57 protein-coding genes and 1 pseudogene (1 of these 58 cut by a window edge) are annotated in these 55,186 nt (G+C 72.9%); 29 read left to right on the top strand and 29 right to left on the bottom strand.

Going from position 1 to position 55,186, the window contains the following annotated elements; all coding sequences use genetic code 11:
• Positions 1-104: 104 nt before the first annotated feature.
• The 3 genes from ACWER9_RS15865 to ACWER9_RS15875 all read right to left on the bottom strand — a co-directional run bounded on the left by ACWER9_RS15865 (position 105) and on the right by ACWER9_RS15875 (position 4,350).
• Positions 105-1,400, bottom strand: a complete 1,296-nt coding sequence (locus ACWER9_RS15865) for a cation:proton antiporter domain-containing protein (RefSeq protein ID WP_452302521.1) — start codon at positions 1,398-1,400, stop codon at positions 105-107.
• A gap of 106 nt (positions 1,401-1,506) precedes the next feature.
• Complete coding sequence (locus ACWER9_RS15870) at positions 1,507-2,184, bottom strand: HAD family hydrolase (protein WP_452302522.1); 678 nt, start codon at positions 2,182-2,184, stop codon at positions 1,507-1,509.
• Positions 2,185-2,211: 27 nt separating this feature from the next.
• Positions 2,212-4,350, bottom strand: coding sequence for a SpoIIE family protein phosphatase (locus ACWER9_RS15875; protein WP_452302523.1), 2,139 nt, complete (start codon positions 4,348-4,350; stop codon positions 2,212-2,214).
• Between the two features lie 187 nt (positions 4,351-4,537).
• On the opposite strand from ACWER9_RS15875, the gene ACWER9_RS15880 reads away from it, so the two are divergent.
• Positions 4,538-5,347, top strand: a complete 810-nt coding sequence (locus ACWER9_RS15880) for a mechanosensitive ion channel family protein (protein ID WP_285794186.1) — start codon at positions 4,538-4,540, stop codon at positions 5,345-5,347.
• 65 nt (positions 5,348-5,412) lie between these two features.
• Here the strand turns inward: ACWER9_RS15880 and ACWER9_RS15885 are convergent, their stop codons facing one another.
• On the bottom strand, positions 5,413-5,766 hold the full coding sequence (locus tag ACWER9_RS15885; RefSeq protein ID WP_452302524.1) for a DUF6401 family natural product biosynthesis protein: 354 nt from the start codon (positions 5,764-5,766) through the stop codon (positions 5,413-5,415).
• 162 nt (positions 5,767-5,928) lie between these two features.
• Here ACWER9_RS15885 and ACWER9_RS15890 point away from each other — a divergent pair, with 162 nt between their 5' ends.
• Positions 5,929-6,378 (top strand): hypothetical protein, encoded by a 450-nt coding sequence (locus ACWER9_RS15890; RefSeq protein ID WP_452302525.1) that lies wholly within the window; start codon positions 5,929-5,931, stop codon positions 6,376-6,378.
• On the opposite strand, the gene ACWER9_RS15895 is transcribed toward ACWER9_RS15890, so the two are convergent.
• Complete coding sequence (locus tag ACWER9_RS15895; protein WP_452302526.1) at positions 6,375-6,584, bottom strand: hypothetical protein; 210 nt, start codon at positions 6,582-6,584, stop codon at positions 6,375-6,377. The two genes, ACWER9_RS15890 and ACWER9_RS15895, sit on opposite strands and share 4 nt — an antisense overlap.
• Before the next feature lie 158 nt (positions 6,585-6,742).
• Between ACWER9_RS15895 and ACWER9_RS15900 the strand changes: the two genes are divergently transcribed.
• A complete protein-coding gene (locus tag ACWER9_RS15900) occupies positions 6,743-8,026 on the top strand; it encodes an MFS transporter (protein ID WP_452302527.1) in 1,284 nt (427 codons plus the stop codon).
• Here ACWER9_RS15900 and ACWER9_RS15905 read toward each other — a convergent pair.
• The 4 genes from ACWER9_RS15905 to ACWER9_RS15920 all read right to left on the bottom strand — a co-directional run bounded on the left by ACWER9_RS15905 (position 7,984) and on the right by ACWER9_RS15920 (position 10,361).
• The gene (locus ACWER9_RS15905) at positions 7,984-8,244 is read right to left on the bottom strand and encodes a hypothetical protein (protein ID WP_452302528.1); all 261 of its coding nucleotides are present in this window, start codon (positions 8,242-8,244) and stop codon (positions 7,984-7,986) included. The two genes, ACWER9_RS15900 and ACWER9_RS15905, sit on opposite strands and share 43 nt — an antisense overlap.
• Positions 8,245-8,341: 97 nt before the next feature.
• Complete coding sequence (locus ACWER9_RS15910; protein ID WP_357349512.1) at positions 8,342-8,803, bottom strand: SRPBCC family protein; 462 nt, start codon at positions 8,801-8,803, stop codon at positions 8,342-8,344.
• Positions 8,804-8,855: 52 nt separating this feature from the next.
• Positions 8,856-9,272, bottom strand: a complete 417-nt coding sequence (locus ACWER9_RS15915) for a DUF2795 domain-containing protein (protein ID WP_088947320.1) — start codon at positions 9,270-9,272, stop codon at positions 8,856-8,858.
• Positions 9,273-9,374: 102 nt separating this feature from the next.
• On the bottom strand, positions 9,375-10,361 hold the full coding sequence (locus ACWER9_RS15920; RefSeq protein WP_452302529.1) for a YihY/virulence factor BrkB family protein: 987 nt from the start codon (positions 10,359-10,361) through the stop codon (positions 9,375-9,377).
• A 178-nt stretch (positions 10,362-10,539) separates the two neighbouring features.
• Here ACWER9_RS15920 and ACWER9_RS15925 point away from each other — a divergent pair, with 178 nt between their 5' ends.
• Complete coding sequence (locus tag ACWER9_RS15925; protein ID WP_210785235.1) at positions 10,540-10,941, top strand: ChaB family protein; 402 nt, start codon at positions 10,540-10,542, stop codon at positions 10,939-10,941.
• 72 nt (positions 10,942-11,013) lie between these two features.
• Here the strand turns inward: ACWER9_RS15925 and ACWER9_RS15930 are convergent, their stop codons facing one another.
• Positions 11,014-12,447, bottom strand: coding sequence for an aldehyde dehydrogenase family protein (locus ACWER9_RS15930; RefSeq protein ID WP_452302530.1), 1,434 nt, complete (start codon positions 12,445-12,447; stop codon positions 11,014-11,016).
• Positions 12,448-12,519: 72 nt separating this feature from the next.
• Between ACWER9_RS15930 and ACWER9_RS15935 the strand changes: the two genes are divergently transcribed.
• Positions 12,520-14,130 carry a phytoene desaturase family protein gene (locus ACWER9_RS15935; protein ID WP_452302531.1) on the top strand — a complete coding sequence of 537 codons (1,611 nt, stop codon included), beginning with the start codon at positions 12,520-12,522 and terminating at the stop codon, positions 14,128-14,130.
• A gap of 199 nt (positions 14,131-14,329) precedes the next feature.
• Here the strand turns inward: ACWER9_RS15935 and ACWER9_RS15940 are convergent, their stop codons facing one another.
• The 3 genes from ACWER9_RS15940 to ACWER9_RS15950 all read right to left on the bottom strand — a co-directional run bounded on the left by ACWER9_RS15940 (position 14,330) and on the right by ACWER9_RS15950 (position 16,690).
• Positions 14,330-15,097, bottom strand: coding sequence for a polyprenol monophosphomannose synthase (locus tag ACWER9_RS15940; protein WP_357349504.1), 768 nt, complete (start codon positions 15,095-15,097; stop codon positions 14,330-14,332).
• Between the two features lie 148 nt (positions 15,098-15,245).
• Positions 15,246-16,247: an SDR family oxidoreductase gene (locus ACWER9_RS15945; protein WP_452302532.1), complete on the bottom strand. Its 1,002-nt coding sequence runs from the start codon at positions 16,245-16,247 to the stop codon at positions 15,246-15,248.
• Between the two features lie 2 nt (positions 16,248-16,249).
• Positions 16,250-16,690 (bottom strand): SRPBCC family protein, encoded by a 441-nt coding sequence (locus ACWER9_RS15950; RefSeq protein WP_452302533.1) that lies wholly within the window; start codon positions 16,688-16,690, stop codon positions 16,250-16,252.
• A 155-nt stretch (positions 16,691-16,845) separates the two neighbouring features.
• Here ACWER9_RS15950 and ACWER9_RS15955 point away from each other — a divergent pair, with 155 nt between their 5' ends.
• Genes ACWER9_RS15955 through ACWER9_RS15990 form a run of 8 tightly spaced genes read left to right on the top strand, consistent with a single transcriptional unit; the run spans position 16,846 to position 25,455 of the window.
• The gene (locus ACWER9_RS15955) at positions 16,846-18,522 is read left to right on the top strand and encodes an HAD-IIIA family hydrolase (RefSeq protein ID WP_452302534.1); all 1,677 of its coding nucleotides are present in this window, start codon (positions 16,846-16,848) and stop codon (positions 18,520-18,522) included.
• Positions 18,519-19,493, top strand: a complete 975-nt coding sequence (locus ACWER9_RS15960) for a glycosyltransferase family protein (RefSeq protein WP_452302535.1) — start codon at positions 18,519-18,521, stop codon at positions 19,491-19,493. The genes ACWER9_RS15955 and ACWER9_RS15960 overlap by 4 nt, the downstream gene beginning before the upstream one ends.
• Positions 19,478-20,695 (top strand): glycosyltransferase, encoded by a 1,218-nt coding sequence (locus ACWER9_RS15965; protein ID WP_452302536.1) that lies wholly within the window; start codon positions 19,478-19,480, stop codon positions 20,693-20,695. The genes ACWER9_RS15960 and ACWER9_RS15965 overlap by 16 nt, the downstream gene beginning before the upstream one ends.
• A complete protein-coding gene (locus tag ACWER9_RS15970; RefSeq protein ID WP_452302537.1) occupies positions 20,695-21,384 on the top strand; it encodes a D-sedoheptulose-7-phosphate isomerase in 690 nt (229 codons plus the stop codon). The genes ACWER9_RS15965 and ACWER9_RS15970 overlap by 1 nt, the downstream gene beginning before the upstream one ends.
• Positions 21,385-21,400: 16 nt before the next feature.
• Complete coding sequence (locus ACWER9_RS15975) at positions 21,401-22,840, top strand: PfkB family carbohydrate kinase (RefSeq protein ID WP_452302538.1); 1,440 nt, start codon at positions 21,401-21,403, stop codon at positions 22,838-22,840.
• On the top strand, positions 22,837-23,538 hold the full coding sequence (locus tag ACWER9_RS15980) for an SDR family oxidoreductase (protein ID WP_452302539.1): 702 nt from the start codon (positions 22,837-22,839) through the stop codon (positions 23,536-23,538). The genes ACWER9_RS15975 and ACWER9_RS15980 overlap by 4 nt, the downstream gene beginning before the upstream one ends.
• Complete coding sequence (locus tag ACWER9_RS15985) at positions 23,535-24,488, top strand: glycosyltransferase family 9 protein (protein WP_452302540.1); 954 nt, start codon at positions 23,535-23,537, stop codon at positions 24,486-24,488. Before ACWER9_RS15980 ends, ACWER9_RS15985 begins: the two co-directional genes overlap by 4 nt.
• Entirely contained in the window at positions 24,472-25,455 is a 984-nt protein-coding gene (locus ACWER9_RS15990) for a DNA topoisomerase IB (protein WP_452302541.1), read from the top strand. The genes ACWER9_RS15985 and ACWER9_RS15990 overlap by 17 nt, the downstream gene beginning before the upstream one ends.
• Before the next feature lie 155 nt (positions 25,456-25,610).
• On the opposite strand, the gene ACWER9_RS15995 is transcribed toward ACWER9_RS15990, so the two are convergent.
• Entirely contained in the window at positions 25,611-26,645 is a 1,035-nt protein-coding gene (locus ACWER9_RS15995) for an AraC-like ligand-binding domain-containing protein (protein ID WP_452302542.1), read from the bottom strand.
• A 9-nt stretch (positions 26,646-26,654) separates the two neighbouring features.
• Positions 26,655-27,416 carry a TetR/AcrR family transcriptional regulator gene (locus tag ACWER9_RS16000; protein WP_452302543.1) on the bottom strand — a complete coding sequence of 254 codons (762 nt, stop codon included), beginning with the start codon at positions 27,414-27,416 and terminating at the stop codon, positions 26,655-26,657.
• Between the two features lie 151 nt (positions 27,417-27,567).
• On the opposite strand from ACWER9_RS16000, the gene ACWER9_RS16005 reads away from it, so the two are divergent.
• Positions 27,568-29,091, top strand: a complete 1,524-nt coding sequence (locus ACWER9_RS16005; RefSeq protein WP_452302592.1) for an MFS transporter — start codon at positions 27,568-27,570, stop codon at positions 29,089-29,091.
• Here ACWER9_RS16005 and ACWER9_RS16010 read toward each other — a convergent pair.
• The 5 genes and pseudogenes from ACWER9_RS16010 to ACWER9_RS16030 all read right to left on the bottom strand — a co-directional run bounded on the left by ACWER9_RS16010 (position 29,081) and on the right by ACWER9_RS16030 (position 32,506).
• Positions 29,081-29,584 carry a hypothetical protein gene (locus ACWER9_RS16010; protein ID WP_452302544.1) on the bottom strand — a complete coding sequence of 168 codons (504 nt, stop codon included), beginning with the start codon at positions 29,582-29,584 and terminating at the stop codon, positions 29,081-29,083. The two genes, ACWER9_RS16005 and ACWER9_RS16010, sit on opposite strands and share 11 nt — an antisense overlap.
• Before the next feature lie 89 nt (positions 29,585-29,673).
• On the bottom strand, positions 29,674-31,305 hold the full coding sequence (locus ACWER9_RS16015) for a RecQ family ATP-dependent DNA helicase (RefSeq protein ID WP_452302545.1): 1,632 nt from the start codon (positions 31,303-31,305) through the stop codon (positions 29,674-29,676).
• Between the two features lie 73 nt (positions 31,306-31,378).
• Complete coding sequence (locus tag ACWER9_RS16020) at positions 31,379-31,957, bottom strand: TIGR03557 family F420-dependent LLM class oxidoreductase (RefSeq protein WP_452302546.1); 579 nt, start codon at positions 31,955-31,957, stop codon at positions 31,379-31,381.
• 74 nt (positions 31,958-32,031) lie between these two features.
• Positions 32,032-32,328 (bottom strand): annotated as a pseudogene (locus ACWER9_RS16025) (LLM class flavin-dependent oxidoreductase); the annotation flags it as partial.
• Between the two features lie 52 nt (positions 32,329-32,380).
• Positions 32,381-32,506, bottom strand: a complete 126-nt coding sequence (locus ACWER9_RS16030) for a hypothetical protein (RefSeq protein ID WP_357006270.1) — start codon at positions 32,504-32,506, stop codon at positions 32,381-32,383.
• A 205-nt stretch (positions 32,507-32,711) separates the two neighbouring features.
• On the opposite strand from ACWER9_RS16030, the gene ACWER9_RS16035 reads away from it, so the two are divergent.
• Positions 32,712-34,202 (top strand): glycoside hydrolase family 3 protein, encoded by a 1,491-nt coding sequence (locus tag ACWER9_RS16035; RefSeq protein WP_452302547.1) that lies wholly within the window; start codon positions 32,712-32,714, stop codon positions 34,200-34,202.
• Between the two features lie 8 nt (positions 34,203-34,210).
• Here ACWER9_RS16035 and ACWER9_RS16040 read toward each other — a convergent pair whose 3' ends face one another.
• Both ACWER9_RS16040 and ACWER9_RS16045 read right to left on the bottom strand, forming a co-directional pair.
• Positions 34,211-34,498, bottom strand: coding sequence for a GNAT family N-acetyltransferase (locus ACWER9_RS16040; protein ID WP_357349474.1), 288 nt, complete (start codon positions 34,496-34,498; stop codon positions 34,211-34,213).
• A complete protein-coding gene (locus ACWER9_RS16045) occupies positions 34,495-35,721 on the bottom strand; it encodes a cysteine desulfurase-like protein (RefSeq protein ID WP_452302548.1) in 1,227 nt (408 codons plus the stop codon). Before ACWER9_RS16045 ends, ACWER9_RS16040 begins: the two co-directional genes overlap by 4 nt.
• Positions 35,722-35,796: 75 nt before the next feature.
• Between ACWER9_RS16045 and ACWER9_RS16050 the strand changes: the two genes are divergently transcribed.
• From ACWER9_RS16050 to ACWER9_RS16080, 7 genes are all read left to right on the top strand, one after another.
• Positions 35,797-36,162 carry a hypothetical protein gene (locus tag ACWER9_RS16050; RefSeq protein WP_452302549.1) on the top strand — a complete coding sequence of 122 codons (366 nt, stop codon included), beginning with the start codon at positions 35,797-35,799 and terminating at the stop codon, positions 36,160-36,162.
• Positions 36,163-36,221: 59 nt separating this feature from the next.
• Positions 36,222-37,043, top strand: a complete 822-nt coding sequence (locus ACWER9_RS16055; protein ID WP_452302550.1) for a DUF1206 domain-containing protein — start codon at positions 36,222-36,224, stop codon at positions 37,041-37,043.
• Positions 37,044-37,126: 83 nt separating this feature from the next.
• Entirely contained in the window at positions 37,127-38,314 is a 1,188-nt protein-coding gene (locus ACWER9_RS16060; protein WP_452302551.1) for a mechanosensitive ion channel family protein, read from the top strand.
• A 415-nt stretch (positions 38,315-38,729) separates the two neighbouring features.
• Entirely contained in the window at positions 38,730-39,164 is a 435-nt protein-coding gene (locus tag ACWER9_RS16065) for a phage holin family protein (RefSeq protein WP_030338239.1), read from the top strand.
• On the top strand, positions 39,161-39,535 hold the full coding sequence (locus ACWER9_RS16070) for a DUF3618 domain-containing protein (RefSeq protein WP_452302552.1): 375 nt from the start codon (positions 39,161-39,163) through the stop codon (positions 39,533-39,535). Before ACWER9_RS16065 ends, ACWER9_RS16070 begins: the two co-directional genes overlap by 4 nt.
• Entirely contained in the window at positions 39,532-39,804 is a 273-nt protein-coding gene (locus ACWER9_RS16075; protein WP_130400249.1) for a DUF4235 domain-containing protein, read from the top strand. The genes ACWER9_RS16070 and ACWER9_RS16075 overlap by 4 nt, the downstream gene beginning before the upstream one ends.
• Before the next feature lie 287 nt (positions 39,805-40,091).
• Positions 40,092-40,295 carry a cold-shock protein gene (locus ACWER9_RS16080; RefSeq protein ID WP_030338233.1) on the top strand — a complete coding sequence of 68 codons (204 nt, stop codon included), beginning with the start codon at positions 40,092-40,094 and terminating at the stop codon, positions 40,293-40,295.
• Positions 40,296-40,413: 118 nt separating this feature from the next.
• On the opposite strand, the gene ACWER9_RS16085 is transcribed toward ACWER9_RS16080, so the two are convergent.
• Complete coding sequence (locus ACWER9_RS16085) at positions 40,414-40,605, bottom strand: hypothetical protein (RefSeq protein WP_452302553.1); 192 nt, start codon at positions 40,603-40,605, stop codon at positions 40,414-40,416.
• Between the two features lie 88 nt (positions 40,606-40,693).
• A complete protein-coding gene (locus ACWER9_RS16090; protein WP_452302554.1) occupies positions 40,694-41,677 on the bottom strand; it encodes an aldo/keto reductase in 984 nt (327 codons plus the stop codon).
• 83 nt (positions 41,678-41,760) lie between these two features.
• Here ACWER9_RS16090 and ACWER9_RS16095 point away from each other — a divergent pair, with 83 nt between their 5' ends.
• Together ACWER9_RS16095 and ACWER9_RS16100 are read left to right on the top strand one after the other, a co-directional pair.
• Entirely contained in the window at positions 41,761-42,555 is a 795-nt protein-coding gene (locus tag ACWER9_RS16095) for a trans-aconitate 2-methyltransferase (RefSeq protein ID WP_452302555.1), read from the top strand.
• Positions 42,552-43,574 (top strand): adenosine deaminase, encoded by a 1,023-nt coding sequence (locus tag ACWER9_RS16100; RefSeq protein WP_452302556.1) that lies wholly within the window; start codon positions 42,552-42,554, stop codon positions 43,572-43,574. Before ACWER9_RS16095 ends, ACWER9_RS16100 begins: the two co-directional genes overlap by 4 nt.
• A gap of 241 nt (positions 43,575-43,815) precedes the next feature.
• Here the strand turns inward: ACWER9_RS16100 and ACWER9_RS16105 are convergent, their stop codons facing one another.
• The 3 genes from ACWER9_RS16105 to ACWER9_RS16115 form a co-directional block, all read right to left on the bottom strand.
• Complete coding sequence (locus tag ACWER9_RS16105; RefSeq protein WP_452302557.1) at positions 43,816-45,219, bottom strand: HAMP domain-containing sensor histidine kinase; 1,404 nt, start codon at positions 45,217-45,219, stop codon at positions 43,816-43,818.
• Positions 45,220-45,248: 29 nt separating this feature from the next.
• Entirely contained in the window at positions 45,249-45,938 is a 690-nt protein-coding gene (locus ACWER9_RS16110) for a response regulator transcription factor (RefSeq protein ID WP_452302558.1), read from the bottom strand.
• 203 nt (positions 45,939-46,141) lie between these two features.
• A complete protein-coding gene (locus tag ACWER9_RS16115; RefSeq protein ID WP_452302559.1) occupies positions 46,142-47,017 on the bottom strand; it encodes a DUF1775 domain-containing protein in 876 nt (291 codons plus the stop codon).
• Positions 47,018-47,206: 189 nt separating this feature from the next.
• Here ACWER9_RS16115 and thrS point away from each other — a divergent pair, with 189 nt between their 5' ends.
• Positions 47,207-49,216 (top strand): threonine--tRNA ligase, encoded by a 2,010-nt coding sequence (gene thrS, locus ACWER9_RS16120; RefSeq protein WP_452302560.1) that lies wholly within the window; start codon positions 47,207-47,209, stop codon positions 49,214-49,216.
• A 209-nt stretch (positions 49,217-49,425) separates the two neighbouring features.
• Here thrS and ACWER9_RS16125 read toward each other — a convergent pair whose 3' ends face one another.
• Positions 49,426-50,154, bottom strand: a complete 729-nt coding sequence (locus ACWER9_RS16125; RefSeq protein WP_452302561.1) for a D-Ala-D-Ala carboxypeptidase family metallohydrolase — start codon at positions 50,152-50,154, stop codon at positions 49,426-49,428.
• 177 nt (positions 50,155-50,331) lie between these two features.
• On the opposite strand from ACWER9_RS16125, the gene ACWER9_RS16130 reads away from it, so the two are divergent.
• The 3 genes from ACWER9_RS16130 (at position 50,332) to ACWER9_RS16140 (ending at position 52,194) form a co-directional block, all read left to right on the top strand.
• Entirely contained in the window at positions 50,332-50,844 is a 513-nt protein-coding gene (locus ACWER9_RS16130; RefSeq protein ID WP_452302593.1) for an HIT family protein, read from the top strand.
• A 34-nt stretch (positions 50,845-50,878) separates the two neighbouring features.
• A complete protein-coding gene (locus ACWER9_RS16135) occupies positions 50,879-51,061 on the top strand; it encodes a hypothetical protein (protein WP_452302562.1) in 183 nt (60 codons plus the stop codon).
• A gap of 74 nt (positions 51,062-51,135) precedes the next feature.
• A complete protein-coding gene (locus ACWER9_RS16140; RefSeq protein ID WP_452302563.1) occupies positions 51,136-52,194 on the top strand; it encodes an aldo/keto reductase in 1,059 nt (352 codons plus the stop codon).
• Between the two features lie 398 nt (positions 52,195-52,592).
• On the opposite strand, the gene ACWER9_RS16145 is transcribed toward ACWER9_RS16140, so the two are convergent.
• Positions 52,593-54,749 (bottom strand): elongation factor G-like protein EF-G2, encoded by a 2,157-nt coding sequence (locus ACWER9_RS16145; protein WP_452302564.1) that lies wholly within the window; start codon positions 54,747-54,749, stop codon positions 52,593-52,595.
• A gap of 249 nt (positions 54,750-54,998) precedes the next feature.
• Here ACWER9_RS16145 and pgsA point away from each other — a divergent pair, with 249 nt between their 5' ends.
• On the top strand, positions 54,999-55,186 hold the 5' end (the start) of the coding sequence (pgsA, locus tag ACWER9_RS16150) for a phosphatidylinositol phosphate synthase (protein WP_396716937.1). Its footprint extends 442 nt past the window's final position; only the first 188 of its 630 coding nucleotides appear in the window; its start codon is at positions 54,999-55,001; its stop codon lies off the right edge, out of view.

Genomic DNA, 55,186 nt, shown 5'->3' on the forward strand with positions numbered 1-55,186 from the left:
TCCGCCGCCAACGAGGACGGCACGTTCAAGTCCGCCGACGAGCTGAAGACGATCTACGCCGACCAGCTCCGCGCAGCCGTGACCGGCTGGCCTGAGCCGGCCGCTCAGGCGTGACCGGCTGCCGCGACGGGGCGCGCGTCGCTGTCGCGTTCGGCCGGGTCGGAGGTCCGCTCGCCCTCCCGGTCCAGCAGTTGCATGATCGGGGTCGCCGTGATGCCGTGCGCCACGACGGAGACGAGCACCACCAGCCCGACGGTCGCCCAGAGTAGTTCGGCCTGGGGGAAGTCGGCCTTGGTGGTGGCGTACGCGAGGTAGTAGAACGAGCCGACGCCGCGGATGCCGAAGAACGAGATGACCCAGTGCTCGGCCGGGCGCCCCGGAGCGCCGCGCAGCGACAACCAGCCGATCAGCGGTCGTACCAGGAACACCAGCGCCAGCCCGACGGCGGCCGCCGGCCAGGTCAGCGGGCCCAGCAGGCCACCCACGATCGCGCCGCCGAGCAGCAGCAACAGCACCAGGGTGAGGAGCCGTTCTACCTGCTCGGCGAAGTCGTGCAGCACCGAGTGGAACTCGTGGGTCCGCTCGGCGGCCCGGATGGCCCGGGCGGCCACGAACACCGCCAGGAAGCCGTACCCGCCGGCCACCTCCACCAGCCCGTACGCCAGGAACGTGGCGGCCAGCGCCAGGAAGCCCTCGGCGTGCCGGGCCAGCCGCAGCTCGCTCGGCGCGCGGAAGAACAGCTTGCCGAGCAGCCAGCCGATGAGCAGCCCACCGCCGACGCCGACGCCGACCTTCCAGAGCACGTCCACGGTGAACCACTCGGCCAGCCAGTCGCCCGGCGCGAGGCTTGTCGACGCGATGGCGATGGCGGCGTAGACGAACGGGAACGCCAGCCCGTCGTTGAGGCCGGCCTCGGAGGTCAGCGCGAAGCGGACCTCGTCCTCGGAGTCCTCCACGTCGGTCGGCTCGCCGACCTGCACGTCGGCGGCGAGCACCGGGTCGGTCGGGGCCAGCGCGGCGCCCAACAACAGCGCGGCGGCCGGCACCAGCCCCGCCCACCACCAGCCGAGCAGGGCCACCGCCGCGATGCACAGGGGCATCGCGATCGCCAACAGCCGCCAGGTGGACGACCACCGCCGCCAACTCAGCGGCCGGTCGATCTTGAGCCCGGCGCCCATCAGCGCGACGATCACCCCGATCTCGGTGAGGTGGGTGGTCAGCTCCGGGTGGGCCAGGGGGTCCGGCGACGGCAACCCGACCGGCAGCAGGAACACGACCATGCCGAGGGCGAGGAAGGCGATCGGCATGGACAGTGGGCGCTGCTCCAACACCCGGGGCAGGATGCCCGCCAGCAGAGCGCCCAGGCCCACAAGCGCGAACGCCACGTCTACCGGCTCCACGGCACCACCTTTCCGCCGCACCCGCAGGGCGCGGGCAGGTGGTGACACACCTTGCCCCGCAAGGGCTCCGGCTATGCGCGTACGCGGCGGTAGACCACAGTGATCCTTACCGGGATCGGCTGAGCGGCGAGTCCGCGAGTTCGGTCAACAGGGCGGCCGGGTCCTCGTACACCGCTACGGCACCCGCGCCGGCCAACTCGCCGCGGCTGGTGCCACCGCAGGTCAGGCCCACACACGGCATGTGCAGTGCCCCGGCCGCGACGACGTCCCACACCGAGTCGCCGACGAAGACCGCCCGCTCGGCGGCCAACCCGGACTGCTCCAACGCGGCGACCAGGATGTCCGGTGCCGGCTTGCTCTGCTTGGCGTCCTCCGACGAGGTGACCGTGTCGATCACGTCGTCGGCGGCGAGCGCCCGACGGAGCGCGGCCACCTCCGCTTCCGTGGCGGAGGTGGCGAGCACCACCCGCAACCCCCGCTCGGCGCAGGCGCGTAACAGGTCGGCCGCCCGGGGGAGCGGCGTGAGTCGATCCCAGTACTCGGCGTAAAGAGTGTCGTGCGCGTCGCGCAGCTTCGAGTCCGCGTCGCGGTCCCGCTCCGGGCCGAGGAGGTGGTCGAGGAGCTTGTCCGACCCCATCCCGATCGAGCGGTGCACCGTCGCCATCGGCACCGGCTGATCGGTCTGTCGTAACGCCTCCCACCAGCTCACGGTGTGGAGGTAGGTGGTGTCGACGAGGGTGCCGTCGACGTCGAAGAGAACTCCGGCTGGCCGGTCGGTAGCCATCGCGTCCTCCACACCGTTGCGGTGCTCTCAGGGGTGCGCGGCCGGCGGCGTGAGGATCTCGAACCACACCGTGGAGCCGCGCACCGACGGGTCGGTGCCCCAGGCGTCACTGAGCTCCTCGATCAGGCCGAGGCCGCGCCCGCGACTGCTCAACGTGTCGGTACGGGCCCGGGTCACGGTGCCCCGGGTGCCGGAGTCCGCCACCGAGACGAGTAGGCGTTCGGCGCTCAGGTCGATCTCCACCCGGGCGGCCGTGCCGGCGTGCAGCAACGCGTTGGTGGTCAGCTCACTGGTGCAGAGCACCGCCGCACCGATCACCGACTCGGGCACCTGCCACTCGGTGAGCTGGCCGGTCAGCCAGTGTCGGACCCGGCTGGGCGCGGTCGGCTCCGCGGGCACCTCCATGCTCGCCGACCGGCTCGGTGTGAGCGCGTGCTCGACCGCCAGCACGGCCACGTCGTCCTCGGTGCCGCCCGGGACCGCCGCCGTGGCCACCGCACAGAGCGCGCGCGGGTCGCCACTACCGGCCTTGGCGACGGCGTCGCTCAGGGTGGCCAGCCCGGCGCTCAGGCTCTGCCGGCGTCGCTCCACCACCCCGTCGCTGAACAGCAGCAGGGTGTCGCCGGGGCGGAACGGGACAGTCGTGGTGCCCAGTCGACCGCCAAGCCCCAGCGGTGGTCCGGCCGGGACGTCGACGTACTCGGCGTGGAACCGGCCCTCCGGGCCGCCGCGACGAATCAGCGGCGCGGGGTGACCGGCGCTGGACAGGGTCAGCTCCCGCCGCTCGGTGTCGATCACCCCGAACGCCACGGTGACGAACAGTTCGTGCGTGCTGGCCTCCGCGCCGAGGCTGGTCACCAGCCGGTCCAGGCCGGCCAGGACCGCGTCGGGTGCCGGTTCGGCGAGGGCCAGGGCACGCAGCGCGGCGCGGACCTGCCCCATCCGCGCGGCGGCCTGCACGTCGTGCCCGGCGACGTCGCCGAGCACCACGCCGAGCGAGCCGTTGGGCAGCAGGAACGCGTCGTAGAAGTCGCCGCCGGCGGCGTTGCCGTCCACGCCCGGGTCGTAGCGGGCCGCGATCCGTAGTCGGGGCAGATCCGGTAGGTGCTCCGGCAACATGCTGCGTTGCAAGAGCTGGGCCGTGCCGTGCTGGGTCTCGAACCGGCGGGCCCGCTCCGCGGCCTGGCCGATCAGCTCGGCCGAGGCGGCAAGCAGCGCCCGCTCGGCCGGGGACCAGGTGTGCGGGACCTGATAGCCGACGGCCAGCCCACCACGGACCACCGAGGTGCCCAGGGGCAGGGCCGCCATCGCGCGGATCTTCTGGTCGTGGCGGTCCACCGCGGTGTCCCGCAGCGGCTGCCCGTCGCGGGTGAACGACGGGCCGCCGGAGCGCGCCGCCTGCACCACGGGGGCCGACCAGTCCGCCGCCGCGCGCCGCCAGAGCGGGGGCAGCCGCTCGTCGGCCTCGTCAAGCAACTCGCCCCGGACCCGGCGCACCATGCGCCAGCCCCCGCCGCCCTCGTCGACCGCGAACGAAGCCTGGTCGGGGTCGAACGTGGTGATCGCGTACCGCAGCGCCACCCGGGCCACGTCGTCCAGGGTGAGGGTGCCGGCGAGCGCCGCGGCCACCTCGCTGAGGCTCTGCAACTGCTCGGTGACGTGGGTGGTCTCGGCCGCGACCGTCAACACGCCCACGGTCTGCCCGGCGCTGTCGCGCACCGGCGAGTAGCTCCGGGTGAAGACCGCCTGCTCCACCGTCGCGGAGTGCCCACGGACCAGCGGCAGGGTGGACTCCTTCTCCAGGAAGGGCACGCCCTGCCGGTAGCAGCGCTCGATCACCGCACCCACGCCGGGCAGCGCCCAGATCTCGGCGAACACCTCCGCGGCCGGGCGGCCGAAGGCGCTGGGGTGCTTGCTGCCCAGCAGGTCGGCGTAGCCGGAGTTGTAGAGCAGGACGAGGTCGTCGCCGTACGCCAGCGCCATCGGCATCGGCGCGGCGAGGATCAGCTCCACCACGGCCCGGAGGGCGACGTCCCAGTCGTCGGCCGGACCCAGCGGGGTGTCCGCCCAGTCGTGGGCGAGCACGCCGACGCCCGGGGCGGACCCGGCGGGTGCGTCCGGGCCGGGAGTTGCTGGCGTGGGGACCCGCCCGACCGTTCCTGGCATGTTCGCAGCCTAGTCGGCCGACCGGAAAAGGCATCCGATCACTGCGGCGGGCCGTCGCCGCGTCCCTCGCCGTGGCTGTTCGGGCAGTTCAGAGGCCCCGGTCGCGAAAAACGCCGCACGCTGCGCGGAGTGCCGGACCTGTTGCCGGGTATGCGCCCGGCGCAGTCCATGCGACAGGAGGGACATCATGCTGAAAACCCTCGCGGTCCGGCAGGCCGACATCGGCGATGCCATCGCCGACACCTGGAGGTCGGTGCTGCTCTTCATCCCGAAGGCAGTGGCCTTCATCGTCATCCTCGTGGTCGGCTGGCTGATCGCCAGAGCCGTCCTCAAGATCGTGGATACGGTGCTGGAACGGGTGCGTTTCGACCAGGCGGTCGAACGCGGTGGCATCAAACGGGCCCTGGAGAGAACGAAGTACGACGCCAGCGACATCCTGGCCAGACTGGCGTACTACGCCGTACTGCTGTTCACGCTGCAGTTCGCCTTCGGAGTCTGGGGGCCCAACGCGATCAGTGACCTGATCAGCGGCGTGGTGGCCTGGCTGCCGCGTGCGTTCATCGCGATCGTCATCGTGGTGGTGGCGGCGGCGATCGCCAACGCGGTGCGGGATCTGGTCACCGGCGCGCTGGGAGGGCTCTCGTACGGCAAGGTCCTGGCCGACCTGACGGCGATCTTCATCATCGCGCTCGGTGTGATCGCCGCCCTGAACCAGGTGGGTATCGCCACCACGGTGACCACTCCGGTGCTGATCGCGGTGCTCGCCACGGTGGCCGGCATCCTGATCGTCGGCGTCGGCGGCGGTCTCGTGAAGCCGATGCAGAACCGCTGGGACGGGTGGCTGCGTCGGGCGGCCGAGGAGGCCCGTGCGGTGCAGCAGCAGCGTCAGGCCACGTCGGCCGGGCGGAGTGACGTGGAGCGGCAGATGGCCGACCGCGGGGGTGACCGTACCCAGGCCATGCCTCGGGTGGACGAAGCCCAGCAGTACCGCTCGTAGTCCGGTTACGACGGGTGGGAGGGTGTTCCGCGTACGACGCGGGGTGCCCTCCCTCGCGTGTGTCGTCAGTCCCGGTCGAGTGCGCGAGCGAGCGCGCAGACCGCGAGCAGGCGGGTGAGCAGCCACTCCGGGTGGCTCCAGTCGACCGGCCCGCTGGGCGGCGCCCACCCGTGCTCCAGGGCGGCGGCGCGGACCCCCTCGGCGTAGCCGGCCAGCGCCGCGGAGGTCAGCGGCGTGCGGTCGCCGTCGAGGCTGTCCCGGACGGCTGCCGCGTGCTGGTCGACGAGGGCCAGCAGACCCGGTCGCGCGGCGGCGGCGGTGAGCCCGACGGTGCCCACGGAGACGGTGAGGGCGGCCAGGGTGGACCGCGCCGAGTCGACGGCGGTACGGGAGGCGACCCGGCTGAACGGCACACGCATGGTGACCGAGGCTAACCGACAGGTGACGGCGTCGGCCTCGGCCGCTCGGTGGATGTCGCCTCTGCCACTGGGGCGATAGCCGCTGACCTGGGGGATTGATCCGGCACAGACGGGGCAGCAGGAGAACACGCACCGATGGCGGGACACGGCACGGAGGCACGGATGGGACAGCGGGCGGACGGACCGGACGAGCGGCACCGGCGGCCGGACGGGGTCAGCGACGAGACGGTCGCGGCGCTCGGCAAGCTCAGCGAGGCGCTGGAGTGTGTGGAGCGGGCCCGGGGGCACCTCTACTCGATGCACCAGTTGGTCGGCCATGCCGACCTGATGCTCGACGACGCGGTGGAGCAGTTCCGCGCCGCCGGGCATCCGCACCTGGCCGAGCGGATCGGCACTGAGCTGCGCGGCCGCAACGTCATCGCCGGACGGTGGACGTTCCAGATCGTCGAGGACTTCGACGACGGCTACCACGCGCTGTTCCGGGAGCTGGACCAGCAGGCCCGCGACGAGTTGGTGGGCGGGCGGCGGCACCTCTACGAGGCGGAGATGAAGGAACGTCGCCGCAGCCGGGGCCGGCCGGGCCACGAGGCCCGGCCGGGTGACGAAGGCTAGTCGGTTGTCGCGTCGGCCGGGCGTCGCCGGGCCGCGTCGTCAGCGATGATCACGGTGGCCACCATCAGCGCGACGCAGAGGCTGAACAGCCACGACTCGTCGGCGACGAGCCAGGCGGACACGGGCGCCTGGAGCGCGGCGAGCAGGAAGCCGAGCCAGGCGAGCCGGCGCTGACGCGTGGAGAGGATTCCGGAGCCTTGATGCATCCCGAAATTCTTACGCGAAACAGCCGGCTTGCCGTCGTCCGATCGGCCGATTCTGGATGAGCTGTCCGTTTTCTCGACCGTACGGACACGACTTCTTTGCGCGGTGGGCGATCGGCTGCCGACGGCGCTAAGGTGCCCCTGCGGCAAGATGGGTTCTCGTGTCCACCCCGCCCGCGCGCCCCCGCGCCATGCTGCTCCTGCTGGCCTACCTCGCGTTCGTCAGCCTCGGCCTGCCCGACGGCCTGCTCGGCGTCAGCTGGCTGTCGATCCGGGCCGACTTCGACGTGCCCACCGAGGCAGTCGGATGGGTGCTCACCGCCGGCACCGTCGGCTATCTCACCTCGAGCGTGCTGGCCGGCTTCACACTGGCCCGGGTCGGCGTGGGCGCCCTGCTCGCCGGCAGCACCGTGCTGGCCAGCCTGGCGCTGACCGGCTTCTCGGTGAGCCCGGTGCTGGCGGTGCTGGTGGGCTGCGCGCTGCTGCTCGGGCTCGGCTCCGGCGCGGTGGACTCCGGGCTCAACGCGTACGCCGCCGGGGCCTTCGGACCCCGCCACATGAACTGGTTGCACGCCTTCTTCGGCCTCGGCGTGGCCATCGGCCCACTGATCATGACCGGTGTGCTGAGCGCCGGGCTCGCGTGGCGGTGGGGGTACGGCATCGTGGCCGCCGCCCAGCTCGTCCTCGCCGTCGCGTTCGTGCTCACCGCTCGGGCCTGGCACCGCGGCGCCCCGGCCGGTAACGAGGCGGGCGAGTCGGTCCAGGCCACGCCCGCCGGGCCGGCGCCGACCGTCCGGGACACGCTGCGGCTGCCGGCGGTCTGGTCGGGGACGCTCGCCTTCGTGGTGTACGTGGCGATCGAGGTGTCCGCCGGTCTGTGGGCGTTCCTGCTGCTGACCGAGGGGCGTGGGCTCAGCGCGGCACTTGCCGGCGGCTGCGTCTCCGCGTACTGGGGCAGCCTCTTCGTCGGTCGGGTGGTGCAGGGGCTGGTGGCCGAACGCCTGGGGGCGGGGCTGGTGCTGCGCGCCAGCCTGGTCGGGATGGCGGTCGGCGCGGCGCTGATCGCCGTACCCGGGCCGGCCGTCCTTGCGGTGCTCGGCCTGATCGTGGTCGGTTTCGCCGCCGCGCCGGTGTTTCCGCTGCTCACCCTCACCACCGCCGAGCGGGTCGGCGCGGCGCACGCGGACCGGGCCATCGGGTTGCAGATCGGCGCTTCCGGCGTCGGTGCGGCGCTCGTCCCGGCCGCGCTGGGCGTGCTGATCGGCAACACGTCGGTGGAGGTGCTGGGCGCGGCCCTGTTGGCGCTCGCGCTGGCGCTGATCGCGCTCCACGAGTGGGGCGCGCGCCGACCCGGCGTCGGGGCCCCCGCACGGGGGGTGCCCAGCCAGCCCGGGAGTGATCCTCAGACGTCGGGCCCGGTCCTGCCGGTGGTGGAGGGGCGGTAGGCGCGCTGCGGGTCGGTGGCCTCCCGGCTGTTGCCCTGGGCCGCCCCGTCACGGTCCGACGCGGCCGGCCCGTGCCCGAACGTGGCCTCCTCGCCGGCGTCGTTACCCGTCACGTCGTCGGCCTGCCCGTCGAGGCTGGAGCCCGACACGGCGCGCTCCAACTCCTCCAACGGAAGCCGTTCCTCGTCCCGCCACACCCTGATGTTGTCGTCGGTCATACCGACAGCCGTACCCGGGCACGATGATCGCAAACGGGCCCGGGTACGGCGATGGCCGCCGGGACCCCGGCGGCCATCGCGGCTGCACTGCTCGCGGTCACGGCTGCGGGCGGTCCACCTGCCCGCGCCAGGCACCGGTCTCCTGACCACGCCGCTCGATGAAGGTCTTGAACCGCTCCAGGTCGCCCTTCGCCCGCCGGTCGACGATGCCGAGCTTGTCGCCGGCCTGCTCGACCACGCCGTGCGGCTCGAACTCGAGTTGCAGGGTGACCCGGGTCTTGTCCTGGTCCAGTCGGTGGAAGGTCACCACACCGGCCTGCTGGGTGCCGTCGGTCGAGCGCCAGGCGACCCGCTCGTCGGGGAGCTGCTCGGTGATCTCCGCGTCGAACTCGCGCTTCACCCCGGCGATGTCCACGGTCCAGTGGGTCATCGTGTCGGAGAGCTGCCGGACCTCCTGCACACCCTCCATGAACTCGGGGAACTCCTCGAACTGCGTCCACTGGTCGTACGCGGTGCGCACGGGTACGGAAACGTCCACATGTTCGGTAACGCCACTCATCGGGGAACCTCCTTCAGTCGCTGGTGGATCGTCGGATCGGGGGCGATCCCTCTCACCAGCGAGTCGTCTCGTTCTTGTTGCCCAGCGCGGCCCACACCTCGGAGACCGTCTGGTAGACGGTGCCCTCGGGCAGCCGTTCCAACGCCGCCACGATGTCGTCGGGCGCCTCGTTCTCGCGGGCGCTGGCGATGAGCACCAAGCGGTCACCCGGCAGCGCGCTCATCGAGATGAATCGGCCGAGCCGGCTGCGCTGCTCGACGTCCGTGGAGCTCATGCCCTGCGGGGTTCCGGTGCGCAGGTCGCCGGCCGGGGCGGTGGTCGTCTCCGGCTGGTCCTCGCCGGCCGGTTCCGGCACCCGCGACTCGTCGACCCGAGAGCCACCGGTCCCCGGCCCCTGCACGAGGCCGCTGACCTCCTGACTCATCTGTTCGTCGATCCTCGGTCCGTGCTTGCTGTTGCCACGCTCCATGCCTTCTGCGCTACCCGGCACCCCGCCCGGTAAACCGGCACCGGGCCACGAACGGGCTCTCGCTTCGGGGGCGAACCGGACGACCAGGCCCGGAACACCGGCTCAGTCGTCGGCGGGCCGGCGCGGCGGCAGCACCGGGTCCTCCGGGTCCGGGTCGCCGGCCTGCAACTGTCGCCCGCGCTGCACCTCGGCGTTGATCTGCACCCCGAGCATCAGCGCCGAGTTGGACAGGTAGAGCCAGACCAGGAACGCGATGGCCGCGCCAAGGCTGCCGTAGGTGGTGCTGTACGAGCCGAAGTTGGCCACGTAGAGGCCGAAGCCGAAGGAGGCAGCCGCCCAGGAGACGAGGGCCACCGCGCCGCCCGGGGTGAGCCAGCGGAACCGGGGTTGGCGCACGTTCGGCGCGATCCAGAACAGCAGGGACAGCAGCACCATCATGATCATGGCGAGGACCGGCCACTTCGCCACCCTCCACACCGTGCGGGCCAGGCCACCGGCGTTGACCAGGTCGCCGACCGCGTCGGTGACCGGCCCGCTGACGATCAGGGCGAGGGCGACCACCGCGAGCAGCACCAGCGTGATCGCCGCCAGGCCGATCTGGAGCGGTCGAAGCTTCCACACCGGACGGCCCTCGGTCACCCCGTAGACGGCGTTCGAGGCCCGGGTGAACGCGCCGATGAAGCCCGACGCGGACCAGAGCGCGCCGAGCAGACCGAAGCTCAGCAGCAGCTTCGGGTTGCTCTGGTCGAGCACCACGGACCGGATCACCCCGACCACGCCGCCCTCGTCGTCGGTCAGGACCGCACCGGCACCGACCTGTTTGGCCAGGTCGACCACCGTGTCCAGGGTCCGTTCACCATCGGAGACCAGACCGACGAGGGCCACCACCACGATGGCGGACGGGAAGAGCGCCAGGACGCCGTAGTAGGTGAGCGCGGCGGCCCAGTCGGAGCAGTTGTCGTTGACGAAGTTCTGCACGCTGCGGACCAGCACCCCGCGCCAGGTCCGCCAGCTCAGCTGCCGCATCCGCCGGGGTACCCGAGTGTCGGATGTGCCGTCGACGGTCGTGCCCGGCTCCGTGGTCGTCATGCCCGCTCCCTGCGCCCCGGCCGCCGGATGACCGGTCGTCCCCCTCTGGCCTGGACGCGGCGGTACCCGGACGGCGAAATCGACAAACCCCCACCGCGCCCGGTCGGCGCCGCCAGGGTTTGCCGCCGCGTCCCGGGGGAACGGTCACAGTGACCCTGTCGACACGGAGGAGGACGAGATGCCCGGGCGCGAGGACCTGCCCAGCACGCTGCGACGCTCCCCGGAGAAGGCGCAGCGCACCTGGGAGAAGACGCACGACTCGGCGGTCGAGACCTACGGCGAGGGGGAGCGGTCGCACCGCACCGCCTTCGCCGCGGTGAAGCACCAGTTCGAGAAGGTGGGCGACCACTGGGAGCCGAAGGGCCGCAAGGGCCCCAGCGACCAGCAGGCCGCCGGCGGCGGGCCGGAACGGCGGGCCCCCACGGCGGGCGGCGTGGACGCCAACGCCACCAAGGACCACCTGATGTCGGTGGCCCGCAAACTCGACGTACCCGGCCGGTCCAGCATGACCAAACCGGAGCTGGTCACGGCCATCGAGAAGGCCAACGACCGCGCCACCCGCAAGGCCCGCGGCGACTGACCGCCGCCGCACCTGAGCACCACCGACGCGGTACGGGCGGGCGCTCCACCCCTGCGTCCGCCCGTGCTGTTCTCACCACTGCCCGCCGCCCGGCGCCTCGATGTGCACCGCCTTCGTGGCGGTGAACTCGTCGAGCAACTCCGGGCCGTACCCGAAGCCCTGCCCGCTGGCGCGGCGCGGATGCGCGGCACCCCCCGGCGCACCCCCGAACACCGCGTTGACCTTGACCGTGCCCACCGGCAGTTCCCGCCAGGCCTGCTGCGCGTGGCTCATCGACGCTGTCAACACGGTGGCGGCCAGCCCGTACGGGGAGTCCGCCGCGCAGCGCAGCGCCTCGTCGAACGAGTCGACGACCACCACCGGGGCGACCGGCCCGAAGGTCTCCTCCCGGACCAGCGGCATGTCGTGGCGGCACCCGGTGACGACGGTGGCCGGGTAGAACGCCCCCGGCCCGTCCGGCACCTCGCCGCCCACCAGCACCCGCGCGCCGTCCGCCACCGCGGCGGCCACCTGGCCGTGCACGTGGTCCCGGTGCCGCCGGTCGACCAGCGGGCCCAGCTCGGTGCCCGGATCCCGGCCCGGCCCGACCCGCAGCGCCTCGGCGCGCCGTACCAGCGCGGCCACGAAGTCGTCGGCCACCTCCCGGTGCACGTAGAGCCGCTCCACCGCCACGCAGATCTGCCCGGCGTTTGCGAACGCGCCGAGCGCCGCCTGCTCCGCCGCCCACTCCGGGTCGACGCCCGCGTCCACGATCAACGGGTCGCTGCCGCCGTTCTCCAACAGCACCTTCGCGCCGGTGCGGGCCGCGGCGGCGGCGATCGCCCGCCCGGTCGCGGTGGAGCCCACGTGCGCCACCACGTCGACCTCCTGCGCGGCCAGCGCCGCACCCACCTCGGGGCCGCCGGTGAGCAGTGACAACACCCCGGCCGGCAGCGCCTGGTCCAGTGCGCGGGCCAGTAGCCAACCCGTCGCCGGTGTCCGTTCGCTCGGCTTGTAGAGCACCACGTTCCCGGTCACCACCGCCGCGCCGAGCAGCCCGCAGGACACCGCCACCGGGTCGTTCCACGGGGTGATCGCCGCGACCACGCCACGCGGCTGCGGGGTCAGGAAGTCAATCGCGCCGCTGTCGCCGTGCAACGTGCGCCCGCCGCGTAACGGGGCCAGCTCCGCGTACTGTCGCAGCGTGCCGATGCCCGCCTCGACGCCGCCGCGGGCGTCCGCCAACGGCTTGCCCATCTCGGCGGTGACCGCCGCCGCCAACTCCTCGGTGACCGCCGCCACCGCGTCCGCAGCCCGGTGCAGCGCCGCCGCCCGCTCGGCCGGCGCGGTCGCCGCCCACTGGGCCGCCGCGTTGCGGGCCGCCTGGGTGGCCTTGCCCACCTCGTCGGCGGTGGCCACCGGCACCGTACTCACCGGCGCGTCGTCCGCGGGATCACGCACGACAAGTTCGCCACCGTCGCCGCCCGCACCCCACACGCCACCCACCAGCTGCGCAACCGTGTACATGCGGCGCTGGATGCCCCGGCCTCGCCGAGGCAAACGCGTTTCGCCCGGTTGCGCGCCGGGTAGGCGGATCCGATGACAACCACCGCCGCGCAGAGCGCGGACGCCGTCGTCGTCGGGGCCGGGCACAACGGTCTGGTGGCGGCGAACCTGCTGGCGGACGCCGGCTGGGACGTGGTGGTGCTGGAGGCGACCGCTGCGCCCGGCGGCGCGGTCCGCTCCGCCGAGGTCACCGCGCCGGGCTACCTGAGCGACCTCTACAGCTCGTTCTACCCCCTCGGGTACGCCTCGCCGGTGCTCGGCGGCCTCGACCTCGGCCGGTACGGGTTGTCCTGGCGGCACGCCCCGGACGTGCTGGCACACCTGCTGCCGGACGGTCGGGCCGCGGTGATCAACCGGGACCCGGACGTCACCGCCGCCTCGCTCGAGCAGTTCGCGCCCGGCGACGGCAAGCGCTGGCTCAACGCGTACACCGACTGGGTCGAGGTGGCCGAGCCGATGCTCGACGCGATCACCTCACCGTTCCCGCCGGTACGCGGCGGGCTGGGTCTGCTGCGCCGGCTGCGCGTCGCCGGCGCGCTGCGGCTGGGGCGGCGTCTGGTCGTGCCGGTACGGAAACTCGGCGGCGAACTCTTCGACGGGGACGGCGGGCCGGCGCTGCTGGCCGGCTGCGCCCTGCACACCGACCTCTCCCCGGAGGAGGCCGGCTCCGGGGTGTACGGCTGGCTGCTGGCGATGCTCGGCCAGCAGATCGGGTGGCCGGTGCCGGACGGCGGCGCGCAGCAGATCACCAACGCGCTCGTGGATCGGTTGCAGGGGCGTGGCGGAGTGATTCTCTACGGCGCTCCGGTCGACCGGGTGCTCACCGCCCGGGGTCGGGCGATGGGTGTCCGCACCGTCGGCGGGGCGCTGTGGCGGGCCCGACGGGCGGTGCTCGCCGACGTGCCGGCGCCGGCGCTCTACCTCGACCTCGTCGGTGCTGCCGCGCTGCCGTCCCGACTGGTGGAGGACCTGGCGCACTTCCGGTGGGACGGCTCCACGCTGAAGGTGGACTGGGCGCTCTCCGCGCCGGTGCCCTGGACCAACCGGCAGTTGGCCGGCGCCGGCACCGTCCACCTCGGCGCGGACCTGAACGGGCTCACCCACTACGCCAGCGAGCTGGCCCGTGGCGAACTGCCCCGCGACCCGTTCCTGCTTGTCGGTCAGATGTCGGTGGCGGACCCGAGCCACTCCCCGCCGGGCACCGAGTCGCTCTGGTCGTACACCCACCTGCCGTTTCGGCGGAACTGGCGGGCCGAGGAGGTCGCCGGGCACGTACAGCGGATGGAGGACGTGCTGGAGGAGGCGGCCCCGGGTTTCCGCAACCTGATCGTGGGCCGGCACGTGGCCGGGCCGGCCGACCTGGAGAGGGGCAACCCGAGCCTGGTCGGTGGCACGCTCGGCGGCGGGACGGCCGCCGCGTACCAACAGCTCTTCCTGCGCCCGGTCCCCGGCCTGGGACGGGCGGACACCCCGGTGGACCGGCTCTTCCTGGCCAGCGCGTCGGCGCACCCCGGCGGCGGCGTGCACGGCGCACCGGGCGCGAACGCGGCCCGCGCGGCGCTGGCCCGCGACCGAGCCCTCACCGGCCGCGCCTACGCCGCAGCCATCGCCACCGCCCACAAAGCCATCTACCCCCCCGCCTGAACCCGAGCCCCCGGCACTGCCCGCACCCCGCCCCGCGCCGCGCCGCACCCCGCCCCGCGCGCCGCACCCCGCCCCGCGCCGTCGATCAAGGAGTTGTGGTGGGGGACAAAGCGCCTGTAAGGGTGCTGAACGGGCACCACAACTCCATGATCGACCGGGCTCAGGGCGCGGGGGACTCCGAGCGCGGGGCGTGCGGGTTCTAGCGGGTTATGTTGCGGTGTTTGCTGCGGAGGCGGAAGGGCATGAGTGCGCTCTCCACCTTGGTCGCGGTGGTCATCTTGGAAGCGCCCTCGCGCCGCTCCTCGAAGCGGATCGGCACCTCCAGGATGGTGTGGCCCAGCTTGGTGGCGAGGTAGTGCATCTCCACCTGGAAGCTGTAGCCGTTGGACTGCACCCGCTCCAGGTCGATGTCGCGCAGGGCGTCGGCCCGCCAGATCTTGAAGCCGGCGGTGAGGTCGCGGATCCGTACCCGCAGCAACGTGTGCACGTAGAGGTTGGCCCAGCCGCTGAGCGCCCGGCGGTAGAGCGGCCAGTTCTCGTCCAGTTCGCCGCCGGGCACGTACCGGGAGCCGATCACCACGCTGGCCTGGGTGGAGAGCAGCGCGCCAAGCATTCCCGGCAGCGCCTCCGGCGGGTGCGAGAGGTCGGCGTCCATCTGGGCCACGTACTCGGCGCCACCCTCGATCGCCCGGCTCATCCCGTCCACGTACGCCCGGCCGAGGCCCTCCTTGCCGGCGCGGTGCACGACCTCGACCCGGTCGGGGTTCTCGATGGCCAGCTTGTCGGCCACCTCCCCGGTGCCGTCGGGGGAGTTGTCGTCAGCCACCAGGATGCGCAGCCCCGGCAGCGGCAGCGCGAGCAGTCGCTCGACAAGCGCCGGGAGGTTGCCCGCCTCGTTGTAGGTGGGCACGACGACGGTCAGGCGTGCGTCCCGCCACGGCGACGGCAACTGCACCGGCTTGATCATGTCGGTCATCCTCGGTTTGCGGACAAGAGTCATGGAAAGGGTATCCAGTTCCCGCATTCGCTCCGAGGGAGGCACCCCTTCCGGGCGTTGCGGACCCTCGCCGCCCGCCGCCTTCTTGGCGAAAGCCCTGGTCAGGGGATTGTGAAGGTCACCGCCGTCGACGCGCGGCAGCAGTGAGGGCGAGCGCCGCCACGGCGAGCGCGACGCCGGAGAGCGCCGGCTTGTGCGTGCCGACCCAGAGGGCCGCGGAGCGGTCCCGCGCCTGTTCGAGGAACACCCCCGCCGTGCCCCGGTCCGTGTCGGCGTCGCCGGGATGGTCCAGGTTGTCCCGCCAGGTCGCCGGGTCGATCTCCGCACCGGTCTGCTGACTGTCATAGCCGTCGCGGGCCAGCTTGCGGTCGAGCAGGCCCGGGAACAGGGCGTCGGCGACCCGGGCCTGCCAGGTCGGGCCGCCCACGTTCAGCTCGCGGGTCCCGCGGTCGGCGGCCCACACGATGGCCCGGGCGGCCAGCTCCGGCGTGAAGATCGGCGGCACCGGCTGCGGATGCCGGGGCAGCCGGGTGCGGACCCAGGAGAACTGCGGCGTGTTGAGCGCGGGCAGCTGCACCATGGACAGCTTCACCGCCGGGCAGTCGTGCAGCAGCTCGGCGCGCAGCGAGTCGTTGAACCCCTGGACGGCGTGCTTGCTCGCGCAGTATGCCGACTGCAGCGGAATCCCCCGGTAGGCCAACGCCGAGCCCACCTGCACGATGGTGCCCCGCCCGTGCGCCCGCATGTGCCGCAGCGCGGCGAGGGTGCCGTGCACCGTGCCCAGGTAGGTGACCTCGGTGACCCGGTGGAACTCACGCGCCGGAATCTCCCAGGCCGGCGCGAACACCGACACCATCGCGTTGTTGATCCAGACGTCGATGCCGCCCCAGCGGTGCACCACGTCGTCGGCGGCCTGCTGCACCGCGCCCGCGTCGGCCACGTCGACCCGGTACACGCGGACGTCGGTCGCGCCGCGCTCCCGGCACTCCCGCTCGGCGGCGACAAGGCCCGCCTCGCCCCGCGCCAGCAGCGCCAGCCGTGCGCCGCGTGCCGCGTACGCGTGGGCGACGGCCCGGCCGACGCCGGCGCTCGCGCCGGTCACCACCACGGTCCGTGTCACGGTCAACCCTTCTGCCGGGTGGCGATGTCGGAGAGTCTGGCCAGGGTCTCCCGGTTGCGCCGGTGCAGGACGAGATCGTTGATCTTGTTGTGGACCCAGCGGAGCGGTCCGGCCGCGAAGTCCTCCCCGAGACGCACCCGGGTTGCGCCGTCACCCACGGGTTCCAGGGTGAAGGCCACGATCGCCTCACCCGCAGGCCAGAGACCGGCCTTCAGGACGAGCCGGTGCGGCGGTTCGCAGACCAGCACCGTCGACGCGTCCTGCAACGAGATCGGCCACGGCCCGGCCCGGTGGTGCAGTTGGCTGCCCACCCGGGGCCAGGCGTCGTCCACGTCCCGCATGTGTGCCGTGCCCACCACCCAGTCGCTGTACGTCCACCCGTCGGCGAGCACGTCGAACACCTGCTGCGGGGGAGCGTCGATCACTTTCTCCACAATCGCCACTGGGCTTTCATACCCGCGCCACACACGGGCTAACGACAGGCGGGGTTAGCTTCTCCGGCTCGGCGGGTAAGGCCGACCCGGGGCACCGCCGGCGGCGCTGGCCCACCGCCTCGACGACGACGTTTACTCCTCGGGGCGCAGGGAACCCGCCGGCTGTGCGACAGGACCAGGAGGATCCGTATCAGCGCAGGTCAGCCCAGGTGTACGCCGCTGCTGACCGCGCCGGTTCCGGGTCTGTCGCGAGCCCCCGACCCGCCCTGTACGACGCGGTGCTGCTGGACCGCGACGGCACCCTGATCGAGGACGTGCCGTACAACGGTGACCCGGAGAAGGTGCGTCCGGTGCCGGGCGCGCGGGCGGCGCTGGACCGGTTGCGCGCGGCCGGGCTGCGGCTGGCGGTCGTCACGAACCAGTCGGGCCTGGCCCGGGGTTACTTCACCGGGGAGCAGATGCGGGCGGTGCACGCCCGCGTCGAGGAGTTGCTGGGCCGCTTCGACGCGTGGTTGGTCTGCCCGCACGACGACGCCGATGGCTGTGACTGCCGCAAGCCGGCGCCCGGTCTGGTGCACGCCGCCGCGCGCGAGCTGGGCACCACCGCGTCGCGCTGCGTGCTGGTGGGCGACATCGGCCGGGACGTCGCCGCCGCACTGGCCGCCGGGGCGGCCGGCGTGCTGGTGCCCACCCCGGTGACCCGACCTGAGGAGGTCGCCGCCGCCGGCTGGGTGGCAGGTGACCTGCCGGCGGCGGTGACGGAGATCCTGCGCCGCCAACAGGCCGTGCGGCCCACGGCCTCGTCCACTCAGCCGGTGCGGACGGCGCTCGTGGTCCGTTCGGACTCGGCGGGTGACGTGCTGGTCACCGGCCCGGCGATCCGTGCCGTCGCGGCCGGCGCGGAGCGGGTGGTGCTGCTCTGTGGGCCGCGCGGTCGCGCCGCCGCCGAGCTGCTGCCCGGTGTCGACGAGGTCATCGAGCACCCGCTGCCGTGGATCGACCCCGCACCGGGGCCCGTCGATCCGGAGGACGTCCGGGGCCTGACCGCGCGGCTGGGCGCCCTCGGCGTGGACCAGGCGGTGGTGTTCACCTCGTTCCACCAGTCCGCCCTGCCGCTGGCGCTGCTGTTGCGGATGGCGGGTATCGAGCGGATCGCCGCGATCAGCGACGACTATCCGGGCTCGCTGCTGGACATCCGGCACCGGGTGCCGGTCGGCGTCCCCGAACCCGAACGTGCCCTCTCACTTGCCGCCGCGGCGGGCCACCGGCTGCCCGACGGCGACGAACCAGTGCTCCGGCTCCGCCGCGCCGCGGTGCCGCCGCGCCCCGCCGACCTGGGCGACCCGGGGTACGTGGTGCTGCACCCCGGGTCGGCCGCGTCCAGCCGGGCCTGCCCGCCCGAGGTGGCGACCCGGATCGTCGGGGCGCTCACCGACGCGGGGCACCGGGTGCTCGTCACGGGTGGCCCGGACGAGCGCGCGGTCACCGCCCGGGTCGCCGCGGCTGGCGGCACCGACCTGGGCGGCCGTACCGACCTCGCCGGGCTGGCAGCGATCGTCGCGGACGCCGGCGCGGTCGTGGTCGGCAACACCGGGCCCGCGCACCTGGCCGCGGCCACCGGGGTGCCCGTCGTGAGTCTCTTCGCGCCGACTGTCCCTTTCGGACAGTGGGGGCCCTACCGGGTGCCCACCGTCCGGCTCGGCGACGCCTCCGCGCCCTGCCGGGACACCCGGGCGGCCAGCTGCCCGGTCCCCGGGCACCCCTGCCTCAGCGGCATCGACCCGGACGAGGTGGTCGACGCGCTTCGGACGCTCGCCGTCGGTGGTGGTGGCGGGCGATGAACATCCTGCTCTGGCACGTGCACGGCTCCTGGACCACGTCGTTCGTGCACGGCGGCCACCGCTACCTGATTCCCACCACACCCGACCGCGGCCCGTACGGCCTCGGCCGGGCCCGCACGTACCCCTGGCCGGACAGCGCGGTCGAGGTCACCCCGGAGGAGCTGCCGGGCGCCGACGTCGACGTGGTCATCCTGCAACGCCCGGAGGAGATGGACCGGGCCGAGGAGTGGCTCCGTCGCCGCCCGGGCCGCGACGTTCCGGCGATCTACGTCGAGCACAACACCCCCAAGGGCGACGTGCCCAACACGCGGCACCCGATGGCCGACCGCGACGACCTGCTCGTCGCCCACGTCACCGGGTTCAACCAGATCTTCTGGGACACCGGCGCCACCCGCAGCACGGTGGTCGACCACGGCATCGTCGCGCCCACCGCGTCCTACACCGGCGAGCTGGACCGGCTCGCCGTGGTGATCAACGAGCCGGTACGGCGCGGTCGGGTCACCGGCACCGACCTGCTGCCCCAGTTCGCCGAGATCGCGCCGCTTGACGTGTACGGCATGGGCGTCGCCGGCCTCGCCGACCACCTCGGGCTGCCCGCCGACCGGCTCACCAGCCACGACGACGTGCCCCAGGAGCGGATGCACGCCGAGTTGGCCCGTCGGCGGGCGTACCTGCACCTGTGCCGGTGGACCTCCCTCGGGCTCAGCCTCATCGAGGCGATGGCGATCGGCATGCCGGTCGTCGCGCTCGCCACCACCGAGGCGGTGATGGCGGTGCCGCCGGAGGCGGGGGCGCTTGCCACCCGGACCGACACCCTGCTCGACGCCGCCCGCCGGTTCATCGCCGAACCGGCGACCGCGCGTCAGGCCGGAGCGGCGGCGCGAACCGCCGCGCGCGACAGGTACGGCCTCGACCGTTTCCTCGCTGACTGGGACCGGCTGCTGGAGGAGGAAGTATGCGGATCGCGATGATCTCGGAGCACGCCAGCCCGCTCGCCGTCCTCGGAGGGGAGGATGCCGGCGGCCAGAACACGCACGTCGCGGAGCTGTCCGCCGCGCTCGCCGCCGCCGGGCACGAGGTGCGGGTCTACACCCGCCGCGACGCGCCGGACCTGCCGGTGACCGTCCGCAGCCCGGACGGGTACGACGTGGTGCACGTGCCGGCCGGCCCGGCCGAGCCGGTGGCCAAGGACGCCCTGCTGCCGCACATGCGGGAGTTCAGTCAGTGGCTGATCGGGCGGTGGCGCGGCGGCGACTGGGTGCCCGAGGTGATCCACGCGCACTTCTGGATGAGTGGTCTGGCCGGGCTGACCGCCGGCCGGCAGACCGGGGTGCCGGTGGTGCAGACGTACCACGCGCTGGGCACCGTGAAGCGCCGCTACCAGGGCGTGCAGGACACCAGCCCGGCCCGACGGGTCTCCTACGAGCGGGAGCTGGGTCGGTCGGTGGACCGGGTCGTCGCGCAGTGCCGCGACGAGGTGGGCGAACTGGTCCGGATGGGTGTGCCCCGGTCCCGGATGACAGTGGTGCCGTCCGGGGTCAACCTCGCCACCTTCGCCCCGCTCGGGCCGGCCGCCGACCGGGAACCGGGACGGGCCCGGATCCTCACCGTGGGTCGGCTGGTCGAGCGCAAGGGCTTCCAGACCGTGATCCGGGCGATGGCGCTGGTGCCGGACGCCGAGTGCCTGGTCGTCGGCGGCCCACCCGAAGGGCTGTTGGAGACCGACCCGTACGCCCGCCGGCTGCGCGCCCTCGCGGAGTCGTGCGGGGTGGCCGACCGGGTGCAGCTGGTCGGGGCGGTGCCCCGGGAGGAGATGGGCCGCTGGTACCGCTCGGCGGACCTGCTGGTCGCGGCCCCCTGGTACGAGCCGTTCGGGCTGACCCCGCTGGAGGCGATGGCCTGTGGCGTGCCGGTCGTGGGCACGGCCGTGGGCGGCATCCGGGACACCGTGCTCGACGGCACGACAGGTGACCTCGTGCCGGCCCGGGACCCGCAGGCGCTCGCCGCCGCGATCCAGGGGTTGCTCGACGACCGGATCAGGCGGTTCGCCTACGCGACGGCGGCCCGCGAGCGGGCTCGGGCGCGGTACTCGTGGGCGGCCACCGCCGAGCGGCTGGTCGAGGTCTACAGCGAGGTGGCCGCCGTGCGACGGCCCACCCGGGTGGTGGCCTGATGCCGACGGGCAGCCTGCTCGACACCCACCTGACGAATCTCGCGGCGGCGCTGGTGCCGTACCGGCGGTGTGAGCGGCAGTTGGCGCGCTGGGGCGCGGACCTGGCCCACCGGCTGGCCGCCGGGGGTCGCCTGCTGGTCGCCGGCAACGGTGGTAGCGCCGCCGAGGCCCAGCACCTCACCGCCGAGTTGGTCGGCAAGCTGCGGGACGACCGTCAGCCGCTCTCCGCGATCGCGCTGCACGCCGAGACGAGCGCGCTCACCGCCATCGCCAACGACTACGGCTACGCCGACGTGTACGCCCGCCAGGTGCGCGCCCACGGCCGCCCCGGCGACGTCCTGTTGCTGCTCAGCACCAGTGGAACCAGCACCAATCTGGTCGCCGCCGCGCAGGCCGCCCGCGCCGTCGGAGTGACCACCTGGGCGCTCACCGGCGTCGCCCCCAACCCGCTCGCCGACGCCTGCGACGACGTGCTGGCCGTCGCGTCCCCGGACACGCAGGTCGTCCAGGAGCTGCACCTGGTGACAAGTCATCTGCTCTGCGAGTACCTCGAGCAGGAGTTGCCAGCCGCGCTGGCGGCGGTCGCCGGTTCGGCGGTGGCCCACCCCGTGCGGGGCGAGTCGGCGCCCGTGCGCACCGGGGTCGAGGTGGTGCTCGACGGCGGGCCCGGCCAGCAGGTCGACGCGTGAGGATGAGGAGGCAAGCGTGAGGGGACCGGTGGTGGTGCTCGGGGACACCCTGCTCGACCGGGACGTGGAAGGTGTGGTGAACCGGCTCTGCCCGGACTCCCCGGTGCCGGTGCTCGACGAGACCGCGGCCGTCGACCGACCGGGCGGAGCCGGCCTGGCGGCGGTGTTCGCCGCCGCGCAGGGCGCCGAGGTGGTGCTGGTGACCGCGCTCGCCGACGACGCCGGCGGGGCCCGGCTGAGCGCTCTGCTCACCGCCGCCGGCGTGCAGGTGTACCCGCTGACCCTCTCCGGCGCGACGCCGGAGAAGGTCCGGTTGCGGGCCCGGGGGCGGGTGCTGCTGCGCCACGACCGTGGCGGCACGTCCGGAGAGCCGGGTCAGCCCTCCGAGGAGGTGCTCCGGGTGATCGCGGGGGCGTCGGCGGTGCTGGTCAGCGACTACGGTCGGGGGGTGGCCCGGCAGCCCGCGCTGCGCGACGCGTTGGCCGCCACCCGCGCGCCGGTGGTGTGGGACCCGCATCCGCGCGGCCCGGCGGCGGTGCCCGGCGTCCACCTGGTCACTCCGAACGAGTCCGAGGTGCGCGAGCTGGTCCCCGCGCTGCCCGGCGCCTCCCGGCTGGCCACCGCGTCCCGTGGCGCGCAGGGGCTGCGGCGGCGTTGGCGGGCCGGCGCGGTCGCGGTGACGCTCGGCGGTGACGGCGCGCTGCTCTGCCACGCCGGGTCGACGCCGCTGGTGGTGCCGACGCCCGGCAGTGCCGAGGGGGACACCTGCGGTGCCGGGGACCGGTTCGCGGCTGCCGCCAGCATCGCCCTGGCCCAGGGTGCGCTGGTCTCCGAGGCGGTGCAGGCGGCGGTCGCCGAGGCGTCCGCGTACGTGGCGGGTGGGGGAGTGGCGGCGGCGCTGCCTCCGACCAGGGCGGGAGACACGCCGCAGTCGCGCCCGCGAACACCCGACGGCGCGGTGGCCGACCGGGTCGGGGTCGCCGCCGTCGCCGCGCTGCTGGGTGAGGTACGGGCCACGGGTGGCACGGTGGTGGCGACCGGCGGTTGCTTCGACCTGCTGCACGCGGGGCACGTGGCCACTCTGGAGGCCGCCCGGCAGCTCGGCGACTGCCTGATCGTCTGCCTGAACTCCGACGCCAGTGTGGCCGGGTTGAAGGGGCCGGACCGGCCGGTGCTGTCCGAGGGGGACCGCAGCCGGCTGCTGGCCGCCCTGAGCTGCGTCGACGCGGTGCTCGTCTTCGACGAGCCGACGCCGGCCGCGGCCCTGTCCTGGGTACGCCCCGACGTCTGGGTCAAGGGCGGCGACTACGCCACCGGCGGTGGGGACGCGACCGCAGCCCTGCCGGAGGCGCAGGTGCTGCGCCGATGGGGTGGGAACACCGTGGTGGTGCCCTACCTGGACGGTCGTTCCACCACCGACCTGATCGTCCGTACGCTCGCGGAGCGGACCCGATGACCGCCACGCGGCCCGGCGCCGGGCCCACCGTCCTGGTCACCGGCGGCTCCAGCGGCCTCGGCGCCGCGGTGGTCGCCGCGGTGGCCGCCTCCGGTGGTCGACCGCTCGTGCTGGACCGGCAGCCGCCGGTCGACGGGGTGTCCTGGACCGAGTGCGACCTGGCCGACACCCGTGCCGCCGAGGCCGCGACCCGGCACCTCGCCGAGCAGGCCGGTGGGCTGGACGCGGTGGTCACCGCCGCCGGCACGGACGTGCCGGGCCGACTCGCCGACCTGCCGGGTGAGACCTGGGACCGGATCGTCGCCGTCGACCTGCTGGCCACCGCGGCGGTGGTCCGGGCCGCGCTGCCGTTCCTGCTGACCTCTCGGGGTCGCATCGTCACCGTCGCCTCCACCCTGGGCGTCAAGGCGGTCAGCGACGCCACCGCGTACTGCGCGGCGAAGTTCGGCGTGGTGGGGTTCACCCGGGCCCTCGCCGCCGAGCTGGCCGGGCAGGTCGGCGTCACCCTGCTCATTCCGGGCGGGATGCGCACCGCGTTCTTCGACGAACGGGACCCGCAGTACAAGCCGGGGCCGGACGCGATCCTCAACGAGCCCGCCGACACCGCCGCAGCGATCATGTTCGCGCTCAACCAGCCGCCCGGTTGCGCGGTGCGGGAGATGGTGGTCTGCGCCGAGCAGGAGACCTCGTACCCGTGATCCTCGTGCTGCGCGCCCTCGGCGTCGGCGATCTGGTGACCGCGGTGCCCGCGCTGCGGGCGCTGCGGGCCGCGTACCCGGCACGGGAGCTGGCGCTCGCCGCGCCCGGCTGGCTGGCCCCGCTCGTCGACCTGGTCGGCGGCGTCGACCGGCTCGTGGACACCGCCGGGCTGGACCGACCCCTGCGGGTCGGGTCGGCCCCGCAGGTCGCGGTCAACCTGCACGGGCGCGGCCCGCAGTCGCACCGGCTGCTCGCGGCCACCCGACCCGGCCGGCTGCTCGCCTTCGCCAACCCGGACGCCGGCCGCGCCGACGGCCCGCGCTGGGTCGTCGACGAGCACGAGGTGGACCGGTGGTGCCGGCTGCTGTCCTGGTACGACATCCCGGCCGACCGCGCCGACCTCAGCCTGCGTCGGCCCGCCTCGGCGGGGCTGCCCGGCGGGGCCACCCTGCTGCACCCGGGCAGCAAGGTTCCGGCCAAGCGGTGGCCGGCCGAACGGTTCGCGGCGTTGGCCCGGGCGCTGACCGACCGGGGGCACCGGGTGCTGCTCACCGGCTCGGCTGACGAACGGGCGTTGGCGGCCCGGGTGGCCGAGTCGGCGGGCCTGACGTCGGACGCCGTCCTGGCCGGCCGGACCGACCTCGGCGCGCTCGCCGCGCTGGTGGCCGACGCCCGGCTGGTGGTCAGTGGGGACACCGGGGTCGCCCACCTGGCCACCGGGTACGGCACCGCGTCGGTAGTCCTCTTCGGGCCGGTGCCGCCGGCGCACTGGGGGCCACCGCCGGGACGGCCACGGCACCGGGTGCTCTGGGCCGGCGAGGCGGATTGGCCCAGTTGGGACGGGGTAGGAAGCCACCCGACGATGGCGGCGCTCGGCCTCGACGAGGTGCTTGCCGCCGTGGCCGAGGTGGAGAGGGCGGTGCGGGTTTCCGGTGCGGTTGCGGCGTAGCGACCCGGGTCGACCGGGGTACGGACGGCGTCGGCGCGGACGGGGCTGGCTCTTCCTCGACCCGTCCGGCGATCCGGTGCGGGATCCCGAGGTACTGGCCCGGCTGCGGGAGCTGGTGATCCCCCCGGCCTGGCAGGACGTGTGGATCGCGCCGCACCCGAACGGGCACATCCAGGCGATCGGGATCGACGCGGCCGGACGCAAGCAGTACGTCTACCACCCGAGGTGGCGGGAGAAGCAGGACGAGGCGAAGTTCGACCGCGTACTGGAGGTGGCGCGGCGGCTGCCGACGCTACGCGAGCGGGTGGAGCGGGACCTGGACGGCCGGGGGTTGAACCGGGACCGGGTGCTGGCCACTGTGGCCCGGCTGCTGGACATGGGGATGTTCCGGGTCGGCAGCGACCAGTACGCGTCCGGCGACGACCCGACGTACGGGGTCGCCACCCTGCGCCCCGAGCATGCCCGGTCCCGTGGCGGCTGCGTGGTGCTGGTGTTTCCCGCCAAGGGCGGCATCGAGCAGGTACGCCGGATCGAGGACCCGGAGCTGTGCCAGGTGCTTGTCAATCTGCGCCGTCGTCGGCGACGGGCCGAGCGGCTGTTCGGCTACTGGGACGGTCGGGAGTGGCGCGACGTGCGCAGTGACGAGGTCAACGGCTACCTGCGGGACGCCAGCGGTGGGGAGATGACCGCCAAGGACTTCCGGACCTGGCACGCCACGGTGCTCGCGGCCACCGAGTTGGCCACCGCCGGCCCGGCCCGCTCGGTGACCGCCCGGCGCAGGGCGGTGGTAGCGGTGATGCGTGCGGTGGCGGAGCTGTTGGGCAACACGCCGACGGTGGCTCGCGCGTCGTACGTGGACCCCCGGGTGGTCGACCTCTACCACGACGGGGTGGTGGCGTCGGTGGATCCGCAGGCGTCGCGCGAGGAGGCGGAGCGGGTCGTCCTGGAGTTGCTGGAGAGGCCCTGACCGGCCCCGCCGGCGATTCTGGGGGGAAGCGCGACGGGACCGGAGCCTCAGGCGTGAGCGGGTTGCCACCGGGCGGCCGCCCGCCGCGTGCGCGGCGGGCGCCTCGCCACGGCCCCCGTTGGCGGCCCGCCAAGGAACGGCCGGCCGCGTTGGTGTCAGTCTGCCGGCCGCGAGTTGACCATGGACGCCCGACGGTTGACGATCCGCGCCAGATCCGAGCCGCTGTCGCGGTGTTCCTGCGGGGTGGTGCCGTACGCGGCCCGGAATGCCCGACTGAAGTGGGCCTTGTCGGGAAAGCCCCACCGGGCCGCGACGGCCTGCACGGGCTGGTGGCGCAGTGCCGGGTCGGTGAGGTCGCGGCGGCACCGGGCCAACCGCAGGTCCCGGATGTACGAGCCCACGGTTTCGTCCTCGGCCTCGAACAGGCGGTGCAGGGACCGCACCGAGATGTGGTGGGCGTCGGCGACCGCCTGCGGGCCGAGGGTCGCCTCGCCGAGGTGGCGGTGGATGTACGACTGCACCTGGGTGAGCAGCGCCCGGCGGCGGACCTCGGTGGGCACGGCGTCCTCGGCGACGAGGTGCCGGCCGAGCATCGTGGTGGCCAGGTCGAGGCCGACCGCGCCGAGCCTGCTGGCGTCGGCAGCATGGTACTGCTCAGGGTGCCCGGTCACCTGGATGAGGAACTGCGCCAGCAGCGCCCCGATCCCCTCGCTGCCGGACATCCGGCCGCCGTAGAGCGCGGCCATCCGCTGTGGCGGTAGCGGCAGCGCGGCGTGCGGGATCATCGTGACGATCGAGCTGGCCTGGTCCCGCTCCGGCTCCGTCGCCTGGTGTCCGAGGTCGTGCGGACGAGACGCGTTGTAGAAGGTGAACTCACCGGCCTGGATCTCGCTGCGGCGGCCGTCCTGGCTGGACGTGCCGACGCCGCCGGTGGTGAGGGCGAGAATGTACAGCTCCGGGTCTGATTGGCGAATCAGCTTCGGGGTCCGGAAGGCGTCCAGAGACGGGTAGTCGTAGCTGATCAGCTGGATCGGCCCGAGGTCGACGAAGTCGGCCCGGGCGATGAAGTCCTTGTCGTGCTCGGACCGGACCCGCATCGGCGCGGAGGTGCGTGCGACAAGTTCCAGCCACATCCCGAATCGTTCACCGGGTGGTAGGACGGTCGTGTCGAGGGTTTCTCTCGGCAGCATCCGGGCCCCTCAGGATGCTCGGCGTCGGATCAGCGCCTGGACGCCGTCGAGGATCCGGTCCAGGCCGAAGACGAACTCGTCGTCGGGGTTGTCGTCCTGGTGGAGCACACCGGCGCTCAGCACCCGGTGCAGCGCCGGGAAGCGGGCCGGGTCGATGAGCCGGGCCACCGTCCGGCTGTACGCGGGCATCGCCTCGCTGGGCTCGACGCCGGCCGCCCGGCTGCCCTCGGCGAGCTGCGAGGTGAGGGTGGCCTCGTTGCGGACGTACCCGGTGATCAGCAGGAGCACCGACATCTTCTCGCTCTCGCCGAGCGTGGTGCCGTCGAGGCAGCGCAGCCCGTCCTCCAGCCAGCCGAGCTGCTGCGGGGTGATCGGTGGGCCACTGATCGGCACGTGCAGCAGCCACGACCGCTGCCGCAGCACGTCGTGCTCGGCCCAGGCCCAGCGGGTCAGGCCGGCGCGCCAGTCGGCCTCTGCCGCGGGTGGGCCGGGGGACGGACCGTACCCGGCGTCCACCATGAGCAGGAGCAGCTCGTCCTTCGAGCCGACGTACCGGTAGAGGGCCATCGTGGCGGCGCCCAACTCCTTGGCCACCCGGCTCATCGACACGGCCGCCAGGCCGTCGGCGTCGGCCACGCGCACGGCGGCGTCCACGATCGTGGGCACGCTCATTCCCGGCCGGGGTCCCTTGGGTGGACGTTCCCGCAGCCCCCACGCGCTCTCGATGGCCGGCGGGAGCACTGGCCCGCTGTCGTCTGTCGTTGCCGCCACATTTCCTCCTTGCCTCGCCATCCTAGTTCTGCGTATGGTCTACGCATAACAGCGTACGACATACGCAGAAAGGGAAGCGATCATGACGGTCACCACCACCACACCGGCACCGCGAGCGGGCCGGCGGGAGTGGATCGGGCTCACGGTGCTGATGCTGCCGCTGCTCCTGGTCTCGATGGACGTGTCGGTGCTCTACTTCGCCGTCCCGTTCATCAGCGCCGAGTTGCGCCCCACCGCCACCGAACAGCTCTGGATCTTCGACATCTACGGCTTCGTGCTGGCCGGGTTGCTCATCACCATGGGCGCGCTCGGTGACCGGATCGGCCGCCGCCGGCTCCTGCTGATCGGCGCCACCGCGTTCGGGGCGGCGTCGCTGCTGGCCGCGTACGCCGACAGCACCGCGACGCTGATCGCCGCCCGCGCCCTGCTCGGCGTCGGTGGGGCCACCCTGATGCCCTCGACCCTCGCCCTGGTGCGCAACATGTTCCACGACGCCAAGCAGCGGGGCGCCGCCATCAGCATCTGGACCGCCACCCTCACCGGCGGCATCGCGATCGGCCCGGTGCTCAGCGGCATCCTGCTGGAGCACTTCTGGTGGGGCTCGATCTTCCTGATCAACCTTCCGGCGATGCTGATGCTGCTCCTGCTCGCCCCGCTCCTGGTCCCCGAGTTCCGTAACCCGGCGACCGGGCGGTTCGACCTGGTCAGCGCGGCGCTGTCGCTCGGGGCGCTGCTGCCGGTGATCTACGGCATCAAGGAGATGGCCCGCGACGGCCTCAACCCGGTGCGGGTCCTCGCCATCGTCGGCGGCCTGCTCGTGGGCGCGCTCTTCCTGCACCGGCAGCGGACCCGGGCGTACCCGATGGTCGACCTCGCGTTGTTCCGGCGTCGCGGCTTCGCCGGGTCGCTCGCGGTCAACCTGCTGGCGATGTTCGCAATCGTCGGCTTCGCCATCTTCACCACCCAGCACCTGCAGCTGGTGCTCGGCCTGAGCCCACTGCGGGCGGCGCTGTGGAGCCTGGTGCCGTCGCTCGCCGTGGGTGGGATCGCGCCGGCCGCCGCCGCCCTCGCCCAGCGCGTCGAACGGGCCTACCTGATCGGTACGGGGTTCGGGATCGCCGTGCTCGGCTTCGTGGTGCTGACCCGGGTCACGCCGGAGACGCCGCTGTGGCTGCTGCTCGTCGGCGCCAGTGTCTACGCCGCGGGCCTGGTGATGGTGATGGCCCTCGTCACCGAGCTGGTCCTCGGCGCGGCACCGCCCGAGCAGGCAGGTGTCGCGTCGGCGCTCACCGAGTCCAGCAGCGAGCTGGGCGGGGCGCTGGGGATGGCGATCCTGGGCAGCGTGGGTGCGGCGGTCTACCACCGCGAGATCGTCGACGGTCTGCCGGCCGGGCTGCCCGCCGACGCCGGCACGGCAGCCCAGGAGACCCTCGGCGGTGCGCTCGCGGTCGCCCAGGGACTGCCGGCGGACCTGGCCGACGCGGTGCGGCACACCGCCGAGGTCGCCTTCACCGACGGGATGCACCTGGCCGCGTACGCCGCCATGGCGGTGATGCTTGTGGGCGCGGTCACCGCGCTCGTCACGCTGCGCGGCGTGCGACCGGCCGACTCCACGGCGCTTGCCGCCGAGCCGACCGGTCCGGCCGACACGTCGTTGTCGTCGGTCAGTCGATGAGCACGTGCGCGAGCCGGTCGCGGAAACGCCGCTCGGAGTCGCTCACCGACTCGCCGCCGATGCCCAGCAGCCCGCCGCTGGACGCGGCACCGACCACCTGCTCGGCGATCTTCACGAGCCAGTGCTTGTACGCGCCGGCCTCACCCTCGTCGACCCGCGCGGCCAGCAACGCGTTGGCCTCGCCGGCGCGCAGCAGCACGTCGTCGATGTACGCCCCGGGGTCGGCGGGCGCGATGACCGGCAACTCCTCGCCGGTGTCCGGGTCGGCGACCTGGGTGACGATCTCGCCGGCCACGGCGGCGACAAGCGGGCTTGCCGACTCCCGGCCGGCGGCGATGGTCTCCAGCCCGGCGGCGTTCTCCGCCATGGTCCGGCGGGTGCCGTCGGACTCGGCGGCGCTCGCCGCGGTCAGCACCGACTGCGGCAGGCCGACAAGCAGCCCCCACTCCCCGTCGGAGAAACCGAACCCGGTGTACGCCGGCTGCTCGATCACGACAACGCCCCTTCCGCCCTGCTCTGCTTGGTCAATCGGTGCTCTGCTTTGTCGATCCACCGGGCCCCGGTACCGGTGCCCGGGTCAGGCTAGTCCAGGGTCAGCAGGCCCTGTTCGGACACCACGCGCACGGACAACGTCTTGTACCCGACCTCCTCGAAGAGGACCGTCATCTTGTCGTCCTCGTACGAGAGCACCATGCCCTGCCCCCACTCCGGGTGCCGCACCTGGCTGTGCACCGGGAACGGCCCGACCGCGCCCTGGTCGGCCACGCTGGTGCCGTTGTGGCAGTTGTCGCAGTGACCGCAGACCTCCGTCATCTGCTCGCCGAAGTAGGCCAGCAGGGTCTGCCCCCGGCAGGACCGGGTCTCGGCGAAGGCCCGCATCATGTCGGTGCGGGACCGGGTCACGGTCTGCTGGCGCCCCGCCTCGGCCAGCGCCGCCGCGGCGGCGTCGGTCGGGTTCGGGGAGTAGCGGGGAGCGCCGATGCGCTGCCGGGCGCGCGGCTCGGCCGCGCCGACCTGCTCCAGCAGGGAGAGATACTGGCCCAGCTTGCGCGGTCCCAGGCCGGTGGTCTCGCGCAGTTCGGTCTTGGTGGCCGCCTTCTTGCGCAGCAGCGCGGCCAGGTCGCGCAGCTCGTTCTCGTCGGGCAGGCCGCCACTGAAGAACCGTTGCAGGCCCACGTCCTCGGCCCGCCAGAGCAGCAGCACCCGGGACGGTTGCCCGTCACGCCCGGCCCGGCCGATCTCCTGGAAGTAGCTGTCCGGTGAGTCGGGCAGCGCCATGTGCACCACCCAGGCGATGTTCGGCTTGTCGATGCCCATGCCGAACGCCGAGGTCGCCACCATGATCGGGACCTGGTCGGCGAGGAACGCCTCGTGCAGCTCGGCGCGGGCGCCGACCGCCATCCCACCGTGGTAGAACTGCGCCGGGAAGCCGGCGTCGGTCAACCGGGTGGCCAACTCCTCCGCGGCGCGGCGGGTCGGCACGTAGATGATCCCGGGCCGCCCCTCGTCGCGCAGCAGGGTCATCAGACGCCGCCACCGGTAGTCCTCGTCCGGGCAGTGCGCCACCTCGAGGAACAGGTTGGGTCGGTCCAGCCCGGAGACGACCACGTCCGGGTCGCGCAGCCGCAGCCGGGCGATGATGTCGTCGCGCACCGGTGGGGAGGCGGTGGCGGTCAGCGCGACCACCGGCGGCCGGCCGATGCCCTCGATGAGGTGCCCGAGCGCCAGGTAGTCGGGGCGGAAGTCGTGCCCCCAGGCGGAGATGCAGTGCGCCTCGTCGATCGCCACCAGGGCCGGCTTCAGGCTGGCCACCTCGGCCATCCGCTCGGGGTTGCTGAGCTGCTCCGGGGTGATGAAGAGGAACTCGGCCCGACCCTCGCGGACCTCGGTGATCGCCTCGGCCTGCTGGGTGGGCGTCTCGTTCGAGCTGATCCGCACCGCCCGCAGCTCCGGGCGTTGCCGCTCGTTGAGCGAGGCGATCTGGTCCTGCTGAAGGGCCAACAGCGGGGAGATCACCACGGTGGGGCCGGGGATCAGGCTGGCCGGGATCTGGTAGATCGCCGACTTGCCGGCGCCGGTGGGCAACACCACAAGCGCGTCGCGTCGCTTCATGACCGCGCGCATGGCGGCCAGTTGGTTGGGCCGCAGCGCCTTCCAGCCGAACAGGCTGCGGGCGGCGCGGCGCAACGTCATCGAGTGCGTGGACAGTTTCATCGAGGGCCGGAGGTACCCGAGCCCAGGACAACCGAAACGCATTCGGAAGATCATGGGCTCGGGTGCCCGGAGTTCAGCGCAACCGGGGCAGGACGTCGCGCTGGTAGAGGTCGAACAGACCCTGGTGGTGCGGGCCGGTGTTGGCCACGTAGACCTCGTCGAAGCCGGCCTTGGCGTACTTGTCGATCATCTCCAGGTGCGCGTCGGCGCTGTTGCCGCAGACGAAGGTCTCCTTCAGCATCTCCGGCTCGACCAGCTCGGAGGCATGCTCGAAGTGCCGTGGCGAGGGGAGCACCTGGGACAGCTCGCCCGGCACCCCGGCGTTGGGCCAGCGCTCGTACGCGATGCGCAGCCCCTCGGCCTCGCTGTCCGCGTACGCCGCCTTGAACCCGGCCTGACACGGCTTGTCGCCGCCGCCGTTCTCGCGGAAGCGTCGGACCATCTCGCCGTCGGGCATGGTGCTCACGTATCCGTCGCCGATGCGGGCGGCCAGGTCGATGGCCTTCGGTCCGAAGCCGGAGACGTAGATCGGCGGGGGAGTGTCGGGCAGCGTGTAGATCCGGGCGTGTTCCACGGTGTAGTGCATGCCGTGGTGGTTGACGAAGCCGCCCTTCCACAGCTCGCGCAGCACCTCGACGGCCTCCTCGAGCATCTCCAGCCGGACGTCCGCTGCGGCCAGGCGTCGCCGAAGATGTGCTCGTTGAGCGCCTCGCCGGTGCCGACGCCGAGCACGAACCGTCCACCGTGCAGCACCGCGCTTGTCGCGGCCGCCTGCGCGATCACCGCCGGGTGGATCCGCACGGTCGGGCAGGTCACCGCCGTGGTCACCGGCAGCGAACAGACCTGGCTGAGCGCGCCGATCATCGACCAGACGAACGGGCTCTGACCCTGGGCGTCTACCCAGGGGTGGTAGTGATCCGAGATCCACAGCGCCTCGAAGCCGGCCTCTTCGGCACCGCGTGCCTGCTCCAGCAACTCGGCAGGCGTGAGCTCCTCACTGGACAGGAAGTATCCGATCTTCATGGCTGACCCCTTCGGCGCGTGGACCTGCTGACGGGGGAGAGCCGTACCCCGGTCAGCGTCGACCGAACATCGCCCGGATCGCGGCGAGCAGCAGCAGGGCGCCGACCACCAGGCCGAGCAGGCGTACGCCGGGGATGTCGGCCGGGCTCGTCGCGTCGGCAAGCAGCGCGGGTTCCATGCCCGAACTCTCCCCGGCGGGCGGGCCCTGAGGCAACTGTAAGGTTTATTGACTATTGAATCGCCCGGTGTGACCATGGCATGACCGCCTGCCGGTGGCGGTGCGCCGAGGGCGCGCGAGAGATGGGGTACGGGGGCCGCATGAGCGAGCGCAACCAGCGGATCGACGGGGGCGCACCGTCGCCGGTGATCGACGAGGGGGCGCAGTGACCGCCACCTCCGGGCACCTCCCGGCGCTCGCCGCCGCCGTGCTGCAACCCGGCTTCGTCGGCACCACGCCACCGCCGTGGGTGTGTCGCTGGCTCGGCGAGGGTCTCGGCTCGGTGGTGCTCTTCGCCCGCAACGTCGTCGACACCGAGCAGGTGGCCGCGCTCACCTCGACGCTGCGCGCGGAACGGCCGGACGTCATCGTGGCGATCGACGAGGAGGCCGGCGACGTCACCCGGCTGGAGTCCGTGCACGGCAGCTCCCGGCCCGGCAACTTCGCCCTCGGCGCGGTCGACGACCCGGCGCTGACCGAAGCCGTCGCCCGGGACCTCGGCGCCGAACTGGCCGCGGCCGGTGTCACCCTCAACTACGCCCCGGACGCCGACGTCAACTCCAACCCGGCGAACCCGGTGATCGGCGTCCGCTCCTTCGGCGCCGACCCGGCGCTCGTCGCGCGGCACACCGCCGCCTGGGTCCGTGGGCTCCAGGCCGGTGGCGTCGCGGCCTGCGCCAAACACTTCCCCGGGCACGGCGACACCCGGGTCGACTCACACCACGACCTGCCCCGGATCACCGCCGACCGGGACCGGCTGGACGCCTGCGAACTGGCCCCGTTCCGCGCCGCGGTGGCAGCCGGGGTGCAGGCGGTGATGACCGGTCACCTACTGGTGCCGGCGCTCGACCCGCACCTGCCGGCGACGCTGAGTCAGCGCATCCTCGGTGGGGTGCTCCGCGACGAGCTGGGCTTCTCCGGCGTGGTGGTGACCGACGCGGTGGAGATGCGCGCGGTCGCCGACAGGTACGGCTTCGCCGGCGCGACGGTCCGGGCCCTCGCCGCCGGGGCCGACGCGATCTGCATCGGTGGCGAACGCGCCGACGAGCAGGCCGCCCGTGAGCTGCGCGACGCCATCGTGGCCGCCGTGGTCTCCGGCGAGCTGCCCGAGGAGCGTCTCGCCGAGGCCGCCAAGCGCGTCGGTCAACTCGCCGCCTGGACGGTGGCCGCCCGCAGCGACGGCTCCGCCGCGGCGCGCGCCACCACCGACGTCGGGCTGGTCGCCGCCCGCCGGGCCGTCCGGGTCACCGCGAGCCGGGGCACCACGGCCACGCTGCCCCTGACCCGGGCGGCACACGTCGTCGAGTTCGAGCCGCTGCGCAACATCGCCATCGGCGCCGAGACCCCCTGGGGCGTCGGTGGGCCACTCGGCGAGCTGCTGCCCGGCACCAGCACGGTCCGCTACGCCGAACCCGACGTGCCGGCCGATCCGGGCGCCGGCGCGGGCACCCGCCCCCTGGTCCTCGTCGTCCGCGACCTGCACCGACATGACTGGATGGCCGCCGCCGTGCACCGCGCGCTCGCCGTCCGGCCGGACGCGGTGGTGGTCGAGCTGGGTGTGCCCGAGGTGGTCACCGGGGCGGTGCACCTGGCCACCCACGGCGCAACCCGGGCCAGCGGGCAGGCCGCCGCCGAGGTGCTCACCGGCGCCCGCTGACCCCCCGCCTACGCGAGGTCGACGACCAGGTCGGCGTACTCCGGGTGTTTGTCGATGAACGCGGCCATGAAGGGGCACTGCGGCACCAGCTTCGTGCCACGGGCGCGAAGCTGGTCCAGGGTGCCGCGGATCAGCGTGCCGCCCACCCCCTTGCCCTGGAAGCCCCGGTCCACCTCGGTGTGGGTGAAGACCAGGACCTCTCCGCGCGGCAGGTACGCGGTGAAGCCGGCCAGCGCGTCGTCGACAAGGATCTCGAAGCGGTGCTTCGCCGGGTTGTCCTCGACCAGGGTGCTCATCCGGCCATTGTCCCCGCGGCGTCGGCCAGCGCGTCGAGTTCGGCGAGCAACAGGTCCACCTCGTCGGCGGTGTTGTAGTGGTAGATGCTGGCCCGCACCGCGCCGCCGCTGTCGCGCAGACCCATCAGCTGGAAGTACTCGTAGGCGTAGTAGTCGCCGACGGAGAGGCAGAACCCGGCGGCGCCCAACGCCTCCTGGGTGGCCGCCGGCCACATGCCGGCGACCCGGAACGAGACCGTCGGGCAGCGCCGGGCAGGCGTTCCGTAGACGGTGACGGCCGGCCGCTGCTCCAGCCCGGCGAGCAGCCGGTCCAGCAGCGCCTCCTCGTGGGCCTGGGCGGCGGCCAGCCCGGCCCGCACCCGCGCCCGCCGGTCCCCGACCGCGTCCGGGTCCAGCCCGGCCAGGTGGTCCACCGCGGCGGCCACGCCGGCCAGCAGCGGGAAGCTCGGCGTGCCGTACTCGAACCGGTCCGGCACCGCGTCGGAGGACGGCACCAGCTTCGCCGGGCGCAGCGCCGCCCACCGGGCCGGGTCCGCCACCATCGCCGCCAGGTGCGGCCCGGACCACTTGTAGGCGCTGGTGACCAGCATGTCGGCGCCGAGCGACGTCAGGTCGGTCGGCCCGTGCGGAACCGAGTGCACCCCGTCGACACAGACCAACGCGCCGACCGCGTGCGCGGTCTTGGCGATCGCCGACACGTCCGGCATGGTGCCGATGGCGTTGCTGCCGGCGGTCACCGCGACCAACCGGGTCCGGTCACCGACGAGGTCCGCGTACTGCCCGGCGGGCAGCTCACCGGTGTGCCTGTCGACCTCGGCCCAACGGACCGTCGCGCCGGCCGCCTCGGCGGCCTGCACCCACGGCCGTACGTTCGCGTCGTGGTCGAGCCGGGAGACCACCACCTCGTCACCCGGGCGCCAGGTCGCGCCGAGCGTACGGGCCAGGATGTACGTCAGCGCGGTCGCGCTCGGGCCGAGCACCACCCCGGCCGGGTCGGCGCCGAGCAGGTCGGCCACCGCCGAACGGGCCTCGGCCACCAGCTCCAGCGACCGGCGGCCCGGTACGAAGGCGGCGCTGCGGTTGCCGACCGCCGACCGCATGGCGTCGGTGACCGCGTCGATCACACCGGCCGCGGTCTGGGTGCCCCCGGCACCGTCGAAGTGGACGAAGCCCTCGGTCAGGGCGGGGTACGCGGCCCGGGTGCGGACGATGTCGAACGGCATGTCCCGGACCCTAGCCGGGGCGCTCCCCGTGCTCGCTGTCGCCTGGCGTCGCGAGCGTCTCGTACCCTTGGCGAGGTGACGAACCGACCCGCCACCATGCCCATTCCCGCCGTCCGCCGCGCCGCCGGTCTCTTCGCCGGTCTGGCGCTCGGCCTCGCCGTGCTTGCCGGGTGCAGCTCCCAGGGCGCCTCCACCGACTGCGGGCTGGACGCCTGCACTGTCACCTTCGAGCGAGGTGTCGACGCGAGCACCACCATCCTGGGCGTCGAGGCCAAGCTGGTCGGCGCCGAGGGCGACCAGGTGACCGTCGAGGTCGCCGGCGAGCAGCTCACCCTGACCACCGGCCAGCAGGCCGCCGAGGCCGGGGGCTTCGCGGTCACCCTGGACAGCGTGACCGACCAGCAGGTCAAGATTCGCGTTTCGCGCAACCCGGGCAGCTGATCCGACCGGGGGGCGGTGGCCGACGTTTGGGAATCTTCCGAATCGGAGATTGTGACGCCATGTCACTCACCCGTAGCGCCGAAGCCACCGCCTCCCGAACGGCGGACAGCCGGTGGCTGGAACTCCTCGCCCGGGCCGGCTTCATCGGCTACGGCATCGTCCACCTCCTCTTCGCCTGGTTGGCGTTGCAGATCGCGTTCGGCACGTCGTCCGACGACGGCGACCAGTCCGGCGCGCTGCGTACCCTCTCCGAACAGCCCCTGGGCAAGTTCCTGGTCATCGCCGTCGGCATCGGCCTGCTCGCGATGGCGATCTGGCAGGCGCTGGAGGCCGCGGTCGGGCACCGTGCCGAGCGCGGCAAGGAGCGGGTCATGGAACGGGTCGCCTCGGCCGGCCGGACCATCGTCTACCTCTACTTCGCCTGGACGGCCTTCAAGGTCTTCAGCGACGCCTCGTCGAACAGCGCCGACCAGCAGGAGGCGCTGACCGGCAAGCTGATGACCTCCAGCGGCGGTCGTTGGCTGGTCGGCCTGGCCGGTCTGGTGCTCGCCGCGATCGGTGTCGGCCTGGTGATCTACGGGGTCCTCAAGAAGTTCGAGAAGCACCTGAAGACCGGCGAGATGAGCCCGAAGACCCGCCAGCTCGCCCGTCGCCTCGGCGTCGCCGGTTACACCGCCAAGGGCGTCGCGTACGGCATCTCCGGTCTGCTGATCATCGTGGCGGCGGTCAACTACGACCCGGAGAAGGCCCGTGGTCTGGACGCCGCGCTGCACACCCTGCGCGAGCAGTCGTACGGCACGTTCCTGCTGACCCTGGTCGCCCTGGGCATCGCCGCCTTCGGCATCTACTGCTTCCTCCAGTCCCGGTACCGCAAGGTCTGAGCTGGTCGATTCTGCGGATGACGGGCACTCTTGGGCTTTTGCCCGGAGTGCCCGTCGTCTGATCGAAGGGAAGCACCGAAGCCGTGCAGAACTATCTCGAAACGGCCGTTGCCGCGCTCGTCGCGGCGGCGGTCGCCCTGTTCCTGGTCGAAGTCGTGCACCGGACGACCCGCCGATTCGGCCGCCGGTCACTGCTGCTGACCGAGTTGACCGAGCACGCGCACCGCCCGTTCCAGGTCGCCGGGACGGTTCTGGCCGTGCAGTTCGCCGTCCGCTTCAGCACCGGGTACGCGGTCGGCGAGGGTTGGCGACGACTGCTGCTGCACCTGCTCATCCTCGGCGTCATCGCCACGGTGGCCTGGTTGGTCGCCTCGCTGCTGATCGTGGTGGAGGACACGGCGCTGGCCCGGTTCCGGGTCGACGTACCGGACAACCGGCACGCCCGACGCGTACGCACCCAGGTGGTGATGCTGCGCCGACTGACCATCGCGGTGATCGTCATCCTGGCCGTCGGCGTGATGCTGATGACGTTCCCCAGCGTGCGGGGCATCGGCGCCGGTGTGCTGACCTCCGCCGGTGTGGTCGGTGTGGTGGCCGCGCTCGCCGCGCAGAGCCTGCTCGGCAACGTCTTCGCCGGCCTCCAGCTCGCCTTCAGCGATGCCGTCCGGCTCGACGACGTGGTCGTCGTGGAGGGGGAGTGGGGTCGCATCGAGGAGCTGACCCTCAGCTACGTGGTGGTGCAGATCTGGGACGACCGCCGGTTGATCCTGCCCACCTCGTACTTCACCAGCAAGCCGTTCCAGAACTGGACGCGGACCGAGGCGGCGGTGCTCGGCACCGCCGAGTTCGACGTGGACTGGGCGGTGCCGGTGCAGACCATGCGGGAGGAGCTGCGCCGCCTCTGCGAGGGCACCGAGCTGTGGGACGGGCGGGTCTGCGTCCTGCAGGTCACCGACGCCACCGGCGGGATGATCAAGGTGCGCGCGCTTGTCAGCGCCGCCGACGCGGGCAGCCTGTGGGACCTGCGCTGCCTCGTCCGGGAACACCTCGTCGCCTGGATCCGGGACAACCGCCCGACGGCGATGCCCCGGGTTCGTACCGAGCTGGGCGACTCCACCAGCAACCTCTCCTGGCAGTGGGTGCAGCCCAGGCGACCGGCCCGCCGCCCGTCCGACACCGAGGCGCCCGACGACGCCCGTGTCTTCGGCGGCAGCGACGACGGCGACGCCCGCAGCGAAGCCTTCGTAGGCCCCGAAGAAACCCGCAGCTGAGAACCCACCCCACCCCCCGGCCCCGTCGACCATGAAGTTGTTGCCGCCACCTCGGCGTGTCCTGGCGACAACTTCATGATCAACGGAGCTGCCAAAGCGGCCGGCCCGCCGACCTGCGGTGATCAAGAGGTTTGCGTCACCGAGACCGCAGTTTTTGACACAAACCTCTTGATCACCTCAAGCGAGGGGGAGGGAGAGGGAGAGGGGGAGAGGGAGGGAGTTGGGGGTGTGGGAGGTTTGGTTGCGGTTGGGTGGGGGATGTGCTGTCGGACGTCTCTGGCGTGATCGCGGCGGCTGGCCGCGTATCGGCGGCGCGGCGTCCGGACAACCGGACGGTCAGCCGCTTGCCGCGCTTTAGGATTGACGAGCGGCGACTCCGGGCATACAGCGCGGTGATGAAGGAAAGGAGGACAGCATGGCTGACGTGGCGAAAGCCCGCACATCCCAGAATGGGAGCGAGCCCTCCACCGCCGAGTTGGTGCAGCGGGCCACCGAACAGATCTCCCGCCTCGTACGGGACGAACTGACGCTGGCCCGAGCGGAGTTGACCCAGAAGGGCAAGCACGCGGGAATCGGGATCGGCCTGTTCGGCGGTGGCGGCGCGCTCGCGTTCTTCGGCCTGGGCGCGCTGGTCGCCACGGCGATCCTGCTGCTCGACCTGGTTTTGCCCGCCTGGGCCGCGGCGCTGATCGTGGCGGTGGCCTGCTTCCTGGTGGCCGGCATCCTCGCCCTGGTGGGCAAGAAGCAGGTCAGTCGTGCGGTCCCGCCGGTGCCGGCGGCCACGGTCCGCAGCCTCCGGGCCGACATGGACACTGTCACCGCCGCGGTGAAGGACAGGGGGCGGCAATGACCGGCAACGGGACGGGCGACACGGAGGCGCTCCGCGAGGAGATCCGTCGTACCCGGGTCGAGTTGGGCGAGACGATGGAGGCGTTGGCCGCCAAGGCCGACGTCAAGGCCCGTCTCAAGGAGTCCGCCGACCAGGCCAGGGAGCGGTTGCGGGAGCAGGCGGCGCAGACCGTCGCCCGGGTTCGCGGGCAGGCCGCGCGGGGTGCCGGGATGGCGCGGGCGCAGGCGTACGAGAAGGGCGAGTTGGTACGCGCACAGGCGTACGACAAGGGCGAGTTGGTGCGCCGCAACCCGGTGCCGTGGGCGGTCGTCGCGGCCGGAGCGGTGGCCACCGTGGTGGTGCTGATGATCGTGCGGGGGAGGCGTAGGTGAGCAAGAGTATCGGCAGGGTCGCGTACCGGCCGGTCGGCGTGTTGTTGGGAATCGCCGCAGGCACGGTGGCCGGGGCGATCTTCCGGCAGGTCTGGAAGGTCACCGCGGGCGACGGTGAGGCGCCGAACGCGACCGACGAGGACCGCGGCTGGGGCGAGATCCTGGCCGCCGCGGCGTTGCAGGGCGCGATCTTCGCGGTCGTCCGGGCCGCCGTGGACCGGGGCGGCGCGGTCGGCGTACGCCGGATGACCGGCAGTTGGCCGGACTGACCAGCAGCGACTTCAGCCCCCTACCCGCATCGATGGGAAGGGGGCTTTCGCATGGCATTGGACGCCGCCCAGCGGGCCTGAGGCATCCGTCAGGTCACATGTCGGAGAAATTCGTCGGGAAGGTCGTGACAGACTTTTTACCTCCGTGATTTGCTGGTCCCCGCTGTTGCGAGATGGCGTGGGTTGAGAGAAGTCTCCTTCGTGGGGCCGCCTCAGGCACCGCTGCTCAAAAACGGCCAATCGGCCGGACGGCGTGCACGGCCGCCAGTTTTTAGAGGGAGATACACATGGCTCAGGGAACCGTGAAGTGGTTCAACGCTGACAAGGGCTTCGGCTTCATCACCGTCGATGGTGGGGGTGCTGACGTGTTCGTCCACTTCTCGGCCATCCAGACCAGCGGCTACCGTTCGCTGGAGGAGAACCAGCGGGTGGAGTTCGAGATTGCTCAGGGTCAGAAGGGCCCGCAGGCCGAGCAGGTCCGTCCCATCTGAGTGAGACTGGCCGGCCCTCGCCGGCCAGTGGGACGACCCGGCCAAGGGTCGCTGTGCAGCCCCGCATCCCGCTCGGGATGCGGGGCTTCGCGTAGGTGTTCCCTAGTGGAGCAACCGTTCAGCGTCGCCGCGAGCGGAGGCCGAACCAGAGCACCACGAGCCCGGCCAGCGCCACGAGCGGGCCGAGCACCGCCCAGATCTTCTGGTCGGTCATCACGCTGCCGCTGACGTAGCCGAGGCCCTGGACCGTCCACACCGCCCCGATCACCACGGCCAGCAGGCCGAGGGTGAGCGCAAGCCAGCCCCTCATCGCGTCCCCTCTCCGCCGCCCGGGGCGGCGCGCCGACGTCCAGCATCGCGTGCCGGGCGGTGCGGCGCGAGCACCCCGGGCACGCGGGTCACCACCGGTCGTGCACCTGCGGGCGGATCAGCTCGTCGTAGGTCTCGCGTACGGCTGCCAACTGCTCGTCGGTGAGCGGGGACTGGGCCGCCACCGCGGCGTTGCGTTCGGCCTGCTCCGCGTCGCGGGCACCGGGGATGACCACGGTGACGCCCGGCTGGTCCAGCACCCAGCGCAGGGCGAACTGCGCCATCGTGCGGTCCGTGCCGACGAGCGGAGCCAGCCGGCGTACGGCGGCCAGGCCCCGGTCGTAGTCGACTCCGGAGAACGTCTCTCCAACGTCGAAGGCCGCGCCGTGCCGGTTGTAGTTGCGGTGGTCGTCGGCGGGGAACTCGGTGTGCTCGTCGTAGCGGCCGGAGAGCAGACCGCTGGCGAGCGGCACTCGGGCGATGACGCCGACGCCGGCTGCCGCCGCGGCCGGCAGCACCTGCTCCAGGGGCTTGTGGCGGACCGCGTTGAGAATGATCTGCACGCTCGCCACGCCCGGCCGGGCGATCGCGGTGAGGGCCTGGTCGCAGGTCTCGACACTGACCCCGTACCCGGCGATGGCCTTCTCGGCGACGAGGGTGTCCAGGCCGTCGAAGACCTCGTCGGAGGAGAAGACCTCGGTGGGCGGGCAGTGCAACTGGACCAGATCCAGGGTGTCCATGCCCAGGTTGGCCCGGGAGCGGTCGGTCCACTGCCGGAAGTTGGCCAGGGTGTACGACTCCGGCACCTGCTCGACGCGGCGGCCCATCTTGGTGGCGACGGTCAGCCCGGCGTCGGGTCGGGTCCGCAGGAAACGGCCGATGAGCTGCTCGCTGCGGCCGTCGCCGTACACGTCGGCGGTGTCGAGGAAGGTGACCCCGGCGTCCACGGCGGCGGCGAGCACCGCCATCGCGTCGTCCTCGCTGACGGTGCCCCAGTCGGCGCCGAGTTGCCACGCGCCCAGGCCGACCGCGCCAACGGTCCGGCCGAGCCGGTTGAAGCTGCGCTGTTCCATGCCCCGAGCCTAGTGATCGGGTTGCCACCCTGCCACGCGAGCCGTACCGTCAGCAGTACGGACGTACGGTTAAGGGGGCGGTCATGTGGGACCCGGCGACCTACCTGCGCTTCGGCGACGAACGCTCCCGGCCGTTCCACGACCTCGTCGCGCGGATTCCCGCCGACCGACCCCGCAGGGTGGTCGACCTCGGCTGCGGCCCCGGCCAGCTCACCGCCGTCCTGGCCGAGCGATGGCCGACGAGCCGGGTGCTCGGCCTGGACTCCTCAGCCGACATGATCGAGCAAGCCCTGGCCCTCGGGGCACCCGTCGACTTCACGGTCGCCGACCTGCGCGACTGGCGTCCGGCCGGCGACGAGGACGTGGTGGTCAGCAACGCGACACTGCAGTGGGTCCCCGGCCACCAGGAGCTGCTGCGTCGCTGGGCCGCCGAGCTGCCCAACGGCGCCTGGCTCGCCCTGCAGGTCCCCGGCAACTTCGCCGCCGACTCGCACCGCGCCCTGCGGGAGGTCGCCGACCGGCCGACCTGGCGGGCTGACGTCGCCCCGCTGCTGCGCGCGGACCCGGTCGACGACCCGGCCGACTACGCGGCGCTGCTGACCGCCGCCGGCTGCGCGGTGGACGCCTGGGAGACTACCTACGTGCACCTGCTGCCGGCTCGGCCCGCCGTCGAGCACCCGGTGCTGACCTGGATGGAGGGCACCGCGCTGCGCCCGGTCCGGGCCGCGCTCGACGCCGCCGGCTGGTCGGCCTTCCGGGCCGAGCTGGGGGTACGGCTCACCGCGGCGTACCCGGTGCGGCAGGGTCAGGTGTACTTCCCGTTCCGCCGCGTCTTCGTCGTCGCCCGCACCGGCGACCATGCCCAGGAGAACCTGTGACCGACCTGCCCACCTTCATCGCCGGCCTGCCCAAGGTGGAGCTGCACGTGCACCACGTCGGCTCCGCCTCGCCCCGGATCGTCGCCGAGCTGGCCGCCCGCCACCAGGGGCGCACCCCCGTGCCGGCCGACCCGGACGCGCTCGCCACCTACTTCGAGTTCCGCGACTTCGCGCACTTCATCGAGGTGTACCTGAGCGTGGTGGACCTCATCCGCGACCCGGAGGACGTCTGGATCCTCACCCACGAGGTGGCCCGGGAGCTGGCCCGTCAACAGGTCCGGTACGCGGAGCTGACCATCACCCCGTACTCGCACGTCCGACGCGGTATCCCCGCGCCGGCGTTCTGCGAGGCGATCGAGGACGCCCGCAAGCGCGCCCTGGCCGACTTCGGCATCGAGCTGCGCTGGTGCTTCGACATCCCCGGCGAGGCCGGTCTGCCGGCAGCGGAGGAGACGCTGCGCATCGCGCTCGACGAGCGCCCGGACGGGCTGGTCAGTTTCGGTCTGGGCGGCCCGGAGATCGGCGTACCCCGACCGCAGTTCCGGCCCTACTTCGACCAGGCCCGCGCGGCCGGGCTGCGCTCGGTGCCGCACGCGGGGGAGACCACCGGGCCGCAGACCGTGTGGGACGCGCTGCACGAGCTGGGCGCCGAGCGGATCGGGCACGGCATCTCCGCCGCGCAGGACCCGCAGCTGCTCGCGTACCTGGCCGAGCGGCAGATCGCGCTGGAGGTCTGCCCGACCTCGAACGTCCGCACCCGGGCGGTGGCCACCCTCGACGAGCACCCGCTGCCCCGGCTGGTCGAGGCCGGGGTGCTTGTCACCATCAACTCCGACGACCCGCCGATGTTCGGCACCACCCTCAACGACGAGTACGCGGTGGCGGCCCGACTGCTCGGTGTCGGCGCCGAGGGGCTGGCCGGGCTGGCCGGCAACGCGGTCACCGCGTCCTTCCTCGACCGCGCCGGCCAGCAACGGATCCTCGCCGAGATCGACGCGTACCTCGCCACCGCCGGCTGAGCCGGTCGACCCCGGCTGTCCCGGTCGGCGAGCAGGGCGCGCGGCGGGAGCGTGGGTGTGGGGGGACCTGTGACTCCCGCCGCGCGCGCGGCTCCACCGGCCGTGGGCGCGTGGTGCGCTCGGCCGGGGGAACTGGTGGGTTCGTGCTGTGATCGTGTCAGTTCGCAGCCGATCCAACGCGGTCGTTAACCGCGATCTAAGGAAGACTTGCGCCGGCGCACAAACCCGGGGTTCGGCCCGGTCAGTCGTCGGTGGGGCGTTGGCGGGGCCAGCGGCGGCCACTGGCCTTCGTGTCCCGGGCGTCGCGGGCCATCCGACCGACCAGACCGAAGCGGCTGACCTGCCGGGGCGTCGCCTCCGGGTCGGCGAGCAGCATCACCACGCTGGCTCCGCCCAGTCGGGCGCGGTCGATGCTCACCGAACCGTTGGCCTGCAACGCGACCCGCTTGGCGATGTCCAGACCGAGCCCGGTCGAGCCCTGGTCACTGGCGCCCCGGCGCAGTGCCCGGTCCGGGTTGGCGATGCCCGGGCCGGCGTCGTCGATCCGGATCGCGACATAACCGTCGCGCCGGGACACGGCCACCTCGAACGCGGTGCCCTGCGGGGTGTAGCGGAAGACGTTGCCGATCACCGCGTCCAGTGCGGCGGCCAGCTCGGCCCGCGGCACCGGCGCCGGGATGCGCAGCTGCGCCCCGTTGACCCGGTGTGGCCGATTCTGGTCGCCGGCCAACGCCGCCCAGAACACCATCCGGTCCCGGACCACCTCGCTGACGTCGCACATCGCCGGCCCGGCCTCGTGCGCGACCGCCTTACGGGTGGTCTTGATCAGTACGTCGATCTCACCCTCCAGGGTGACGATCGCCTGCCGGATCCGCCGGATCCCGCGCAGCCGGTCCAACTCCGCCGGGCTGAACGAACCCACGCTCGTGTCGTCGGACTCCAACGCCTCGGCGTCCAACCGCAGCACCGTCAACGGGGTACGCAGCCGGTGCGACAGGTCGGCCACCAACTCCCGCTCGTCGGTGCGGGCGGCGTCCAGCCGGTCGGCCATCCGGTTGAAGGCGTACCCGGCCTCGGCCACCTCGCGGGGACCTGTCGGCTCGACGCGCACGCCGAGGTCGCCGTCGCCCACGGAGAGCGCGGCCTTGACCAGACCCCGGGTCGCGTCCACCGCGCGGGCGGCGACCCGGTCGACCACCAACACCGCCGCGCCGGCCATCGCCGCACCGACCGCGAACAGCAGCAGCCAGGTGCCGCCGGCGCCCTCGCCAAGCGTGGACTCCGGAAGGAACACCTCGACCACCGCGGTCCGGTCACCGAGGACGACCGGATCGAGCCGGGCGACACCCCCGTCGACGTCGACGAGCAACGACTGGCGCTCGGCGCGGGCCCGGTCCAGGTCGCTGCCGCTGGCCCGACCGGCCGACTCGTCCAGCCCCAACCCGTGCACCACGGGGCGGGTGGGGGCACCCTCGGCACTTGCCACCACGGCGCGCTCGACGACCGCCGGATCGGTGCTCACCGCCAGCGCGCCGGTCACCAGCGCGCTGCGCCGGGCCGCGTCGGCGATCGCCTCGTTGCGGCTCTGCTCGCGCAGGCTGAGCCCGAGCGGGATCAGGAACGCGAGCGCCACGAGACTGCACATGCCGGCCGTGAGCAGGGCCAGCGCCGTCCTCAGTCCGGTGCTACCAGCCGGAATCCCACCCCCCGCACGGTGCGCAGGTAGCGCGGCTTCGCCGCGGACTCGCCCATCTTTCGGCGGAGCCAGTACAGGTGAACGTCGATGGTCTGGTCCTCGCCGACCGATGGCTGCCGCCATACCTCCTCCAAGAGTTCCCGGCGGGACACTACCCGCCCAGGTCGTGCGGCGAGATACGCCAACAGGTCGAATTCCTTGCGGGTCAGCGCCAGCGGCTCCCCGTCGAGGTGGGCGCTGCGTTCGCCCACGTCCACCCGCAGCCCGCCGACGCTGTGCACCGCGGGCTGCACGGACCGACTGGCCCGGCCGGCCCGGCGCAGCACGGTGGTGATCCGCGCATCGAGGTGCGCCCCGGTGAACGGCTTGACCATGTAGTCGTCGGCGCCGGCGCGCAGCAGCTTCACGACCGACTGCTCGTCGTCACGGGCGGTGGCGATGATGATCGGGACGTCGGTGATGCCGCGCAGCATCCGCAGCGCGTCCGAGCCGTCCAGGTCGGGCAGGCCGAGGTCGAGCACCACCAGGTCGGGTGTCTCCGCGGCCACCCGACGCAGCGCGTCCAACGCCGTCCCCACGGCGTGCACGGCATGCCCCCGGTCGGTGAGGGACCGCAGCATCGCGCCGCGTACGACGTGATCGTCTTCGACCAGGAGCACGGAGGCCACGACAAGACCGTACTTGGCCTGGCAAGTTGATCGCGTTGCGACGTGCCTGGCGACCGGGCAGGCTGGCTTGCCGCCCGGAGCCGCTACCTACCTGGCTGCCGCGACTGTGCTGGCCGGGTGGCCTGGAGGTGATCGACTCGGGTTCGTGAAGGTCGGGCTGTCCGGCCGACGGGGATGCCGCGGTTTCTGGAAACCCGAGTGGATCAACGCGATGCTGGAGAGACAGCGCGGCCGGTTATCTCGGCAAGGGTCGCCGCCTCGACACGCCTCGCGTCCGGCGTCGCGGTCTCGTCCGGGTCGCCGGTCACCTCGGCGAGCGCGGTGGCCTCGCCCGGGTCGCGTCGACGCCACCGGCTGACCAGCCAGCCGATCGCCGCGCCGCCGCCCAGCCCGGCCAGCAGGCCGGCGGCCAGCATCCCGTCGGCACTGCCCTCGTCGGTGCCGCCCGCCCGGGCCGGCGGTGCCGCGTCTGCACCGCTGTCCCCAGCGGCGGGTGCGCCGGCCGCCGGGCCGCCGTGGTGGGCGGCCGGACCGGCCGCGCCGGGCGCCGCCGGCAGCAGGGTGAGCGCCGGAGCCCGGTGTGGGCCGGCGGCGTCCGCCCAGGTGACCACCGTGCCGTCGGCGTACGTCTGGACGACCTCGAAGGTGAGCCGCTCGGTCTGCGGCATCGGCCCCATGGAGAGCGCCAACCGGGCCGGCCCCGGCGCGCTCGCACCGACCCGGACCCAGGTCACCGCCGTGGTCACCGTGCTCACCCCGGAGGAGTGGATGCCGGGCAGCGGCTTGTCCAGGGTGCGGGAGCTGAGCCGGGGCGCCCAGCCGTCCACCGACATCGGGTAGACCTCGGCGATCGGCGCGTCGGTCGGCAGCCGGACCTCGATCTGCTTGGTCGTCGTGCCGGCCCGCTCCTCCGGGACGCTGAACTCCAGCCGTACCGCCTCGCCCTGTCGTGCCTCGGTCGGGGTGGTCGTCAGGTCCGCCGCGTACGCCGCACCCGGCCAGAGCAGCAGCCCAGCGGCGGTCACCGCGGTCGCCGCCACGATCCGCCGCCGACGGCCACCGCCGTACGTGCTCGCCATCTCGTGCCCCCATCCGTGTCGACGCGGCCGGCACCGGTTTCCGGCCACACCCTCTAGTTCGGCTGCGGGGCGCGAAAGGTTCAACGTCGGCGGTAAGGAAGGTGCCCTTCCCGGTCGCGGGCGGGGCGACCGATAGCATCGGCAGGAGCCGAGGATCGGCACCGTTTCGTACCACGTGGAGGAGTCACCGTGTCCGCACCCCGTACCCCCGCCGTGGCCGACCCCGTCGTCGTCGCCGCCGGGACGACGGCGGCCGACGCGGTGGCCGCGGCCGGACTGCCCGCGAACGGCCCCAAGGCGATCGTCGTGGTCCGCGACCCGCAGGGTCAGCTGCGTGACCTGGACTGGGCTCCGACCGAGGAGACCGTCGTCGAGCCGGTCAGCCTGGACTCGCCCGACGGGCTCAACGTGCTGCGCCACTCCACCGCGCACGTCCTCGCCCAGGCCGTGCAGGACGTCTTCCCCGAGGCGAAGCTGGGCATCGGCCCGCCCATCGAGAACGGCTTCTACTACGACTTCGACGTCGACAAGCCGTTCCAGCCCGATGACCTCAGCAAGCTCGAGAAGCGCATGCAGGAGATCATCAAGTCCGGGCAGCGGTTCCGTCGCCGCCGCTTCGGCAGCCTGGACGAGGCCCGCTCCGAGCTGGCCGACGAGCCGTTCAAGCTGGAGTTGATCGAGGTCAAGGGCGAGGGCCTGGACACCGACGAGGTGATGGAGGTCGGCGGCGGCGAGCTGACCATCTACGACAACCTCGACGCCAAGGAGGACAAGGTCTGCTGGTCGGACCTGTGCCGGGGCCCGCACCTGCCGACCACCCGACTGATCGGCGCGTTCAAGCTGATGCGCTCCGCCGCCGCATACTGGCGGGGGTCGGAGAAGAACCCCCAACTACAGCGGGTGTACGGCACCGCGTGGCCGACCCGCGACGAGCTCAAGGCGTACCTCAAGTTGTTGGAGGAGGCCGCCCGGCGCGACCACCGCAAGCTCGGCGCGGACCTCGACCTGTTCAGCTTCCCCGACGAGATCGGCTCCGGCCTGGCGGTCTTCCACCCCAAGGGCGGCATCATCCGCCGCGAGATGGAGAACTACTCCCGCCAGCGGCACGAGGAGGCGGGGTACGAGTTCGTCAACAGCCCGCACATCTCCAAGGCGCAGCTTTTCCAGACCTCCGGTCACCTGCCGTACTACGCGGACACCATGTTCCCGCCCATGCAGCTGGAGGGCGCGGACTACTACCTCAAGGCGATGAACTGCCCGATGCACAACCTGATCTTCAGGTCGCGCGGGCGGTCGTACCGGGAGCTGCCGCTGCGGATGTTCGAGTTCGGCACCGTCTACCGGTACGAGAAGTCCGGCGTGGTGCACGGCCTGACCCGGGTCCGGGGCCTGACCCAGGACGACTCGCACATCTACTGCACCCGCGAGCAGATGGCCGGCGAGCTGTCCACGCTGCTCAGCTTCGTGCTCGACCTGCTGCGCGACTACGGCCTCGACGACTTCTACCTGGAGCTGTCGACCCGGGACGACTCGCCCAAGTTCATCGGCGCGGACGAGGACTGGGAGGAGGCCACCGAGGCGCTGCGCACCGCCGCCGCGACCTCCGGCCTGGAGCTGGTGCCCGACCCGGGCGGCGCGGCGTTCTACGGGCCGAAGATCTCCGTGCAGGCCCGCGACGCCATCGGCCGGACCTGGCAGATGTCCACCATCCAGGTCGACTTCAACCAGCCCGAGCGGTTCGCGCTGGAGTACCAGGCCGCCGACGGCAGCCGCCAGCGACCCGTCATGATCCACCGTGCGCTGTTCGGGTCGATCGAGCGGTTCTTCGGGGTGCTCACCGAGCACTACGCCGGCGCGTTCCCGGCCTGGCTGGCCCCGGTGCAGGTGGTGGGCATCCCGATCCGTGAGGACCACACCGACTACCTGCACGGCTTCGTGGCGGCGCTGCGCGCCGAGGGCATCCGCGCCCAGGTGGACGCCGGTGACGACCGGATGCAGAAGAAGATCCGGACGGCCCAGCAGCAGAAGATCCCGTTCATGGTGATCGCCGGTGACGACGACGTGGCCGCCGGCACGGTCTCCTTCCGCTACCGCGACGGTTCGCAGCGCAACGGTGTGCCGGTCGCCGAGGCGGTGACCCACGTGCTCGACGTGGTCAGCTCCCGTACCAACATCGGCCCCTCCGCCGCCGCCGAGTAGCGCAACCGCCCTGCGGGCCTGCCTGCGCGGATCTGCCTGCGCCGGTCTGCCTGCCTGCCGCATGATCGTGCTCGATCCAGGAAGTAGTGGCCTCCAGCACCGGGGAGGCCACTACTTCCATGTTCGAGCGCGATCTTCGCCGCGGTCTGAGCCGGCGGCCGGCGGCCAGCACTGGTGGGGGTGGCGCCGATCGGGGTGGCGCCGGGGGGTCAGATGCCGCAGTTCGGCGCTGACCAGCCCCCGACCGCCGCGACGTGGGTGTGGTCGTTGTGGTCCGGGTAGCCGGGGCCGAGGATCTGCCCGAAGCCGTGGTTGCGGGCCTGCTGGGCCAGCCGGCAGAACGACGGGGAGCCGACCAGGTCCACCCCGTCGCCGTACAGGTGGCGGCTGTTCGACGCTCCGCCGACCGCGCTGTTGCAGGCGTAGCTGCGGAAGCTGCTGCTGATCGCGATGGCCACGTCTCCGAGGGCGTGCCGCATGGCCTGGAGTTTCCACATCGAGACGAGCGCGTTGAACCGGGCGGTGCTCGCCGAGACGGCACCGCCGGACCAGTCGCTGTTGCACTTGTTCAGCTCGGCGTAGCTGAAGTTGGCCGGGGTGCAGTCGTCGTCCTGGAGGGCGTACAGCCGGTTGAACGTCTGCGGGCCGGCGATCCCGTCCGCCGGCAGCCCGTACGCCTGCTGGAAGCGGATCACCGCCGACCGGGTGGCCGGGCCGAACGCGCCGTCGAGGCCGAGCACCGCGCCGTAGCCGGGGTAGCCGGCGACCCGGATCTGGAGTTGCCGGACGTCCTCGCCGGACGCACCCTGGGCCAGGGTGCGTCCCCAGGTGTAGCAGCCGTCCGCCTGGGCCGCGCCGGCGGTGAGGGTGACGCCGGCCACTGTGGTGGCGGCGGTCAGCGCAAGTGCCGCGAGGAACCTGCCGAGCCGTCGGAACATGGAAACCCTCCATCAATGCATGGAAGTGCGTGGATGCATGGAAGTTTCAAGCCTTGGCTTTGATTCGTCAAGAACTTGCAGGGTTGGTTTTCCGGACGGCGGGTGTCGCGGCGCGCCCGCGCGGCTCCGTAGGATCGGCTCGTGACAGGGGCGGAACGGCACACGGACATCGACGGCATGGCGGACGGCCTGGAGCGGCTCTGGACGCCGCACCGGATGACCTACATCTCCGGCGAGGACCGCCCGGCCGAGGGCTACGAGAAGCCCACCGGCTGCCCCTTCTGCCAGGGGCCCAAGCTGCCCCCGGAGGAGAGCCTGGTGGTCGCCCGTGGCGAGCACGTGTTCGTGGTGCTCAACCTCTACCCGTACAACCCGGGCCACCTGCTGGTCTGCCCCTACCGGCACGTCGCGGACTACACCGACCTGGACGTGCCGGAGACCATCGAGCTGGCGTCGTACACCCAGACCGCCATGCGGGTGATCCGTAAGGTGAGCAACGCCCACGGCTTCAACCTGGGCATGAACCAGGGTGGGGTGGCCGGCGCCGGCATCGCCGCGCACCTGCACCAGCACGTGGTGCCCCGGTGGGGCGGCGACGCGAACTTCATGCCGGTGATCGGCCGGACCAAGGTGCTGCCGCAGTTGCTGCACGACACCCGCGACCTGCTCGCCCGCGCCTGGCCGTCCTGACGCCGCCGAGCCTGCTCCCGCACGTGGACACCAGGTGCACCTCGTCGAACGACGGGCTGATCGCCGCGAGCGCGTCGAAGGCCCCGGCGACGACAGGCGTACGCAGGTAGTGCGCGCCGAAGAACGACGTGTCCGCGTCGTCGTCGGCCGGCTCGATGACCACTCCGCCGATGTCCACCCCGAGCCGTCGCGTGGCGCCGATCATGCCGCGCCGTGACCGGCCCCGCGCACCCGCGCGTCCGCCCTGCGGATCTGCTACGCCCCGGCCTGCCGAGGTGGCACGATCGGCCGATGGCAGTCACGACACGGCCCTTGGGGCGCAGCGGCATCGAGGTCAGCGCCCTCGGCATGGGGTGCTGGGCGATCGGCGGGCCCTGGTCTGAGGGCACCCAGCCGCTGGGCTGGGGCGCGGTCGACGACGACGAGTCGGTGCGGGCGGTACGCCGGGCGCTCGAGGTGGGCATCACCCTCTTCGACACCGCCGACACGTACGGGGCGGGGCACAGCGAGCGGGTGCTCGGTCGCGCGCTCGCCGGTCGCCGCGACGACGCCGTGATCGCCACCAAGTGGGGGTACACCTTCGACGAGTCCACCCGCCAGGCGACCGGCGAGGACGCGTCGCCCGGTTACCTGCGTACCGCAGTGATCGCCTCGCTGCGCCGGCTGGGCACCGACCGGATCGACCTCTACCAGCTGCACCTGGCCGACCTGCCGGTGCCGAGGGCCCAGGCGCTGATCGGTGCCTGCGAGGACCTGGTGGCCGAGGGGCTGTTCCGCGCGTACGGGTGGAGCACCGACCGCCCCGACCGGGCCGCCGCGTTCGGGAACGCCGCCGCCGGGGCCACCGCCGTGCAACACACCCTGTCGGTGCTGCGCGACACCCCCGAGCTGCTCGCCGTCTGCGACAAGTACGACCTGGCCAGCGTGAACCGGAGCCCACTCGGGATGGGGCTGCTCACCGGCAAGTACTCGGCCGGGTCGACACTGCCCCGCGACGACGTACGGGGGCTGGCTCCGGGCTGGCTGGAGTGGTTCCGGGGTGGCCGTCCGGCACCGGAGTGGCTGCGCCGGGTCGGTGCGGTCCGTGCCGCCCTCACCGCCGACGGGCGCACCCTCGCCCAGGGCGCGTTGGGTTGGATCTGGGCGCGCAGCGGTCGCACCATCCCGATCCCGGGCTGCCGTACGGTCGCCCAGGTCGAGGAGAACGCCGCAGCGCTGCACCGGGGCCCACTGCCGGCGGACCAGTTCGTCGAGGTGGAACGTCAGCTCGCCGCCGTCCGCACCGCCGCCCTCCGTGACGCCGACCGCCCCCACTGGCCCCGCCCAACCCACCCCACAGTCCACCCCTAACAGATCCACAAACCCCCAGCCCCGCCCCGCGCCGTGCCCCGCGCCGTGCCCCGCGCCGCGCCCGCGCCGCGCCGTGCCCGCGCCGCGCCGCGCCCACCCGTGCCGATCAAGGAGTTGTGGTGCCTCACAAATAGGGCAAGAACCAACCTTTCCCCCACCACAACCCCATGATCGACCCCGGGACGTGCCGACCTCTCGCCGATCTTGCACTTTCTGCGGGGACTTAAGCCGTGATAGCGACATATCGTCGACCGAAAGTGCAAGATCGCCGGGGCGGGGCGGGGCGGGGCGGGGCGGGGCGGGGCGGGGCGGGGCGGGGCGGGGCCGGGCCGGGCCGGGGCCGGGGACAGGAACAGGGCCGGGGACAGGGACAGGGACAGGGACAGGGGCGGGGTGGGTTAGGGGTTTTGTTCTTTGCGGGTCTGGTCGGCCAGGTGGGTGGGCATGGGGTCGTGGCGGACGAAGTGGCGGCGGAAGGTACCGGTGCCGGCCGTCATGGAGCGCAGCTCGACGGCGTACCGAAGAAGTTCGGTGGCTGGCACTTCCGCGCGGACGAGGGTGCGGCCCTCGGTGTCCGGGTCGGGTTCGGTGCCGAGCACCCGGCCGCGTCGGCCGGACAGGTCGCCCATCACGGTGCCCACCGAGCCGTCCGGTACTCGGATGGTGACCTCGTCGATGGGCTCCAGGAGGGCTGGCTGGCCGCGCTCGGCGGCGTCCCGCAGTGCCAGCGCGCCGGCGGTCTGGAAGGCCGCGTCGGAGGAGTCGACGCTGTGCGCCTTGCCGTCGACCAGGGTCACCCGCAGGTCCACCACGGGGTGGCCGGCGACCAGTCCGCGCTCGAGTTGGGCGCGGACGCCCTTCTCCACGGACGGGATGTAGGTGTGCGGGACCGCACCGCCGACCACCCGGTCGACGAACTCGAAGCCACTGCCACGGGGCAGCGGCTCGACCTCGATGTCGCAGACGGCGTACTGGCCGTGGCCGCCGGACTGCTTGACGTGGCGGCCGTGGCCCTTCGCGGGGACGGTGAGCGTCTCGCGTAGCGACACCTTGACCGGTTCGGTGTCCAGCTCGACGCCTCCGGCGCGCAGTCGGTCGAGCACCACGTCGGCGTGTGCCTCGCCCATGCACCAGAGCACCAACTGGTGGGTCTCCGGGTTGCGCTCCAGCCGCAGCGTGGGGTCGCCCGCGACCAGCCGGGCGAGGTTGCGGGCCAGGGCGTCCTCGTCGGCGCGGCTCCGGGCCACGATCGCCACCGGCAGCAGCGGCTCGGGCATCTCCCAGGGGGCGATCAGCAGTGGGTCGTCCCGGCTCGAGATGGTGTCGCCGGTCTCGGCGCTGCCCGACTTGGTGATCGCGCAGAGGTCGCCGGCCACACAGAGCGACACCTCCCGCAGGGTGGCGCCGAGCGGGGTGTAGATGTGCCCGACCCGCTCGTCGGCGTCGTGGTCGGGGTGCCCGCGTTCGGCCAGGCCGTGCCCGGAGACGTGCACGGTCTGGTCGGGGCGCAGCGTGCCGGAGAAGACCCGGACCAGCGAGACCCGACCGACGTGGCGGTCGACGGTGGTCTTGACGACCTCGGCGACGAGCGGCCCGGTCGGGTCGCAGCTCAACGGTGGACGGGGCGAGCCGTCCACGCCGGTCACCGCCGGCAGCTCGTGCTCCAGCGGCGACGGGAACGCGGCGGTCAGCACCTCCAGCAGCACGTCCAGCCCGACGCCGGTCTGGGCGCAGACCGGCACCACCGGGTAGAAGTGGCCCCGGGCGACGGCCTTCTCCAGGTCGTCGATGAGCACCTCGTCGCTGATCTCCTCGCCGTCGAGGTAGCGGTCCATGAGGGTCTCGTCCTCGCTCTCGGCGATGATCCCCTCGATCAGCTCGTCACGGGACTCGTCGATGGCCCGCTGGTGCTCCGGGTCCGGGGCGCGGACGTCGGCGGGGAGCCCGGCGCTGTAGTCGAACACCCGACGGGTGATCAGACCGAGCAGACCCTCGGTGGACACCCCGTCGTCGCCGAGCATCGGCAGGTAGAGCGGCATCACGTTGTCGCCGAAGAGGCGTTGGCAGAGCGCCACCGTCTCGTCGACGTCGGCGCGGGGCTGGTCCAGTCGGGCCACCGCGACCGCGCGGGGCATGTCGACGGCGGCGCACTCCTCCCAGAGCGCGACGGTGGCCGCGTCCATGCCGCCGGCCGCGGAGACCACGAAGAGGGCGGCGTCGGCGGCCCGCAGCCCGGCGCGCAGCTCGCCGACGAAGTCGGCGTACCCGGGGGTGTCCAGCAGGTTGACCTTGATGCCGTTGTGCAGCAGCGGCGCGCAGGACAGGCTGACCGAGCGCTGCTGGCGTACGGCTGCGGGGTCGTGGTCGCCGACGGTGGTGCCGTCGACCACGGTGCCGGCGCGGCCGATCGTGCCGGTGGCCGCGAGCAGGGCCTCGACCAGGGTGGTCTTGCCCGCCCCGGAGTGCCCGACGAGCACCACGTTGCGGACCCGCTCGGGCTCGGTCACCACCGGCGCGCCGCCGGTGGAACCCTTGTCGTGACTCTTCTGCGCCATGGGGCGCACCTCCCTCAGCCGGTGGTGGTGGCGACCGCCGCGCGACGGGAAGCGGCCCGGGGCGAGTGCGCGGCGATATCCTCCGGTGGTCTGTCGCACAGCGGGAACGGGACGGGCGGACGGGTGAGCTGGCTCACCTCCCGGCTCGATCTCACACCCGTTGCCGGGTAGGCACAAGCCTCCCCCGGGCGGGTCGGCGGGACGGTCCGTATCGCCGGAGCTGGGCGGACCGTTATCGTGGGGACCGCCATGGCGAAGATCTTCCAAGTGTCGGCCCGCGCGGGGATGACCCGCGTCGTCGAGCCGATTGCCCGTGCCCTGCTGCGCGCGGGCGTCACCCCCAATGCCGTCACCGTCGCGGGCACCGTTGGTGTGCTCGTCGGTGCGCTCGGCTTCGGTGCTCGCGGCCATCTGGTCGCGGGCGCGTTGATCGTCAC

Source organism: Micromonospora sp. NPDC003944, from assembly GCF_053605225.1.

Coding starts and splice junctions, on each gene's coding strand:
- ACWER9_RS15965 (WP_452302536.1), top strand. CDS start 19,478: ATGCGGATCGCGATGATCTCGGAGCACGCCAGCCCGCTCGCCGTCCTC.
- ACWER9_RS16140 (WP_452302563.1), top strand. CDS start 51,136: ATGGCAGTCACGACACGGCCCTTGGGGCGCAGCGGCATCGAGGTCAGC.
- ACWER9_RS15905 (WP_452302528.1), bottom strand. CDS start 8,244: ATGACCGACGACAACATCAGGGTGTGGCGGGACGAGGAACGGCTTCCG.
- ACWER9_RS15870 (WP_452302522.1), bottom strand. CDS start 2,184: ATGGCTACCGACCGGCCAGCCGGAGTTCTCTTCGACGTCGACGGCACC.
- ACWER9_RS15970 (WP_452302537.1), top strand. CDS start 20,695: ATGCCGACGGGCAGCCTGCTCGACACCCACCTGACGAATCTCGCGGCG.
- ACWER9_RS15940 (WP_357349504.1), bottom strand. CDS start 15,097: ATGATCAAGCCGGTGCAGTTGCCGTCGCCGTGGCGGGACGCACGCCTG.
- ACWER9_RS15875 (WP_452302523.1), bottom strand. CDS start 4,350: ATGCCAGGAACGGTCGGGCGGGTCCCCACGCCAGCAACTCCCGGCCCG.
- ACWER9_RS16020 (WP_452302546.1), bottom strand. CDS start 31,957: ATGCTCGAGGAGGCCGTCGAGGTGCTGCGCGAGCTGTGGAAGGGCGGC.
- ACWER9_RS16080 (WP_030338233.1), top strand. CDS start 40,092: ATGGCTCAGGGAACCGTGAAGTGGTTCAACGCTGACAAGGGCTTCGGC.
- ACWER9_RS15915 (WP_088947320.1), bottom strand. CDS start 9,272: ATGGAGCGTGGCAACAGCAAGCACGGACCGAGGATCGACGAACAGATG.
- ACWER9_RS15885 (WP_452302524.1), bottom strand. CDS start 5,766: ATGCGTGTGCCGTTCAGCCGGGTCGCCTCCCGTACCGCCGTCGACTCG.
- ACWER9_RS16095 (WP_452302555.1), top strand. CDS start 41,761: ATGTGGGACCCGGCGACCTACCTGCGCTTCGGCGACGAACGCTCCCGG.
- ACWER9_RS15935 (WP_452302531.1), top strand. CDS start 12,520: ATGACAACCACCGCCGCGCAGAGCGCGGACGCCGTCGTCGTCGGGGCC.
- ACWER9_RS16085 (WP_452302553.1), bottom strand. CDS start 40,605: ATGAGGGGCTGGCTTGCGCTCACCCTCGGCCTGCTGGCCGTGGTGATC.
- ACWER9_RS16090 (WP_452302554.1), bottom strand. CDS start 41,677: ATGGAACAGCGCAGCTTCAACCGGCTCGGCCGGACCGTTGGCGCGGTC.
- ACWER9_RS15980 (WP_452302539.1), top strand. CDS start 22,837: ATGACCGCCACGCGGCCCGGCGCCGGGCCCACCGTCCTGGTCACCGGC.
- ACWER9_RS15880 (WP_285794186.1), top strand. CDS start 4,538: ATGCTGAAAACCCTCGCGGTCCGGCAGGCCGACATCGGCGATGCCATC.
- ACWER9_RS16105 (WP_452302557.1), bottom strand. CDS start 45,219: ATGTGCAGTCTCGTGGCGCTCGCGTTCCTGATCCCGCTCGGGCTCAGC.
- ACWER9_RS16145 (WP_452302564.1), bottom strand. CDS start 54,749: ATGGCGCAGAAGAGTCACGACAAGGGTTCCACCGGCGGCGCGCCGGTG.
- ACWER9_RS15890 (WP_452302525.1), top strand. CDS start 5,929: ATGGGACAGCGGGCGGACGGACCGGACGAGCGGCACCGGCGGCCGGAC.
- ACWER9_RS16065 (WP_030338239.1), top strand. CDS start 38,730: ATGGCTGACGTGGCGAAAGCCCGCACATCCCAGAATGGGAGCGAGCCC.
- ACWER9_RS15925 (WP_210785235.1), top strand. CDS start 10,540: ATGCCCGGGCGCGAGGACCTGCCCAGCACGCTGCGACGCTCCCCGGAG.
- ACWER9_RS16005 (WP_452302592.1), top strand. CDS start 27,568: ATGCTGCCGCTGCTCCTGGTCTCGATGGACGTGTCGGTGCTCTACTTC.
- ACWER9_RS15895 (WP_452302526.1), bottom strand. CDS start 6,584: ATGCATCAAGGCTCCGGAATCCTCTCCACGCGTCAGCGCCGGCTCGCC.
- ACWER9_RS16045 (WP_452302548.1), bottom strand. CDS start 35,721: ATGCCGTTCGACATCGTCCGCACCCGGGCCGCGTACCCCGCCCTGACC.
- ACWER9_RS15960 (WP_452302535.1), top strand. CDS start 18,519: ATGAACATCCTGCTCTGGCACGTGCACGGCTCCTGGACCACGTCGTTC.
- ACWER9_RS16055 (WP_452302550.1), top strand. CDS start 36,222: ATGTCACTCACCCGTAGCGCCGAAGCCACCGCCTCCCGAACGGCGGAC.
- ACWER9_RS15910 (WP_357349512.1), bottom strand. CDS start 8,803: ATGAGTGGCGTTACCGAACATGTGGACGTTTCCGTACCCGTGCGCACC.
- ACWER9_RS16030 (WP_357006270.1), bottom strand. CDS start 32,506: ATGGAACCCGCGCTGCTTGCCGACGCGACGAGCCCGGCCGACATCCCC.
- ACWER9_RS16040 (WP_357349474.1), bottom strand. CDS start 34,498: ATGAGCACCCTGGTCGAGGACAACCCGGCGAAGCACCGCTTCGAGATC.
- ACWER9_RS15920 (WP_452302529.1), bottom strand. CDS start 10,361: ATGACGACCACGGAGCCGGGCACGACCGTCGACGGCACATCCGACACT.
- ACWER9_RS15995 (WP_452302542.1), bottom strand. CDS start 26,645: ATGCTGCCGAGAGAAACCCTCGACACGACCGTCCTACCACCCGGTGAA.
- ACWER9_RS15930 (WP_452302530.1), bottom strand. CDS start 12,447: ATGTACACGGTTGCGCAGCTGGTGGGTGGCGTGTGGGGTGCGGGCGGC.
- ACWER9_RS16070 (WP_452302552.1), top strand. CDS start 39,161: ATGACCGGCAACGGGACGGGCGACACGGAGGCGCTCCGCGAGGAGATC.
- ACWER9_RS16130 (WP_452302593.1), top strand. CDS start 50,332: ATGGCGGACGGCCTGGAGCGGCTCTGGACGCCGCACCGGATGACCTAC.
- ACWER9_RS16125 (WP_452302561.1), bottom strand. CDS start 50,154: ATGTTCCGACGGCTCGGCAGGTTCCTCGCGGCACTTGCGCTGACCGCC.
- ACWER9_RS16115 (WP_452302559.1), bottom strand. CDS start 47,017: ATGGCGAGCACGTACGGCGGTGGCCGTCGGCGGCGGATCGTGGCGGCG.
- ACWER9_RS16015 (WP_452302545.1), bottom strand. CDS start 31,305: ATGAAACTGTCCACGCACTCGATGACGTTGCGCCGCGCCGCCCGCAGC.